The organism is Lentzea sp. NPDC020367, from assembly GCF_044387305.1.
GTDB lineage: Bacteria > Actinomycetota > Actinomycetes > Mycobacteriales > Pseudonocardiaceae > Lentzea.
In genome coordinates this window covers 969,638-1,025,465 of the sequence record NZ_JBIRVV010000003.1, presented here as the reverse complement: position 1 = coordinate 1,025,465, position 55,828 = coordinate 969,638, and the positions used below count along the sequence as shown (strand labels likewise).

At 68.5% G+C, this 55,828-nt stretch carries 58 protein-coding genes and 1 tRNA gene (2 of these 59 cut by a window edge); 31 read left to right on the top strand and 28 right to left on the bottom strand.

Annotated features, from left to right (window positions below; translation table 11 throughout):
- Both ACH413_RS17385 and ACH413_RS17380 read left to right on the top strand, forming a co-directional pair.
- A protein-coding gene (locus ACH413_RS17385) for a class I SAM-dependent methyltransferase (protein WP_360047966.1) crosses the window boundary here: on the top strand, positions 1-609 show its 3' portion. The gene continues 99 nt to the left of window position 1, outside the view; the window shows 609 of its 708 coding nt (coding positions 100-708); its start codon lies off the left edge, out of view; it ends in the stop codon at positions 607-609.
- A gap of 63 nt (positions 610-672) precedes the next feature.
- Complete coding sequence (locus ACH413_RS17380) at positions 673-2,067, top strand: M28 family peptidase (RefSeq protein ID WP_360047968.1); 1,395 nt, start codon at positions 673-675, stop codon at positions 2,065-2,067.
- Here ACH413_RS17380 and ACH413_RS17375 read toward each other — a convergent pair.
- From ACH413_RS17375 to ACH413_RS17360, 4 genes are all read right to left on the bottom strand, one after another.
- A complete protein-coding gene (locus ACH413_RS17375; RefSeq protein ID WP_360047970.1) occupies positions 2,064-2,960 on the bottom strand; it encodes a neutral zinc metallopeptidase in 897 nt (298 codons plus the stop codon). The genes ACH413_RS17380 and ACH413_RS17375 overlap by 4 nt on opposite strands.
- Before the next feature lie 574 nt (positions 2,961-3,534).
- On the bottom strand, positions 3,535-4,311 hold the full coding sequence (locus tag ACH413_RS17370) for a hypothetical protein (RefSeq protein WP_360047972.1): 777 nt from the start codon (positions 4,309-4,311) through the stop codon (positions 3,535-3,537).
- Positions 4,312-4,366: 55 nt separating this feature from the next.
- A complete protein-coding gene (locus ACH413_RS17365) occupies positions 4,367-4,933 on the bottom strand; it encodes a hypothetical protein (RefSeq protein WP_360047974.1) in 567 nt (188 codons plus the stop codon).
- 96 nt (positions 4,934-5,029) lie between these two features.
- Positions 5,030-6,745 (bottom strand): bifunctional metallophosphatase/5'-nucleotidase, encoded by a 1,716-nt coding sequence (locus ACH413_RS17360; RefSeq protein ID WP_360047976.1) that lies wholly within the window; start codon positions 6,743-6,745, stop codon positions 5,030-5,032.
- A 164-nt stretch (positions 6,746-6,909) separates the two neighbouring features.
- Here ACH413_RS17360 and ACH413_RS17355 point away from each other — a divergent pair, with 164 nt between their 5' ends.
- Complete coding sequence (locus tag ACH413_RS17355; RefSeq protein ID WP_360048018.1) at positions 6,910-7,341, top strand: MarR family transcriptional regulator; 432 nt, start codon at positions 6,910-6,912, stop codon at positions 7,339-7,341.
- 28 nt (positions 7,342-7,369) lie between these two features.
- Positions 7,370-7,454: transfer RNA gene (locus ACH413_RS17350), tRNA-Ser, on the top strand.
- 479 nt (positions 7,455-7,933) lie between these two features.
- Here the strand turns inward: ACH413_RS17350 and ACH413_RS17345 are convergent.
- Entirely contained in the window at positions 7,934-9,445 is a 1,512-nt protein-coding gene (locus ACH413_RS17345) for a M28 family metallopeptidase (RefSeq protein ID WP_360047978.1), read from the bottom strand.
- 78 nt (positions 9,446-9,523) lie between these two features.
- On the bottom strand, positions 9,524-10,156 hold the full coding sequence (locus tag ACH413_RS17340) for a GNAT family N-acetyltransferase (protein ID WP_360047980.1): 633 nt from the start codon (positions 10,154-10,156) through the stop codon (positions 9,524-9,526).
- Between the two features lie 45 nt (positions 10,157-10,201).
- Between ACH413_RS17340 and ACH413_RS17335 the strand changes: the two genes are divergently transcribed.
- Positions 10,202-11,167: an NAD(P)H-quinone oxidoreductase gene (locus ACH413_RS17335; RefSeq protein WP_360047982.1), complete on the top strand. Its 966-nt coding sequence runs from the start codon at positions 10,202-10,204 to the stop codon at positions 11,165-11,167.
- Here the strand turns inward: ACH413_RS17335 and ACH413_RS17330 are convergent.
- Both ACH413_RS17330 and ACH413_RS17325 read right to left on the bottom strand, forming a co-directional pair.
- Entirely contained in the window at positions 11,151-11,795 is a 645-nt protein-coding gene (locus tag ACH413_RS17330; RefSeq protein WP_360047984.1) for a class I SAM-dependent methyltransferase, read from the bottom strand. The genes ACH413_RS17335 and ACH413_RS17330 overlap by 17 nt on opposite strands.
- Positions 11,796-11,812: 17 nt before the next feature.
- Positions 11,813-13,012 carry a cysteine desulfurase-like protein gene (locus tag ACH413_RS17325; RefSeq protein WP_360047986.1) on the bottom strand — a complete coding sequence of 400 codons (1,200 nt, stop codon included), beginning with the start codon at positions 13,010-13,012 and terminating at the stop codon, positions 11,813-11,815.
- 90 nt (positions 13,013-13,102) lie between these two features.
- On the opposite strand from ACH413_RS17325, the gene ACH413_RS17320 reads away from it, so the two are divergent.
- The 9 genes from ACH413_RS17320 (at position 13,103) to ACH413_RS17280 (ending at position 20,428) form a co-directional block, all read left to right on the top strand.
- Positions 13,103-13,579 carry a bacterial proteasome activator family protein gene (locus tag ACH413_RS17320; RefSeq protein WP_382442309.1) on the top strand — a complete coding sequence of 159 codons (477 nt, stop codon included), beginning with the start codon at positions 13,103-13,105 and terminating at the stop codon, positions 13,577-13,579.
- 57 nt (positions 13,580-13,636) lie between these two features.
- Positions 13,637-14,488 carry a class I SAM-dependent methyltransferase gene (locus ACH413_RS17315; protein WP_360047988.1) on the top strand — a complete coding sequence of 284 codons (852 nt, stop codon included), beginning with the start codon at positions 13,637-13,639 and terminating at the stop codon, positions 14,486-14,488.
- Positions 14,489-14,547: 59 nt separating this feature from the next.
- Positions 14,548-15,462, top strand: a complete 915-nt coding sequence (locus ACH413_RS17310; RefSeq protein WP_360047990.1) for an ABC transporter permease — start codon at positions 14,548-14,550, stop codon at positions 15,460-15,462.
- Between the two features lie 16 nt (positions 15,463-15,478).
- Positions 15,479-16,297, top strand: a complete 819-nt coding sequence (locus ACH413_RS17305; RefSeq protein WP_360047992.1) for an ABC transporter ATP-binding protein — start codon at positions 15,479-15,481, stop codon at positions 16,295-16,297.
- A 3-nt stretch (positions 16,298-16,300) separates the two neighbouring features.
- On the top strand, positions 16,301-17,203 hold the full coding sequence (locus ACH413_RS17300) for a glycosyltransferase (RefSeq protein WP_093594703.1): 903 nt from the start codon (positions 16,301-16,303) through the stop codon (positions 17,201-17,203).
- Between the two features lie 76 nt (positions 17,204-17,279).
- Positions 17,280-17,474, top strand: coding sequence for a hypothetical protein (locus ACH413_RS17295; RefSeq protein WP_330271642.1), 195 nt, complete (start codon positions 17,280-17,282; stop codon positions 17,472-17,474).
- A gap of 40 nt (positions 17,475-17,514) precedes the next feature.
- Positions 17,515-18,744, top strand: a complete 1,230-nt coding sequence (locus tag ACH413_RS17290; protein WP_360047993.1) for a sugar ABC transporter substrate-binding protein — start codon at positions 17,515-17,517, stop codon at positions 18,742-18,744.
- Positions 18,741-19,619: a sugar ABC transporter permease gene (locus ACH413_RS17285; protein ID WP_360047995.1), complete on the top strand. Its 879-nt coding sequence runs from the start codon at positions 18,741-18,743 to the stop codon at positions 19,617-19,619. Before ACH413_RS17290 ends, ACH413_RS17285 begins: the two co-directional genes overlap by 4 nt.
- Positions 19,616-20,428, top strand: coding sequence for a carbohydrate ABC transporter permease (locus tag ACH413_RS17280; protein ID WP_360047997.1), 813 nt, complete (start codon positions 19,616-19,618; stop codon positions 20,426-20,428). The genes ACH413_RS17285 and ACH413_RS17280 overlap by 4 nt, the downstream gene beginning before the upstream one ends.
- Here ACH413_RS17280 and ACH413_RS17275 read toward each other — a convergent pair whose 3' ends face one another.
- From ACH413_RS17275 to glf, 3 genes are all read right to left on the bottom strand, one after another.
- Positions 20,429-21,172, bottom strand: coding sequence for a class I SAM-dependent methyltransferase (locus ACH413_RS17275; protein WP_360047998.1), 744 nt, complete (start codon positions 21,170-21,172; stop codon positions 20,429-20,431). It abuts the gene before it with no gap.
- An 86-nt stretch (positions 21,173-21,258) separates the two neighbouring features.
- Positions 21,259-23,163, bottom strand: a complete 1,905-nt coding sequence (locus tag ACH413_RS17270; RefSeq protein ID WP_360047999.1) for a glycosyltransferase — start codon at positions 23,161-23,163, stop codon at positions 21,259-21,261.
- Positions 23,164-23,332: 169 nt separating this feature from the next.
- Entirely contained in the window at positions 23,333-24,517 is a 1,185-nt protein-coding gene (gene glf, locus ACH413_RS17265) for a UDP-galactopyranose mutase (protein WP_360048000.1), read from the bottom strand.
- A 189-nt stretch (positions 24,518-24,706) separates the two neighbouring features.
- On the opposite strand from glf, the gene ACH413_RS17260 reads away from it, so the two are divergent.
- The gene (locus tag ACH413_RS17260; protein WP_360048002.1) at positions 24,707-26,674 is read left to right on the top strand and encodes a DUF6541 family protein; all 1,968 of its coding nucleotides are present in this window, start codon (positions 24,707-24,709) and stop codon (positions 26,672-26,674) included.
- Here ACH413_RS17260 and ACH413_RS17255 read toward each other — a convergent pair.
- Positions 26,664-27,569: an LLM class flavin-dependent oxidoreductase gene (locus ACH413_RS17255; protein WP_360048004.1), complete on the bottom strand. Its 906-nt coding sequence runs from the start codon at positions 27,567-27,569 to the stop codon at positions 26,664-26,666. The two genes, ACH413_RS17260 and ACH413_RS17255, sit on opposite strands and share 11 nt — an antisense overlap.
- A 54-nt stretch (positions 27,570-27,623) precedes the next feature.
- Here ACH413_RS17255 and ACH413_RS17250 point away from each other — a divergent pair, with 54 nt between their 5' ends.
- Positions 27,624-28,436, top strand: a complete 813-nt coding sequence (locus ACH413_RS17250) for an HAD family hydrolase (RefSeq protein ID WP_360048005.1) — start codon at positions 27,624-27,626, stop codon at positions 28,434-28,436.
- A gap of 50 nt (positions 28,437-28,486) precedes the next feature.
- Here ACH413_RS17250 and ACH413_RS17245 read toward each other — a convergent pair whose 3' ends face one another.
- The gene (locus ACH413_RS17245; RefSeq protein ID WP_360048006.1) at positions 28,487-29,500 is read right to left on the bottom strand and encodes a lysylphosphatidylglycerol synthase transmembrane domain-containing protein; all 1,014 of its coding nucleotides are present in this window, start codon (positions 29,498-29,500) and stop codon (positions 28,487-28,489) included.
- A gap of 227 nt (positions 29,501-29,727) precedes the next feature.
- Here ACH413_RS17245 and ACH413_RS17240 point away from each other — a divergent pair, with 227 nt between their 5' ends.
- From ACH413_RS17240 to ACH413_RS17205, 8 genes are all read left to right on the top strand, one after another.
- Complete coding sequence (locus tag ACH413_RS17240) at positions 29,728-30,825, top strand: DegT/DnrJ/EryC1/StrS family aminotransferase (RefSeq protein WP_360048008.1); 1,098 nt, start codon at positions 29,728-29,730, stop codon at positions 30,823-30,825.
- Positions 30,822-31,802 (top strand): Gfo/Idh/MocA family oxidoreductase, encoded by a 981-nt coding sequence (locus tag ACH413_RS17235; RefSeq protein WP_360048009.1) that lies wholly within the window; start codon positions 30,822-30,824, stop codon positions 31,800-31,802. Before ACH413_RS17240 ends, ACH413_RS17235 begins: the two co-directional genes overlap by 4 nt.
- Before the next feature lie 4 nt (positions 31,803-31,806).
- Positions 31,807-33,009, top strand: coding sequence for a glycosyltransferase family 4 protein (locus ACH413_RS17230; RefSeq protein ID WP_360048011.1), 1,203 nt, complete (start codon positions 31,807-31,809; stop codon positions 33,007-33,009).
- A 1-nt stretch (position 33,010) separates the two neighbouring features.
- Positions 33,011-34,192: an L-2-hydroxyglutarate oxidase gene (gene lhgO / locus ACH413_RS17225; RefSeq protein ID WP_360048012.1), complete on the top strand. Its 1,182-nt coding sequence runs from the start codon at positions 33,011-33,013 to the stop codon at positions 34,190-34,192.
- A 135-nt stretch (positions 34,193-34,327) separates the two neighbouring features.
- Entirely contained in the window at positions 34,328-35,692 is a 1,365-nt protein-coding gene (locus ACH413_RS17220; protein ID WP_360048013.1) for an FG-GAP-like repeat-containing protein, read from the top strand.
- Positions 35,693-35,719: 27 nt separating this feature from the next.
- Positions 35,720-37,117: a glucosaminidase domain-containing protein gene (locus tag ACH413_RS17215; RefSeq protein WP_360048015.1), complete on the top strand. Its 1,398-nt coding sequence runs from the start codon at positions 35,720-35,722 to the stop codon at positions 37,115-37,117.
- 179 nt (positions 37,118-37,296) lie between these two features.
- Entirely contained in the window at positions 37,297-37,845 is a 549-nt protein-coding gene (locus ACH413_RS17210; protein ID WP_360047193.1) for a hypothetical protein, read from the top strand.
- A gap of 28 nt (positions 37,846-37,873) precedes the next feature.
- A complete protein-coding gene (locus tag ACH413_RS17205) occupies positions 37,874-38,455 on the top strand; it encodes a hypothetical protein (RefSeq protein WP_360047192.1) in 582 nt (193 codons plus the stop codon).
- Between the two features lie 59 nt (positions 38,456-38,514).
- Here ACH413_RS17205 and ACH413_RS17200 read toward each other — a convergent pair whose 3' ends face one another.
- The 8 genes from ACH413_RS17200 to serS form a co-directional block, all read right to left on the bottom strand.
- Positions 38,515-39,741, bottom strand: coding sequence for an acyl-CoA reductase (locus tag ACH413_RS17200; RefSeq protein ID WP_360047191.1), 1,227 nt, complete (start codon positions 39,739-39,741; stop codon positions 38,515-38,517).
- On the bottom strand, positions 39,738-40,793 hold the full coding sequence (locus tag ACH413_RS17195; RefSeq protein WP_360047190.1) for an acyl-protein synthetase: 1,056 nt from the start codon (positions 40,791-40,793) through the stop codon (positions 39,738-39,740). Before ACH413_RS17195 ends, ACH413_RS17200 begins: the two co-directional genes overlap by 4 nt.
- Positions 40,790-42,163, bottom strand: coding sequence for an AMP-binding protein (locus ACH413_RS17190; protein ID WP_360047189.1), 1,374 nt, complete (start codon positions 42,161-42,163; stop codon positions 40,790-40,792). Before ACH413_RS17190 ends, ACH413_RS17195 begins: the two co-directional genes overlap by 4 nt.
- Complete coding sequence (locus tag ACH413_RS17185; RefSeq protein ID WP_360047188.1) at positions 42,160-42,894, bottom strand: SDR family NAD(P)-dependent oxidoreductase; 735 nt, start codon at positions 42,892-42,894, stop codon at positions 42,160-42,162. The genes ACH413_RS17190 and ACH413_RS17185 overlap by 4 nt, the downstream gene beginning before the upstream one ends.
- The gene (locus tag ACH413_RS17180; protein WP_191302297.1) at positions 42,887-43,126 is read right to left on the bottom strand and encodes an acyl carrier protein; all 240 of its coding nucleotides are present in this window, start codon (positions 43,124-43,126) and stop codon (positions 42,887-42,889) included. The genes ACH413_RS17185 and ACH413_RS17180 overlap by 8 nt, the downstream gene beginning before the upstream one ends.
- A 29-nt stretch (positions 43,127-43,155) precedes the next feature.
- Complete coding sequence (locus tag ACH413_RS17175) at positions 43,156-43,854, bottom strand: UDP-N-acetylglucosamine acyltransferase (protein WP_360047187.1); 699 nt, start codon at positions 43,852-43,854, stop codon at positions 43,156-43,158.
- Positions 43,855-43,964: 110 nt separating this feature from the next.
- Positions 43,965-45,335 (bottom strand): hypothetical protein, encoded by a 1,371-nt coding sequence (locus tag ACH413_RS17170; protein ID WP_360047186.1) that lies wholly within the window; start codon positions 45,333-45,335, stop codon positions 43,965-43,967.
- 96 nt (positions 45,336-45,431) lie between these two features.
- On the bottom strand, positions 45,432-46,679 hold the full coding sequence (gene serS / locus ACH413_RS17165; protein ID WP_360047185.1) for a serine--tRNA ligase: 1,248 nt from the start codon (positions 46,677-46,679) through the stop codon (positions 45,432-45,434).
- 105 nt (positions 46,680-46,784) lie between these two features.
- Here serS and ACH413_RS17160 point away from each other — a divergent pair, with 105 nt between their 5' ends.
- Entirely contained in the window at positions 46,785-46,952 is a 168-nt protein-coding gene (locus tag ACH413_RS17160) for a hypothetical protein (protein WP_360047184.1), read from the top strand.
- A gap of 5 nt (positions 46,953-46,957) precedes the next feature.
- Complete coding sequence (locus tag ACH413_RS17155) at positions 46,958-47,338, top strand: hypothetical protein (protein WP_360047183.1); 381 nt, start codon at positions 46,958-46,960, stop codon at positions 47,336-47,338.
- Positions 47,339-47,366: 28 nt separating this feature from the next.
- On the opposite strand, the gene ACH413_RS17150 is transcribed toward ACH413_RS17155, so the two are convergent.
- Genes ACH413_RS17150 through ACH413_RS17140 form a run of 3 tightly spaced genes read right to left on the bottom strand, consistent with a single transcriptional unit; the run spans position 47,367 to position 49,700 of the window.
- Positions 47,367-47,816, bottom strand: a complete 450-nt coding sequence (locus ACH413_RS17150) for a DUF350 domain-containing protein (protein ID WP_360047182.1) — start codon at positions 47,814-47,816, stop codon at positions 47,367-47,369.
- Between the two features lie 21 nt (positions 47,817-47,837).
- A complete protein-coding gene (locus ACH413_RS17145; RefSeq protein WP_360047181.1) occupies positions 47,838-49,001 on the bottom strand; it encodes a glutathionylspermidine synthase family protein in 1,164 nt (387 codons plus the stop codon).
- Positions 49,002-49,007: 6 nt separating this feature from the next.
- The gene (locus tag ACH413_RS17140; protein WP_360047180.1) at positions 49,008-49,700 is read right to left on the bottom strand and encodes a hypothetical protein; all 693 of its coding nucleotides are present in this window, start codon (positions 49,698-49,700) and stop codon (positions 49,008-49,010) included.
- Positions 49,701-49,893: 193 nt separating this feature from the next.
- Here ACH413_RS17140 and ACH413_RS17135 point away from each other — a divergent pair, with 193 nt between their 5' ends.
- Both ACH413_RS17135 and ACH413_RS17130 read left to right on the top strand, forming a co-directional pair.
- Positions 49,894-50,916, top strand: a complete 1,023-nt coding sequence (locus ACH413_RS17135; RefSeq protein ID WP_360047179.1) for a septum formation family protein — start codon at positions 49,894-49,896, stop codon at positions 50,914-50,916.
- Entirely contained in the window at positions 50,913-51,263 is a 351-nt protein-coding gene (locus ACH413_RS17130; RefSeq protein WP_360047178.1) for a metallopeptidase family protein, read from the top strand. Before ACH413_RS17135 ends, ACH413_RS17130 begins: the two co-directional genes overlap by 4 nt.
- Positions 51,264-51,597: 334 nt before the next feature.
- Here the strand turns inward: ACH413_RS17130 and ACH413_RS17125 are convergent, their stop codons facing one another.
- Positions 51,598-52,200 carry a TetR/AcrR family transcriptional regulator gene (locus ACH413_RS17125; RefSeq protein ID WP_360047177.1) on the bottom strand — a complete coding sequence of 201 codons (603 nt, stop codon included), beginning with the start codon at positions 52,198-52,200 and terminating at the stop codon, positions 51,598-51,600.
- Between the two features lie 86 nt (positions 52,201-52,286).
- Here ACH413_RS17125 and ACH413_RS17120 point away from each other — a divergent pair, with 86 nt between their 5' ends.
- A complete protein-coding gene (locus tag ACH413_RS17120; protein ID WP_360047176.1) occupies positions 52,287-53,069 on the top strand; it encodes an MBL fold metallo-hydrolase in 783 nt (260 codons plus the stop codon).
- On the opposite strand, the gene ACH413_RS17115 is transcribed toward ACH413_RS17120, so the two are convergent.
- Positions 53,063-53,659 (bottom strand): histidine phosphatase family protein, encoded by a 597-nt coding sequence (locus ACH413_RS17115; RefSeq protein ID WP_360047175.1) that lies wholly within the window; start codon positions 53,657-53,659, stop codon positions 53,063-53,065. The two genes, ACH413_RS17120 and ACH413_RS17115, sit on opposite strands and share 7 nt — an antisense overlap.
- On the bottom strand, positions 53,656-54,546 hold the full coding sequence (pheA, locus tag ACH413_RS17110; protein ID WP_360047174.1) for a prephenate dehydratase: 891 nt from the start codon (positions 54,544-54,546) through the stop codon (positions 53,656-53,658). Before pheA ends, ACH413_RS17115 begins: the two co-directional genes overlap by 4 nt.
- 135 nt (positions 54,547-54,681) lie before the next feature.
- Here pheA and ACH413_RS17105 point away from each other — a divergent pair, with 135 nt between their 5' ends.
- The gene (locus ACH413_RS17105) at positions 54,682-55,200 is read left to right on the top strand and encodes a macro domain-containing protein (protein ID WP_360047199.1); all 519 of its coding nucleotides are present in this window, start codon (positions 54,682-54,684) and stop codon (positions 55,198-55,200) included.
- 48 nt (positions 55,201-55,248) lie between these two features.
- Here ACH413_RS17105 and ACH413_RS17100 read toward each other — a convergent pair whose 3' ends face one another.
- Positions 55,249-55,743, bottom strand: a complete 495-nt coding sequence (locus ACH413_RS17100; protein ID WP_360047173.1) for a GNAT family N-acetyltransferase — start codon at positions 55,741-55,743, stop codon at positions 55,249-55,251.
- Between the two features lie 61 nt (positions 55,744-55,804).
- Between ACH413_RS17100 and ACH413_RS17095 the strand changes: the two genes are divergently transcribed.
- A protein-coding gene (locus tag ACH413_RS17095; RefSeq protein ID WP_360047172.1) for a response regulator transcription factor crosses the window boundary here: on the top strand, positions 55,805-55,828 show its 5' portion. 594 nt of this gene lie beyond the right edge of the window; 24 of the gene's 618 nt are visible here — the first part of the coding sequence; the start codon lies at positions 55,805-55,807; the stop codon falls past the right edge of the window.

The following is a 55,828-nucleotide window of genomic DNA, read 5'->3' as shown; positions in this document are numbered from 1 at the left end:
GGTTTCAGCGCGGGCCCGCGGGTGCTGGACGCACCGTGCGGCAGCGGCAGGCACAGCATCGAACTGGCCCGCCGCGGCTACACGACCACCGGCATCGACATCTCCGCCGAGGCCATCTCCCACGCCCGTGCGCTGGCGCCCGAGCTCGACTGGCGGCAGGGCGACCTGGCGGCGCTGGGCTCGTTCGGCGTGACCGCCGACCTGGCCCTGTGCCTGGGCAACAGCTTCGGCTACCTGTCGCACGCCGGTTCGCAGCGGTTCCTGGCCGACCTGGCCGCCGCGGCACCGGTTCTCGTCATCGACTACGGCTGCACGGCCGAGTCGTTGCTGCCTTCATTGCCGGGCGAGCTGCGCATGTCGTTCGGGGGCGTGGACTGCGTCGCCGTGAACCAGTACGACATCGCCTCAGGGCGGCTGCTGATCGACTTCACGTTCACGGACGGGGAGCGGACGCAGCGGTCGGTCTGCGAGCAGCACGTCTACACGGCCGCTGAGCTGACCCGGATGCTGAACGCCGCCGGGTTCTCGTCGGTCGAACTGTTCGGCGACGTCGACGGAAGCGCTTTCCGCGTGGGCGACCACCGGTTGCTGGCCGTGGCGCGCCGCTGATCGACTGTCTCACTTGGCCCGGGTGGTAGCGCTCTCATGACCACCCGGGCCAAGGTCGATCACATGCGTGCCAACATCGCGGTAGCTGCCCTCGCCTCGTCCATGGTGTTGCTCGGCTCCACAGCGAGCGCCGCCACCGATCCCGCCCGCGACCTGTCCGCCCGAGTCAGCGCGGATGGCGCGCACCGCCACCTGATCGCGTTCCAGCGCATCGCCGACACCCACGGCGGCAACCGTGCGGCGATGACCAGCGGTTACTCGGCCAGCGTCGACTACGTGGCCGGGCGGCTGCGCGATGCCGGGTTCGACGTGACCACGCCGGAGTTCGAGATCAAGCGGAAGGTCGACGACGCGGGCCGGGCGTCGGCAGGAACGGCGTCGCACGAGCTCGTGCCGTTCGGCGACACCCCGAACACCCCGGACGGCGGCCTCACCGCGCCGCTGCGGACGGTGCCGGAGGACGGCACGCCGGGCTGCGAAGCCAGTGACTTCGCGGGTCAGGACTTCAAGGGCGCTGTCGCCCTGATCCGGCGCGGCACCTGCACGTTCGTCAGCAAGTACGCCAACGCCGTCAACGCGGGCGCCGCCGCCGTGATCATCTCCAACAACGTCGACGGCCACCTCGACCTGCGCATCCCCGGCGCGATCCCGGGCGGCACCGCCTCGAAGGCCGACGGCACCGCGCTCGCCGCCCTGGCAGGACAGACCGTCACGCTCGACCTGCGCCACCACGACGAGGTCCACCTCGACCGCAACGTCGTCGCGCAGACGCGCACGGGGCGCACCGACAACGTCGTCGTGGCCGGCGCGCACCTCGACAGCGTCGACGCCGGTCCCGGCATGAACGACAACGGCTCGGGATCCGCCGCGCTGCTCGAGGTCGCGCTGAAGATGGGCGCCCGGCCCAAGCTGCCCAACGCGGTCCGCTTCACCTGGTGGGGCGCGGAGGAGGCCGGCCTGATCGGCTCGCGCGCCTACGCCTCGGCGCTGTCGTTCGAGCAGCAGCTCGACATCGCGCTGTACCTGAACTTCGACATGGTCGGCTCACCCAACCCCGGCTACTACGTCTACAACGACCCCGGCCTGCCGTACGGGTCGAAGCACGTCGAGCAGGCGTTCAGCGACTTCTACACGGCGCGCAACCTCGGTCCTGAGGGCCTGAACGTGCGCGGCGCGAGCGACTACGGCTCGTTCACCGCGCTCGGCATCCCGGCCGGGGGCATCATCTCCGGCGGCGGCGAGGTCAAGACCGCGGCCCAGGCCGCGAAGTGGGGCGGCACGGCGGGCGTGGAGATGGATCCCTGCTACCACCGCGCGTGCGACAACCTCGGCAACATCAACCGCGAGGCGCTGGGCCGCAACGTCTCCGCCGCGGCCCACGTCATCGCCTCCTACGCCGTCACCACCGAGGGAGTGAACGGCGTCCCGTCCCGCCAGGAACGGGCCTCGCTGCGTTAGCCCAGGTTGTTCGTGTCGAACGTGTTGCAGCGGGCGGGGTCGCCCGTCTCCAGCCCGGTCGTGAACCACTTCTGCCGCTGCGCCGAGCTGCCGTGGCTGAACTTGGTCGTGTCGACCCGCCCGCCACCGAGGTTGCTCTGGATGAAGTCGTCACCGATGCGGGCCGCCGCGTCGAGGGCGGCGTTCACGTCCTCCTGGGTGATGTTCGAGATGAGGGGCTGGCCGTTGGCGGACGGAATCGTCGTCGCGGCCTTGCCCCAGGCGCCCGCGTAGCAGTCGGCCTGCAGTTCGAGGCGCACCGAACCCGAGGTGGGACCGGTCTCCCGGCCGACCCGGTCCGAGGTGCCGAGCAGGTTCTGCACGTGGTGGCCGTACTCGTGGGCGAGCACGTAGGCCTCGACGAACGGTCCGCCGGTCGCGCCGAACTTGGTCCGCAACTCGTTGAAGAAGTCCAGGTCGATGTACACCTGGGAGTCCGCGGGGCAGTAGAACGGGCCGACCGCGGAGGTGGCGTTGCCGCAGCGGGTGTTCACGCTGTTGCGGAAGAAGTTGGTCTTCGTGACCTGGTAGGTGTTGCCCGAGCGGGCGAACTGGTCGGTCCAGAAGCCCTGGATCGAGTTGATCGTGGCCACGACCCGGCAGTCGCTGTCGCGGTTCGCGTCAGCGCCGGTCTTGCACTTCTCGAGCAGCTGACCGGACTCGACCTGGGTGTTGTTGCCCATGCCCTCGAGCCCGCCCGCCGGCAGCTGGATGCCGGTGAACTGCTGGATCAGGAAGTAGATGATGAGGCCGACCACGCCGAGACCACCGCCGACGCCGGCGACCCGGCCGCCGACACCTCGTTGGTCGGACACCTGCGAGAGGTCGAGTTCCGCGCCTTCGTTGAACTGCACCGCGTGCCTCCATGCCAAGGACCCGTAGGCGGCACACGATAAAGCACAAAAGACGCCCAGGTGCGGGACCCGACGTCGGGGCACCGCACCTGGGCTTTCCCATTTGGAAGTGACGACTACGGCCCACGAAGGTTGGCGTGGCGCTCAGCCGGTGACGCCATGAGACGACACCGATGCCGAGCTCAACAGCGTCGAAGTGCGCCGAGCGACGCCTGATGGCGCCTGGGCACCCGAAACCTCGTGTCCATCGCTACACAGTCGCGACCGGACCGGTCACGTCCAGTCCGTTCGCGGGGATGCGACAGACCGCGTTTCGCCACAGCGAGGAGATACCTGCACAGCACCACCTACCCCTTCTGGGCGTGGCCTCCGGGTGGTCTAGTTCATTCACCTACCGGTTGCCAGCTCGTTATCGACTATGCGCTTGATCGCCGCATTTCTCAACACCTCACGCAAAACCTGAATTGGTGAAGTCGGACGGGTGACCTGCGGAGATCGACACTGCAGACAGCAATCGCCCGGCGAGAGAATCTCTCGCCGGGCGATTGGGAAAACGATCAGATATTGATCAGGATCAGGCCTTGGTGATTCGACGCGCACCGCGGCGGGCCATCACGCCGGCGGTCATCAGGCCGAGTCCGACCAGCAGGAACTCGAGCGGGTCGGCGCCCGTCTTCGACAGGTTCGGGATGACCGCCGAGGCGTGCTGCGAGGCCTTGTCGCCGGTCCGCGGGGTGCCGGCGCCGGAGTCGTCGCCCGTGTTGCCGCTGCCGGAGTTGTTGTTGCCGTTGCCGTTGTTGCCGCCGTTGTTGTTGCCGCCACCGGGGTTGCCGTTGCCGGGGTTCTCGTTGCCCGGGTTCTCGGGGTTCTCGCCCGGCTGCTCGGGGTTCTCGGGCTGCTCCGGCTGTTCGGGCTGCTCCGGCTGCTCGGGGGTCTCGGTCTTGCCGCAGTCGCCGCTCGCGGTGCCGAGCACGGCCGCGCTGGTGCCGCAGACCGTCACCGGGGCCTCGACGGTGCCGTTGGGCTCCTGGGGCTTGGTCTCGCCGCAGCTGCCGGTACCGCCGCCGGCGACGCCGACCGAGTTGCCGCACACCGTGACGGGCGCGGAGACGAGGGCCTTGTCGGCCTGCGTGCGCTCGGCGGGCGTCTCCTCGCAGGTGGCGTCGCTGTTGCCCAGGACGTTGATCGCGTTGCCGCAAACCTTGACCGGGACGCTGACGAGGTTGCCGACGCGGACCTCGTCGTCGACGTTGAGCGGCACGGGGACGGCCTGGGCCCATCCGGCGGACGCGACCATCAGGCCGCCGGTGAGCAGGGCCGCGGACATGGTGCGGTTGAGGTTCTTGCGCATGACTGTTCTCCCTGGAATGTGGTGACTGATCCCTCTGCTGGTGCGGCAGGCGGGATCAGTCCGGGGAGAACGTCGGTTCCTCCGCGCGCACGGTCCGCGGCACGTCCTGCTGTTCGGTGCTGATGAGAGACGCTGTGGTGGTGGGCGGCCGCATCGCGTGCGGCAGCGTGCCCGCCGGAATCTGGGTGCTCGTGGCCGACCCCGCGCCGCTCTGCGGAAGCGTGCCGGGCATCGGCTGCTCGGCCTGCGGTTGCGGTTGGTGCGGAACGGGCACGGGGTTCGTGGGGCGCGTCGTCAGCGGCGCCGGTGGCGGCTGTGGTGCTGCCTGCTGCTGGAGCGTCTCGGCCTGAACGGGCGCTTCGACTGGACGCGCCGGCGTGGGTGCCGCCGGTGGTTCCGGTGCCTCGACGCGCGGGTCGGGCTTCGGCGGGACGGGCGCTTCGGGTTGCTGCTGCGGCCTGGTCTCGACCTCGAGACCGACGTCGGCAACGGGGAGCTTCACCTCGACCTTGAGCTGGTCGATCTCGACCCGGACGTCGGCGTTGGCCTGACCGGCGGCGCCCAGCAGCCAGGCGCCGGTCACCAGACCGGCGAGCAGGAGGAGCCGACGCAACCACGACATCGGCCCTCACCCTAGATCAAATGGAGCAATCAGGCACATGAAAAGGCCATCCCGGCGACCTGCGTCGCCGGGATGGCCTTCAGCTGCGTTCTGCGGTTACGGCAGCTGCGTGATGCGGTTGAGCGCCGGCGGCGCCTGGTTCGGGTGCGCGGCGAGGTACGCGGCGAAGGCGTCCAGGTCGATGCCACCACCGGTGATGTTCGTGCCCTTGGTGAACTCGCTGAAGCCGTCACCACCGCCCTGCAGGAAGCTGTTGATCGTCACGCGGTAGCTCGCTGCCGGGTCGATCGGCGTGCCGTTGAGCACGATGTTCGAGACCTTCGAACCGATCGGCGCGGTGAGCGACCAGCCGTAGGTCAGGCCCGACGAGGGCTGCAGCACCGTGGTCTTGCCCACGACGAACTGCTGCTCCAGCGCGTTCTTGATCTGCGCGCCCGTCAGCGTGACGGTCTGCAGGATGTTGCCGAACGGCTGCACGGTGAACGCGTCGTTGTAGGTGACCACGCCGTCGCCCTCACCGGCAGGCGAGCTGGCGTAGGAGAGGTCGGCGCGCACGCCACCGGGGTTCATCAGCGCGAGCACCGCACCGTTGCCCTTGGTCGCCTCGAGCTGCGAATCGGCGATCAGGTTGCCCAGCGGGGACTCACCGGCGGCGTTCTGCAGCTTCAGGATGTCGCTGCTGATCGTGCCGACCGGCCTGCTGGCGATCGGAGCGGACTTCGTCTTGGCCAGGTCGATGATCGACTGGATGGCGGGGTCCGGCGTCACCGTGCGGGTGACGATCTTGTTCTCGGCCTTGGTCTCGCCGCGGACCACGTCGCGCGTCCGGCGGTCGATCTTGAGGTCGACGACGCTGAGCTCACGTCCGAAGGCCAGGCCCTCGATGAACGGCCGCGGGTTGCCTGCCGGGTCCTTGACCACGCAGTTGTAGTGCTGGTGGCTGTGGCCGGAGAAGACCGCGTCGATCTTCGGGCTGACGTTCGCCGCGATGTAGCTGCCGGGGTTCTCGGGAGCCACGTTGCACGCGTTGGGCCCGCCACCCGTGGAGGTGACCTGGTCGCCCTGGTGCACGAGCAGCACGATCGACTTGATGCCGATGGCGTCGAGGAGGTTGGCGTACTTGTTGGCCGCCTTCACCTCGTCACCGAACTTGATGTCCTTGATGCCGTTCGGGTCGACCAGGATCGGCACGTCCTTGAGCGGCATGCCGATGAAGCCGATCGGAATCCCGTCGCGGATCTCCACCCAGAACGGCGGCAGAGCCGGCAGCCCGTGCTTCGCGTCCGTGACGTTCGCACCGAGGATCGGGAAGTTCGCGCCCTTGTACTTCTCGCTGAACTGGCACCCGTCCACCGGGTGGCACCCACCGCGCTGAATGCGCAGCAGTTCCTTGTAGCCCTCGTCGAACTCGTGGTTGCCCGCCGCGGTCGTGTCCATGCCGACCTTGTTGAGCACCTCGATCGTCGGCTCGTCGTGGAACAGCGCCGACACGAGCGGCGACGCGCCGATCAGGTCGCCCTGCCCGACGATCACCGAGTTCTTGACCTCCTTCTGGAGGTTCTTGATGTGCGTGGCGTTGAAGGCGGCGCCACCGGCGTCGACGGTCGTGCCGTCCGGCAGGATGACGCGCCCGGACGACCCGGTGGGCGGCTCGATGTTGCCGTGCAGGTCGTTGATTCCGATCAGGCGCACGTCAACCGTGCCCCGACCGCGCAGTGACTGGGCATCGGCCTGGGCTGCCCCGGTAGAGCTGATGACAGTGGCCGCGGCGGCGGTGATCGCCAGAACGGAAAGCCGTCTGAACGAACTCATGCGTGGAGCCTTTCGATGGCGTGGTTAACGCGCGTGTACGGCGGAGGAGTCTGCCTTCCGAACGCCACGTTTTCCAGAGCAATGACTGGATCGTCATGCTCAGGACTAACCTTGTTCGCGTGACACCAAGTGAGCAGGAGCCGCACTGGCTCGACGAGGGCGAGATGCGCGCCTGGCGCACCTACGTGAACGGTTCGTCCATGCTCATGGACCGCCTGCACCGAGAGCTGCAGGACACCCACGGAGTGTCACTGGCGGACTACGAGATTCTGGTCAGATTGTCCGAACAGCCAAACCGGCGCATGCGAATGACGCAACTCGCCGAGGACGTCGCCTCCTCTAAGTCACGCGTCTCCCACCAGGTCGCGCGCATGGAGAAGGCCGGCCTCGTCTCCCGCCGCGAGTGCACAGAGGACGGACGAGGCGTGCTCGCCGAACTGACCGCCGCCGGCATGGCGCAGCTGGTCGCGGCCGCCCCCACGCACCTGCGCGGGGTCCGGGAGCACATCGTTGACCTGATCACGCCCGAGGAGGGCGAGGTGCTGGCCAAGGTGTTCGACCGGGTCATGACACACCTGAGGGAGTCGAACGGCTAGGCTTTGTCGCTGACGCCGGTGGCGTCGGGGAAGCGTGGCAGAGCGGCCGAATGCACCCGCCTTGAAAGCGGGAGACGGGCAACCGTCCGGGGGTTCAAATCCCTCCGCTTCCGCTCGTGGGTGAAGTGTGTCGACGGAAAGCGTCGACCGGAACTCGCTCCAGGTGTTTGTTGGGGGCTGGTGCCCCATTGCTGCCTGTCTCGGCAATCACGAAGTCGAGGCGGTCGAACCAATGCAGCTTGATCTGCGGCGACAACGCCCGGTGGGTGGAGTGACTGGAGCCCTTGCGTGAGTTCATCCGGGCTGGGCAGCCGGCTGCCGAGGACCGGAGCGAATCGGCAGTCTGAAAGACGGCGGCCCTCGAGTTGTGGGCGTGCGAGCGGATGATCCACGTGCTGTTCGCATCGTCGTTGCACGAGTCGGCGCGTGCGTGTGCTCAGGCTCTCGATCACGTTCTCGCGGCGGTTCGCTGTGGGACCACCTCTCAAGGGCCCAAGGTCGCGTTCCTCGCGGCGGCACGGGACGAGTTGAGCCGCTGAACGAAACGGCGGCGGTGCCCGAAGGCGCCGCCGCCGTCCATCGGATCAGCGAACTACGAGACGGCCAGGTGCGTGTGGTCGTCGTGTGCGGCGGTCTTCTGCAGTGCCGCGGACTTGCGGGCCTCGGCCCGCTTCGCGCGCGGCGGCACGCCGTTGACGTCCTCGGTCGAGACGCCGTAGGCCGCGGTCACGAAGGCGATGGCGCCCGCGTTGCGGCCGAGGGCCACTCGGTCGAGGTTGCCGAGGTTGTCGCACTTCGAGTGGTAGCACGGGTCGTAGGCGACGCCTGCCTTGCCGCCCCACTTGGCTGCCTGTGCGGCGGTCTTGACGCCCTCGGCGCCGGTGAAGAGGCCGCCGGCCGGGATGCCCTGCGCGATGAACTCGCCGTAGTCGGAGCGGCCCGAGAAGTCGGTGCCTTCGGTCGGGACGCCCTTGGCGGTGAAGTAGTCGGCGAAGGCCTTTTCGATCTGGGCCGAGCCGTACGGGCCCGGGCCCGCGCCGGTGGCGTCGGAGTCGTCGCCGTCGTAGATGAAGTACGCGGCGTTCGGGGAGCCGACCATGTCGAAGTTCAGGTACAGCGCGATGTCGAGCTGCTGTTCGAACGTCTGCTGGCGGACCCATTCCTCGGAGCCGATCAGGCCGCGCTCTTCGGCACCCCACCAGGCGAACCGGATGGCGTTGTCGACCTTCGGGCGGGAGCCGAGCTGCAGGGCGGTTTCGAGCAGAGCGGCGGAGCCGGAGCCGTTGTCGTTGATGCCGGGGCCCACTTCGACGCTGTCGAGGTGCGAACCCGCCATGACGACGTTGTTCTTGCGGCCCGTGCGGGTCTCGGCGATGACGTTGCGCTGGGTGCGGCTCTCGGTGTGGAAGCGGAAGTCCACGGTGACCGGGAGGCCCGCCTTGCCGGCGAGCGTGGTGCCGTCGGCCTGGGAGACGCCTGCGGTCGGGATCTTGCCGGGGTTGGTCAGCGTCACGTTCGACAGCGGGCCCGCGACGTTGTTCGACACCAGGACGGCGATGGCGCCGGCGGCGAACGCGTTGAGGTGCTTCTGCTCGAACGTGCACGCGCCTCGGCGGATCAGGGCCACCGAGCCGGTGAAGTCCTGTCCGGCGAAGTCGCTGGCCTCGCAGCCAGGAGTGGCGTCTTCCGGGACCACGCGCAGCGGGCCGGTAATGCCGCCGGCCGGGGTCTGCGGCGACGCGGTCAGGATCAGCGCCTGGTAGTTCACGCCGTCGACGCGGGCGGTCTCGGCGTCGGTCACCGGGATGTCGAAGGTGAAGTTCGGCGTCGTGACGATGAAGCCCTCGTCGCGGAGCTTGCCCGCCACGTAGTCGACGCTGGCGTCGTAGCCGGGCGTCAGGGCGGCGCGGTTGCCGCCGTTGCGGTCGGCGAGACGCTGGAACGCGATCAGGTGCCGGTTGACACCCTCGACGGTCACCTTCTTCGCGAGCTTCTTGGCGAGTGCGGGGCCTGCCGGATCAGCGGCGGCGGACGCCGTGGCGGTAGGGGCTGCGACTAGTGCCGAGATGGCAAGCACAGTCGCCAGCTTGGTTCTGCCGGACATGAACGTTCCCCTTCGTTCGAGATGGCTGAACCCTCACAAAAGGGAGACCCACGACACAATCCGTCGGTCGGCGGGAGTTCAGCTGGTGATCAGCTGAACACACTCCGCTAGCCCGTCGACGGCGACCTTCCACTCCGGTCGCACGAAGTTCGCCTCGTCCAGACGCAATCGCACGTGCTCAAGGCGTTCGCCGCGGGGTGCTGCGCCGATCGTGCCGTCGTGCACGTAACCGAGCTTGGCGCTCACACGGTTGGACGCGTGGTTTCCCTGCCAAGCCGCCGAACGAGCGATGTGCGCGCCCAGGTGGTCGAACGCGAACTGCAGCACGGCGACACGCATCTCGGTACCGAAACCGTTGCCCTGGAACTCCTTGCCGAGCCACGAGCCGGTGTTCACCTCGCGCAGCACGCCGAAGTCGCGCGCACCGACGTCCTGAACGCCGATAGCCCTGCCCTCGTGCCGGACGATGAAGCTGATCACCCAGTCGTTCGCGGCGAACTTCGTGCGCTGACCCCAGAAGTGCTGGAGCAGGCCGCGCCCGCGGTCTTCGGGAAGCGTGTCGGTCCACGGCACGTAGAACGGCATCTCGGCCGGGTCGTGCACGCCCGCGAGTGCCACGTCGACGAGCTCGAACAACCCGGAGTCGTCGTCCGGGCGCAGCTCCAGGCGCGGGGTGCGGAGGACCAGATGTCGTAGCGGCCAGGCGTCCATGATCCGATGGTGCCGGACGTGTCGAGCGGTATTACGGTCGACTGCATGCGTGCCATCACTGTTCGCGAACCCGGCGGTCCGGACGTGCTCGAGTGGACCGAGGTCGCCGACCCGGTGCCAGGCCGGGGCGAGGTGCTGATCGACGTCGCCGCGAGCGCGGTCAACCGCGCGGACCTGTTGCAGCGGCAGGGTTTCTACCCACCGCCGCCCGGTGCGTCGGACATCATCGGACTGGAGTGCTCCGGCACGATCTCCCAGCTCGGCGAGGGCGTGACCGGCTGGAACGTCGGCGAGGAGGTGTGCGCGCTGCTGGCCGGCGGTGGCTACGCGGAGAAGGTCGTCGTGCCCGCGGCCCAGCTGCTGCCCGTTCCGAAGGGCGTCGACGTCGTCACGGCGGCCGCGCTGCCCGAGGTCGCGTGCACGGTGTGGTCGAACGTCGTGATGGACGGCCGGCTCAAGCTCGGCGAGACGTTCCTGGTGCACGGCGGCGCGGGCGGCATCGGCACGCACGCCATCCAGGTCGCCAAGGCCCTCGGCGCGACCGTCGCGGTCACGGCCGGATCCGACGAGCGGCTCGCGAAGTGCGCCGAACTCGGCGCGGACATCACGGTCAACTACAAGACCCAGGACTTCGTGGCCGAGGTGAAGAGCGCCGACGTCGTCCTCGACAACATGGGCGCCTCCTACCTCCCCCGCAACATCGACGTCCTCGCTCCCGACGGCCGGTTGATGATCATCGGCATGCAGGGCGGCGTGAAGGGCGAGCTGCCGATCGGCAAGCTGCTGCAGAAGCGCGCGTCGGTGATGGCGACCGGGTTGCGCGGCCGCAGCATCGACAGCAAGGGCGCGATCGTGGCACAGGTTCGCGAGCACCTGTGGCCGCTGATCGAGAGCGGCGCGGTCAAGCCGATCGTCGGCCAGGTCGTGCCGATGTCGGACGCCGCGCAGGCGCACCGGCTGCTGGAGGCCAGCGACGTCTTCGGGAAGGTCCTGCTCAAGCGGGAACGGTAGCCATGGCCAGCGAGGTCCGGGGAGCCGTGCGGAACTCCAGCCCGAACTCCTCGGACCACCGCGCCAGCACCGCCTGTTCGTCCGGCCGGTCGACGTCGTCGGCCAGCACCGTCGCCCCCGGCGCCAGCACGGCGCGCAGCACGGGCAACGCCGGATAGCGCGAGTCGCCGAACCCCGGCCCGTCGGCCAGGAGCAGGTCCACCAGCCCGAACCGCTCGACGTACCCGAGCACTTCGTCGTGCACCTGCTTCGGCGCGTACCACTGGCCGTGCCGCGACAACGCCGCCGGATGCCTCGACAACGGCGCGTGCACGACACGAGCGACCGAGCCCAGACCTTCACGTCGTAGTTGCGAGGCAACGAAAGCGGCGATGCGCTCGTCGTGCTCGATCGACAGCAGGTGCCCGAAACCGCGCTGCTGCAACAAACGCGCCAGCAGAACCGAAGAAGTGCCACAGCCCAGTTGGACCAGGACAGTCCGTGCGCCGAGCACGATCTCGTCCATCACCGCGACGAGAGCCGCCGGGCGCAGATCACCGGACAGCACCGGCAGGTACTCGGTGTTCAGCGAACCGATGCGTTGCAGGGCCGAGAGATCAGCGAGCTCGCGAGCAAGCGAGTCGTCCAAGAATGATCTCCAAGCTCTCAGCCCAGTTCGGCCACCGCCCGCACCAGGTCGTCCATCTCGACCGCGTTCGTGTAATGCGCGAGCCCGATGCGGATGGCGCCGCCGATCTCGCCGACACCCAGCACCGAGAACACCCCGTGCTGACCGGGATCGGCGAACGCGCAGACGCCCCGCGAAGCAAGGTGTTCGACGCCGTCCTCCGCCTTGACCCCGGCGATCGAGAACGCCAGCGCGGGCACCCGCCGCATGGCGTCGCCGATCACCATCACGTGCCGCAGCGAACGCAGTTCGTTGATGAGGTTAGCGAGCAGCCCGGCCTGGTAGGCCTTCACCGATCCCAACGACGTGAGCAACCGTTCACGGCGCGTGCCGGACGCCGCGTCGTCGAGGTCCGCGAGGTACTCGACGGATGCAACGAGACCGGCGAGCATCGGGTACGCGTGCGGGCCGAGCTCCAGCCGTTCCGGGCCGCGGGCCATCGGGTCGACCGAGACCGACGGCAGCCGTTCGAGCACCGACGGGTCGCGGAACACCAGCGCGCCGACCGGCGGGCCACCCCACTGACCCGCGGACAGGGCCACCACGTCAGCGCCCATGCCAACGATGTCCAACGGCACGAAAGGCGCCGCGGCGGAGGCGTCCACCACCATCAACGACCCGTGCGCGCGAGCCACCGCGGAGATCTTGCCGAGGTCCGGGCGGGTGCCGACCACGCCGGACGCCGCCGTGATGGCGATCAGCTTGGTGCGGTCGGTGACCAGTTCGTCGAACTGCCAGCTCGGCAGCTCGCAGGTCTCGATGTCGATCTCCGCCCACTTGACCGCGCTGCCGGTGCGCTGGGTGGCCCGCAGCCACGGCGCGATGTTCGCCGGGTGGTCCAGGCGGGAAACCAGGACCTCGTCGCCCATGAACCAGTCGTCGGTCATCGCGTCGGCGAGGCGCTGCAGCAGGACGGCGGAGGAGGGGCCCAGCACGACACCAGCGGGATCGGCGCCGACGAGGTCCGCCACGGACCTGCGGGCGGCGTCCACGATGCCCTGGGCCCGCTGGGAGGCCGGGAAGATGCCACCGGGTCCGGAGACCGGGGCGCGCAGCGCGGTGGAGACGGCGGTGGCGACCTGTTCGGGCACCTGCATGCCGGCCGGTGCGTCGAGATGGACCCAGCCGTCGCCGAGCGCGGGGAAGAGCCCTCGTACTCGTGCGACGTCGAACGCCATGACACACACCGTACGTATGCGAGCAAACACAGCAACGACCAGCCCCACCCGCTTTAGGGTCAAAACGTGAATCGCGCGAGGATGGAGACCATGAACCAGGAGCAGCCCGTCGTAATCGTCGGCGGCCAGGACGGCGACATCGCCGACCTCGTCGAACAGCCGGCCAAGGTCATGCGGATCGGCACGATGATCAAGCAGCTGCTGGAGGAGGTCAGGGCGGCACCTCTGGACGAGGCCAGCCGCAACCGTCTCAAGGAGATCCACAAGCGGTCCATCGAGGAGCTCGAGGACGGCCTGGCGCCGGAGCTGCGCGAGGAGCTGGAGCGCCTGTCGCTGCCGTTCACCGAGGAGGGCACCCCGTCCGACGCCGAGCTGCGGATCGCGCAGGCTCAGCTCGTCGGCTGGCTGGAGGGCCTGTTCCACGGCATCCAGACGGCACTGTTCGCCCAGCAGATGGCTGCTCGCGCCCAGTTGGAGCAGATGCGCGGCCGTGCCCTGCCCGCCGGCAGCGGTGGCGAGGGCGCCGAGGGCGGCATCACCGGGAAGGGCACCGGCCAGTACCTCTAGCCGGGACACCCGGTGGTGGTTCTACGATGCGCTGAACTTCCTGGGAGAGGAGCCATCGTGCTCGAGCAGGTGCGCCGTGCCCTGTCGGCGAAGCAACTGCGCCACAAGCTGCGTGTGAAGGCGATCGAGATCGTGGCGGACGCCGTGGCCCCCATCCGCGCGCAGGTCGACGACCTGCAACGCCAGGTGGACGCCCTGGGCCGGGAGGTGCGCGACGAGATCCGGCACCAGGGCGACCGGGCCGTCGACCAGGCCCGTCAGCTGGAGATCCGCACGCGCCGCGACCTGGTGTTCGCGGGTGAGCAGGAGGCGGCGCTGCAAAGCGCCAGGTTCGTGCGCGACAACCTGCCGCACGCCCCTCAGTTCGGCCACCCCCACGAGACGCTGGAACACGCGCTGACGCTCGCCCCCGAGGGCGGGCTCGCGCTGGAGTTCGGCGTCTACCAGGGCACCACGCTGAAGATCATCGCTACCGCGCGCGGCGGCGAGGGCGTCTTCGGCTTCGACTCGTTCGAGGGCCTGCCGGAGAACTGGCGCAACGGCTTCCCCGCCGGCGCGTTCAACGTCGACGGCCTGCCGGAGGTGCCGGGTGCCGAGCTCGTCGTCGGCTGGTTCGACGAGGTGCTGCCGGAGTTCCTGGAGAAGAACGAGGGTCCAGTCACGTTCCTGCACGTCGACTGCGACCTCTACTCCTCCACGAAGACCGTGCTGGAGCTGGTCGGCCCGCGCCTGGTCGAGGGCAGCGTCGTCCACTTCGACGAGTACTTCAACTTCCCCGGCTGGATGGACCACGAGCACAAGGCGTGGACCGAGTACGTCGAGCAGACCGGGATCGAGTTCAGCTACGAAGCGTTCACCTACGACAACGAGCAGGTGACCATGCGGGTGACCAAGATCCCCGCTCGTTGACCACTCCGTGACGTACCGGCGTCCAGGTCCGATCTGAGACGCCGGTACGCTCAGTCCTCGTGCAAGCCACCAGTACCCTCGAGCACCCCGAGGCGCCGCCTGCCATCTCCTCGCGCAGCTTCAAGCGCGCGTTCGCCGATGTGCGTGAGGCGTGGGACCACCGCGAGCTGTGGGGCCACCTCGGCTGGCAGGACATCAAGCAGCGCTACCGGCGATCGGTCATAGGTCCGTTGTGGATCACGATCTCGATGGGCACGACCGCCCTCGCGCTCGGCTTGCTGTACTCCGTGCTGTTCGACACGAACGTCCCGACGTTCCTCCCGTACGTCACGGTCGGCTTCATCGTCTGGAACTTCATCCTCGGCTGCATCACCGAGGGCACCGACGTGTTCATCGCGAACGAGGGGCTCATCAAGCACCTCCCCGCGCCGATCACCGTCCACGTGATGCGCATGGTGTGGCGCCAGGTGCTGTTCCTGCTGCACAACCTCGCGGTCTACGCGATCGTGCTGGCGATCTTCTTCACCTCGCTGAACCACCAGTACCAGATCAGTGAGGGCGGTCCCGTCCATCCCGGTCTGAGCTGGACGATCGTGCTCGCGATCCCCGGTTTCGCACTGCTCGCGCTCAACGCGGTGTGGGTCGCGCTCGCCTTCGGCGTCATCAGCACCCGCTTCCGCGACATCCCGCCGGTCGTGACCAGCTTCATCAACCTGGTCTTCTTCATGACGCCGATCGTCTGGGACGCCGGCGTGCTGCAGAAGGTCACCGGCGGCGGCAGCAACGACTGGCGCATCCTGATCGCCGAGCTCAACCCCGTGTACCACTTCGTCGAGGTCGTCCGCGCCCCGCTGCTCGGCCACGCGGTCGACTGGCACCACTGGGCGATCGTCGGCGGCTTCACCGTGGCCGGCTGGGGGCTCGCGATGGTCATCCTGCGCAACTACCGCGCCCGCGTTTCCTACTGGGTCTAAAGGAGGTCGACTAACCATGGTCAGCATCGACGTCTGGAACGCATCGGTCGACTTCCCGATCTTCGACGCCAAGTCGAGGTCGCTGAAGAAGCTCGCGTTCGGCAAGGTCGGCGGCAAGATCGGCTCCGAGGGCCGGGTGCCGATCATCGAGGCGCTGCACGACATCTCGCTGTCGCTCAAGGACGGCGCGCGCGTCGGCCTGGTCGGCCACAACGGCGCCGGCAAGTCCACGCTGCTGCGCCTGCTCGCGGGCATCTACGAGCCGACGCGCGGCCAGTCGCGCATCGTCGGCAAGGTGGCGCCGGTCTTCGACCTCGGCGTCGGCATGGACCCGGAGATCTCCGGCTACGAGAACATCATGATCCGGGGCCTGTTCCTCGGCATGACCCGCAAGCAGATGGAAAAGCGCGTCGACGACATCTCGGAGTTCACCGAGCTCGGTGACTACCTGCAGATGCCGCTGCGCACCTACTCGACCGGCATGCGCGTGCGGCTCGCGCTCGGCGTGGTCACCTCGATCGACCCCGAGATCCTGCTGCTCGACGAGGGCATCGGCGCGGTCGACGCGGCGTTCATGGCGAAGGCCCGCGACCGCCTCAAGGACCTCGTCAAGCGCTCCGGCCTGCTGGTGTTCGCGAACCACTCCGACGAAACGCTGCTGGACTTCTGCGACAGCGCGATCTGGATGGACGAAGGCCGTGTCAAAATGCACGGCGGTCTGCGCGAGGTGCTCACCGAGTACAAGGGCTTCGACCCGTTCGAGCGGATGAGCACCGACCAGCTGGCCAGGCTCGGCTACTCCACTCCCGTCCTCAGCGGAAACGGCGGCGAATAGACAGTGAACCTCGAGGCACTGCCCAAGGGCTCCGTCGTCGCGGTGGTGGTCACCCGCCACCGCAGGGAGCTGCTGGCCGAGTCGCTGAAGGCGCTGGCCACCCAGACTCGCGTCCCCGACCACCTCGTCGTGGTCGACAACGGCCCCGACCAGCCGGTCAACGACCTGGTCGAGCAGTGCCCGCTGCCCACTACGTACCTCGCGTCGCACCGCAACCTCGGTGGCGCCGGCGGTTTCGCGCTCGGCATCCTGCACGCGCTCTCGCTGGGTGCGGACTGGGTGTGGCTGGCCGACGACGACGGCCGCCCGGCCGACGAGAACGTGCTGGCCGTCCTGCTCGAAGAGGCGGAGCGCCGCAACCTCGCGGAGATCTCGCCGGTCGTCACGAACATCGATTCGCCGGACAAGCTCGCGTTCCCGTTGCGCAGGGGCCTGACCTGGAAGCGCTCGGCCGCCGACCTCGGCACCGACTTCCTGCCGGGCATCGCCTCGCTGTTCAACGGCGCCCTGTTCCGCGCCTCGACGCTCGACGTCGTCGGCGTGCCGGACTACCGCCTGTTCTTCCGCGGTGACGAGGTCGAGGTCCACCGCCGCCTGGTGCGCAGCGGGCTGCCGTTCGGCACCTCGCTCAAGGTCGCCTACGTCCACCCGGACGGCTCGGACGAGTTCAAGCCGATGCTGGGTGGCCGGTTCCACGCGCAGGACCCGGAGAACCAGATCAAGCGGTACTACACCTACCGCAACCGCGGGTACCTGCTGTCGCAGCCGGGCATGCGCAAGCTGGGCGCCCTCGAGGTGTTCCGCTTCGGCCTGTACTTCCTCGCGGTGAAGAAGGACCCGAAGGCGTTCGTCGAGTGGTTGAAGCTCGTGCGCCTCGGTCAGCGGGAGCGCTTCTTCCGCAAGTGAGCTGATCTGCTGAGGGCGGAATCGCTGCGAGCGGAACCGCCCTCAGCACGGCACCGGAACGCGGTTTGCTGAACGCATGAGCCGACTCGTGCTGTTCCTCGCCGCCAACCCGAACCCCATCAGCCTCACCGTCACCGACGAGACGCGCGACGACCTCGCGCCCCGGTTGACGCAGATCGTCCGCAACGGCCACACGCAGCCGATCGCGGCCCCGGACGGCCGTGAGTACGTCGTGAACTTCTCCAACGTCGTCGTAGCGCACTTCGAGTAACCGCTCGCGCACCCGACGTGATCGGAGTAAGACGGGATGAGTGATCTCCCGACGCAGACTTCTCTCTCTGGCCGGCGCGAGCGCGCTGCTCGCGGCGTGCGGTTCGAACACCGGCAGGGACGGCAACGGCCAGGCCCTCAAGCAGTGGTACCACGCGTACGGCGAGCCCGGCGTCCAGCAGGCGGTGGAGCGCTACGCCAAGGCGTTCACCAAGACCCCGGTCGACGTGCAGTGGAACCCAGGCGACTACGACTCCAAGCTCGCGACGAGCCTGCTGTCCGACGGCGGACCGGACGTCTTCGAGTCCACCCCGCAGATCAGCTCGGTCCGGGCGGGCCAGCTCGTGCCGCTCGACGACGTCTTCGGCGACGCGAAGAGCGACTTCACCGACTCGATTCTCGCGACGCACACCGTCGACGGGAAGATCTACGGCGTTCCGCAGGCCGTGGACATGCAGATGTTGTTCTACCGCAAGAGCTTCCTCCAGCAGGCCGGGGTGCAGCCACCGTCCACTGTGGATGAGCTGATCGACGCGTCGAAACGCCTCACGAAGGACGGGGTGAAGGGGCTCTTCGCCGGCAACGACGGTGGCGGCGGTGTGCTCGGCGGGCCCGCGCTGTGGTCGGCGGGGCTCGACTACGTGCGCGACCACCAGGTCGGGTTCGACGATCCCGTTGCGGCGCAGGCGATCGGCAAGCTGCGCGAGCTCTACTCCAGCGGCAGCCTGCTGCTCGGCGCGGTGAAGGACTGGGCGGAGCCGGACGCGTTCACGCAGGGGCTGGTCGCCATGCAGTGGACCGGGTTGTGGACCGTGCCGGCGATCCAGAAGGCGCTGGGCGACGACTTCGGCGTGCTGCCGTTCCCGAAGTTCTCGTCGTCCGGCAAGGCCAGCGTGCCGGTCGGGGCGTTCGGCGCGATGGTCAACGCCAGGTCGAAGCGGATCGACGAGGCCAAGGAGTTCGTGAAGTGGCTGTGGATCGAGCGGACCGACTACCAGGAGGACTTCAACCTCAGCTACGGCTTCCACATCCCGCCGCGCAGGAGCATCTCGGAGAAGGCCTCGAAGCTGACCACCGGTGCGGCGGCTGACGCGGTGAAGTTCGTGCGGGACAACGCGAACGCGTCCAACCCGCCGGACTGGACCTCGGTGATGCGGACCGCGTTCAACGACGCCGTGTCGCGCGTGGTGCGGGACGGCGCTCCGGCCGACGCCGAGATCAAGACCGCCGCGGGCAAGGCACGGGACGAGCTGAAGCGCCTGTACGGATGAGGCACGGACGCGCGTTCTGGTTGTTCGTCGGACCGTTCGCGGCAGGACTGCTGGTGTTCGTGTACGTGCCGATCGGGTGGAGCCTGCTGCTGTCGTTCTTCGACGCCCGCAACACGGTGACGCCCACGTCGTTCGTCGGGCTGCGCAACTACGCCGACATGCTGACCGACGAGCCTTTTCTGCGCAGCCTCGGCACGTTCAGCGTGTTCGCGGTGTTCATCGTGCCGCTGACGTTCGTGCTCGCACTGGCGCTGGCGTTGCTGGTGAACCAGATCAGCTTCATGAAGGCGTTCTTCCGGTCGGTGTTCTTCCTGCCGACGGCCTGTTCGTACGTCGTGGCGTCGCTGGTGTGGAAGCTGTCGATCTTCAACGGCGTGCGCTTCGGCCTCGCGAACACGGTGCTGGGGTGGTTCGGCGCCGAGCCGATCGCGTGGACGGTGTCGACGTCGCCGCCCTGGTACTGGCTGGTGCTCGTGACGTTGCGGCTGTGGCTGCAGCTCGGGTTCTACCTGATCCTGTTCATCGCGGGCCTGCAACGAATTCCGCAGCACCTCTACGAAGCGGCGTGGATCGACGGGGCGTCACGCGGCTGGCAGACCCTGCGGTACATCACGCTGCCGCAGCTGCGCACGACGTCGATCGCGGTGCTGTTGTTGCTGCTCATCGCCGCGTACCAGGCGTTCGACGAGTTCTACAACGTGCTGGGCACCGACCGCGGCTACCCGCCGTTCGCACGGCCGCCGTTGATCTACCTCTACTACACGGCGCTCGGGTCCGGCGGGCAGGACTTCGGGCACGGCAGCGCGGGCGCGGTGATCCTGACCTTGCTGATCGCGGGCGTGACGTTGTTGCAGGGCAGGGTGATCACGCGATGAAGGTTCTGCGTTATCTCGCCCTGTCGCTGGCGGCGGTGCTGTTCTTGATTCCGTTCTACCTGGTGCTGCGCAACGGTTTGGCGACCGAGCAGGAGATCACCGCGCCGACGTGGACGTTCTGGCCCGACGAGATCCACTGGGAGAACTTCGTTTCGTTGTTCTCCAACCCGGCCGTGCCGATGGTGCGCAGCATGGTCAACTCACTGGTCGTCGCGGTGCTTCAGACGGCCGGTCAGCTGCTGCTGTGCGGACTCGCGGGGTACGGACTCGCGCGGATTCCGTACCGGTACTCGAACTTCGTGCTGTACCTGGTGATCGCGACGCTGATGATCCCGGCCGCGGTCACGTTCGTGCCGACGTTCGTGGTCGTCTCGACGCTGGGCTGGGTGTCCGACCTGCGCGGACTGGTGATCCCGGGACTGTTCAGCGGGTTCACCACGTTCCTGTTCCGGCAGTACTTCCTGAACTTCCCCCGAGAGCTGGAGGAGGCCGCGCGGATCGACGGACTCGGCCACTGGGGCACCTACTGGCGGGTCGTCGTGCCGAACTCGAAGGGGTTCTTCGCGGCGCTCGGCGTGATCGCGTTCGTGACCAGCTGGAACCAGTTCCTCTGGCCGTTGGTGATCGCGCAGGACCAGGACTCGTGGACGGTGCAGGTGGCGCTGTCCACGTTCCTGACCTCGCAGTCGATCGACGTGACGCAGCTGTTCCTGGCGGCCGCCGTCTCCATCACGCCGTTGGTGGTCGTGTTCGTTGCGCTGCAACGGTTCCTGGTGCGCGGGGTGACGGAGACGGGGATCAAGGACTGATCAGTGGGCGACCAGCAGGAAGATGCTCGGCCCGAACCTCATCCTGGCCAGCGCGGGCTGGGCCGCCTTCTCCAGGCCGAGCAGCACGCGGTGCGGCACGACCCTCTTCAACGCGCCCGACCGCAGGTTCGACACCGAGAGCGAACGCACGACCCGCAGCCCGGTGTCGGAGAGTTGCCTGGTCACGGTGTCGAGGTTGTGGTTGACGAACGGGATCTCGTCGTCGTGCCGGTTCTCCGGTGACCGGATGTCCACGGGCTCGGCGGGAACTCCCCTGCCGAGCCGGCGCAGGCGGTTGCGCGCGTGCCCGAGGTTGGCGACCTCGACGACGGCGGTGCCCTCCGGGGCGAGGATCCTGGCGATCTCGGCCAGTTCCGCGGTCGGGTCCGGCAGGTGGTGCATGACCCGGATCATCGTCACCAGGTCGATCGACCCCGTCGCGAACGGCAGCCGCGCGGCCTGCGCCTGCACCCGCTCGATCCCCTTGCCGAGGAGGTTGGCCGCCATGTCGAGCTGGCGGCTGCTCGGCTCGGCCAGCGTCACGTGGTCCGCGTACCTCGGCAGCAGCGCGGTGATGCGGCCGTAGCCCCCGCCCACGTCCACCGCCCGCGCGAAGTGCCGGCCGGCCAGCAGCCGGTCGATGGCGACGCGCTCGGCGTCGTGCTCGTAGTCGCGGCCCTTCCAGTAGCCCAGGTAGTCGTGGGCCGGTCCGTCGTAGAAATCTGCTCTCCTGATATCCCCCATGCATCCCGGACGCCTGGCCGCCGGGTGAGGTTGCTCAGCGAAAAAGGCCCCCCGAAAGTTCGGGGGGCCTTTTCAAGCAGACGAGATCAGCTGTTGGCTTCGAACACCTTGCGCCACGACTCGACCGAGGTCAGCTCGGGCAGCGCGTCGCGGTACACCTTCTGCATGCGCGGCCACTCGGCCGACAGGCGGCGGTAGTTGCGGACCGCGCGCTTCATCAGCTGGCGGAACTCCTTCGGGTCGCGCTTGCGGAACGCGACGCCGCTGCCGTCGGCGTTGGACACGGTGGCGCTGTCCAGGTTGCCGAGGAGGAACCAGCGGGCGTTGGACGCCGGCACGTTGATCTGCGGGCGCTCCGCCGTTGCCGCCTGCGGTTCGCGCAGGTTGTGCATGAGCGCCTTGGCCGCCTCGGACGCGATGGTGACCGGGTTCGTGGGCGGCGTCAGCATCTGCTCGGCGCGGACCATGTCGAACGTCGGTGCCGGGAACTCGCGCGCGGACGGGAGGACCTGGGCGTCCGAGTAGTGCTTGCGCAGTTCGCGGATCTCCGGCAGGGCCGTGCGCAGCGAGTCGAACAGCTTCGACGGGCCGGCCAGGAAGTCCTCGATCGCCTTCTGCTGGATGGCGACCGTCGAGTACTCCATCGAGAGCAGGTGCCGCAGCGACAGCTTCAGGCCCTGCTTGAGCAGCGTGGAGCGGACGTCGTACGGGCTGTGCAGCGCGGCGAGGACGAGCCGGTTGCGGGTGTGGAAGTACGCCTGCCAGTCGGTGGCGTCGTTCTTGTCCGTCCACGGCATGTGCCACACGGCCGAGCCGGGCAGCGAGACCGTCGGGTAGCCGCGCTCGAGGGCGCGCAGCGAGTACTCCGCGTCGTCCCACTTGATGAACAGCGGCAGCGGGTAGCCGGTGCGCTGGACGACCTCACGCGGGAACAGGCACATCCACCAGCCGTTGTAGGTGGAGTCGATGCGGGCGTGCAGTTCCTCGGTCTCGCGCAGCGACTCGGTGCCGAAGTCGTGGTCGGTGAGCGCGCCGGGTGCCGCCCGCCAGTAGCAGGTGCCCAGGTCGACGACCTCGCCCATGCTGTGCAGGCGGGAGCGGGCCTGGAGGTTCAGCATGTGCGAACCGACGATGACCGGCTGGGCGGCGGCGCGCGCGAACGCGTTGGAGCGCAGGACCGCGTCCGGCTCCAGGCGGATGTCGTCGTCCATCAGCATGATCTGGTCGGCGTCGGTGTGCTCGATCGCCTCGTACAGACCGCGGGTGAAGCCACCGGAGCCACCGAGGTTGTCCTGCTCGATGATCTCCAGCTTGTCGCCGAGAGCCTTGACGGCCTCGTCGTAGCCGGGGGTGTCGCGGACCTTCACGGAACCCTGGTCGGCGACGAAGACCTTCTTCAGCACCGCGAAGACGGCCGGGTCCTCACCGAGCGCGCGCAGCGCGATGACCGCGTCGACCGGGCGCATCGTCGTCATGCCGATGGCGACGGTCTGCGCCGGCAGCGGCTGCTCGGTGGTCCACGCGGCGTCGTCGATCTCCATCGTGGTGTCGTCGGTGAAGACGTCGAACCAGATCCAGCCGCCGTCCTCGAACGGCTTGAGCGACACCGTCAGCGCGACGTCGAACCACGCCTTCGGGCTGCGGATGACCTGGCCGTCGAGGTGGATGATGTCGCCGTTGGGCTTCGAGCGGTAGACGTCGATGCGACCGGCGCCGCGCACGCGCATGCGCAGCACGACCTCTTCGACGACCGTCCAGCGCTTCCAGTAGCTCGCGGGGAACGCGTTGAAGTACGAAGCGAACGACACCTTGGCCGAGGTCTGAACCGTCACCGCGCGGCGGCCCGAGACGTGGCTGTGCACGTTGGCCGGCTCGTCGAGGTAGAGCGGACGCACGTCCAGCGGGTCCTCGTCCCGCGGCATGATCACCCGCTGCAGAACCTGGGTCGGGTTGATCTTGGTGGCGCTTGCGGCTTTGGCCTGCTCGGTCACGTGCTTCCTCCGGCGAACCGAATTCGGGCGGTTCGGGTCAGCTTCATGGATGGCTACCGCCACAGAGAGTCGTGGCGCGGCGCGTCAAGCGCCCATAGTACTCATTGTCCAATGACGAACGCCCGGCCGCACAGGTTGTACGGCCGGGCGAAATGCGTCTAAACCGACATCAGTCGAGGTCGCCGTTGATGGCGGAACCCTCGGTCAGGTGCGGCGCGATCTTGTTGTCGAACGCGCTCAGAGCAGCGCCGATCGCCATGTGCATGTCGAGGTACTTGTAGGTGCCCAGACGGCCGCCGAACAGCACGTTCTTCTCGGCGGCTTCCTTCTTCGCCAGCACGCGGTACCGCTCGAGCTTCTCGCGGTCCTCTGCGGTGTTGATCGGGTAGTACGGCTCGTCGTCCTTCTCCGCGGCACGGGAGAACTCGCGGACGATGACCGTCTTGTCCTTCGGGTAGTCCCGCTCCGGGTGGAAGTGGCGGAACTCGTGGATGCGGGTGTACGGGACGTCCGCGTCGTTGTAGTTCATGACCGGCGTGCCCTGGAAGTCGCCCGTCTGGACGACCTCCTGCTCGAAGTCGAGCGTGCGCCAGCCGAGCCAGCCCTCGGAGTAGTCGAAGTAGCGGTCGACCGGACCGGTGTAGACGATCGGCGTGCCCGCCGGGATCTCGTCCTTCACGTCGAAGAAGTCCGTGTCGAGGCGGACCTCGATGTTCTCGTGCTCCGCCATCTTCTCGAGCCACGCGGTGTAGCCGTCGACCGGCAGGCCCTCGTAGGTGTCGTTGAAGTAGCGGTTGTCGAAGTTGTAGCGGACCGGGAGGCGGCTGATGACCGCGGCCGGCAGCTCCTTCGGGTCGGTCTGCCACTGCTTCGCGGTGTAGTCGCGGATGAAGGCCTCGTACAGGGGACGGCCGACCAGCGAGATCGCCTTCTCCTCGAGGTTCTTCACGTCCTTGCTGTCGATCTCGGACGCCTGCTCCGCGACCCACGCGCGAGCCTCGTCCGGGGACAGGTACTTGCCGACGAACTGGGTGATCAGCCCGAGGCCCATGGGGAACTGGTACGCCGTGCCGTTGTGCATCGCGAACACGCGGTGCTGGTAGCCGGTGAACTCGGTGAACTGGTTGCAGTACTCCCAGACCCTCTTGTTCGAGGTGTGGAAGAGGTGCGCGCCGTAGCGGTGCACCTCGATTCCTGTCTCGGGCTCAGCCTCCGAGTACGCGTTGCCACCGATGTGGGAACGACGTTCCAGAACGAGCACCCGCTTGTTCAGCAAGGAGGCGGTGCGCTCGGCAACGGTCAGCCCGTAGAAACCGGAACCGACGACGATGAGGTCAAAACCAGCGAAGCTCACGAACGTGGAGGGTACCGGCCCTCCCAGGCGTGTTCCCAACACCCCCTCCGCGAATCGCACTGCCCTTGATCAGCTAAAACGCGTGCGACAGGCCGTCGGACGGCCACTAGCCCGTTCGGGATAGCCTTGCCGGTGTCATTTGCGGGGGCACCCCGCGCATCCACTTGCAGAGCAACCATGGGTGGTCTTGTGCCGACCGAAGCGAGCACGTTGCTGACCGTGGCGACGATCGGGACGTATCTCGCCGTCCTGTGGTTGCCGGGCGGACTCGCCGCCGCGGCAGCGGGTGTGCGCGGCTGGGCGCTCGCCGCCAGCGCGCCCGTGTTCACGTACCTGATCGCGGGCCTCGCCGGTCCGTGGCTGTGGAAGATCGGGATCCCGTTCAACGTCTGGACGTTCCTGGTCACCACGGTGGTCGTGATCCTGCTGTTCGCCGCCGCGCGCTGGTTCGTGGTGCGCCGCGGCGGTCCGATCGAGCGCACGCCGTCGCCGTGGAACCGCAGCGCGCACGTCGCCGTGGCCGTGACGCTGCTGGCCGCCGCCGTCGTCGGGTTCGCCGTGCTGATGGCCGCGATGCGCTGGGACCTCAACTCGATCCCGCAGGACTGGGACGCCGCCTACCACGCGAACGGCATCCGCTACATCGCCGAGACCGGCGAGGGCAGCCTCTACGCGACCGGCAAGGTCAACTGGTACGAGCTTCCGGACGGCGTCTTCTACCCGAACGCCTACCACCTGGTCGGCGCGCTCGTGTTCAAGCTGACCGGTGCCGCCGTGCCGGCCGTGCTGAACGCCAGCACGATCATGTTCCCCGGCATCCTCGCGCTGACCCTGGTCGCGATGATCCGGCACTTCAACGGCCGTGCGATGACCGCCGCGTTCACCGCGCTCATCACCGTCGCCTGCACCAGCGCCACCTACGACAACCTGTGGCGCGGCCCGCTGCTGACGTTCACGCTCGGCATCGCGGTCATGCCGGTGCTGGCCATCGCGATGGACGCGTACCTCAAGCGGGCGGCACTCGACACCGGCATCTTCTTCGGCGGTGTCGCGGTCGGCCTGCTCGCGATCCACTCCAGCACGTTGTTCGGCGGCATCCTGTTCGTGCTGCCGATGTTCATCCAGCGCTGGTGGGGCCACCTCGGGCTGATCTGGCGGGACGCGCTGAAGCTGATCGTGCCCGCGGTCGTGGCGATCGTCGTGACGCTGCCGCACCTGCTCGGCGCGCTCGCGGTCGGCGGCAAGATCGCGATCGTGGACTGGCCGTCGACGTTCCCGGTGAGCCAGTCGGTCGGCTCGCTGCTCACGTTCCAGCACGTCATCGCGCTGCCGCAGTACTGGCTGGCGCTCGCGCTGTGGGTCGGCCTGATCTTCGCCTCGCGTCTGGGCGAGCTGCGCTGGCTGCTCGGTTCGGCGGCGGTCTTCGGCGGGGTGTGGGTGCTGACCGCGTCCTACTCGCAGCCGTGGGTCGCGAAGCTGACCAGCCCGTGGTGGAACGACCAGTGGCGGCTCATCGCGCTGGCGTGCGTGCCGCTCGTCGTCGTGGCGGGGCACGGCCTGGCGCAGGTGTACGACTTCGCGAAGGCCGGCGCGGCTCGGGTGAAGGTGCCCGCCGGTGTCTCCGGGTACGTCGCGGGTGGTCTGGTCATCGCGGTGTTCGCGCTGGTCAGCCAGGGTCTGTATTTCAACCTCAACGCGAACCAGGTCAAGCAGGGCTACGGCAACCAGCCCGGCGCCGACCGGCACGACATGGTGGTCAGCCCGACCGAGGTGCTCGCGTTCCAGGAGCTCGCCAAGCTGGTCAAGCCGGGCGAGCGGGTGCTCAACGACCGCAGGGACGGCACCGTCTGGATGTACGCGCTCGCGGGCGTGCAGCCGGTCGTCGGCCACTACGACGGGTCGGCTGAGTCGCCGGCGGTGCACACGCTGCAGGCCGAGTTCAACGACTACGCGAACGACCCCGCGGTGCGGGACGCGGTGAAGCACCTCAACGTCCGCTACATCATCGTGGACGTCGGCTACGTGCACGGCGGCAAGGACCGCGTGGACGGCCTGGAGAACCTCGACGGCAAGCCGTTCGTGCAGAAGGTGTTCTCGAACCAGGACTCGACGATCTACAAGCTGGTGCCGGAGCCGGGCGCTCCCGTCAGTCCCTGAACTCGAAGTCGACGAGGCCGGGGAGGACGTCCCCGGCCACCTGCTCCAGCACGGTCTCGTGGCCGAAGTAGACGCCCTCGCTGCGCGGCCAGTGCACGATCAGGTCTGTGAACCCGAGGTCGCGGGCCCTTCCGGCGGCGTCCTGGAACGCCTCGACGCTCGTCAGCGAGTACACCGGCGACGAGTCGAGGTTCAGGTACCTGTCGATGGTGCCCTTGGCCCGGTTGATCGAGGCCAGCTCCTCGTTGAACCGCTTGGTCACCTTCGCGACGCCGCGCCACCAGGTCTCGTAGTCGGGGCTGTCGAGCTGCCGGGAGCCGGTGGTGATCCAGCCGGTGCCGTAGCGGGCGGCGATGCCCATGGCCTTGGGCCCGTCGGCGGCGATGACGAACGGGACGCGCGGCCGCTGCACGCAGCCGGGGTGCCCGCGGGCCTCGTCCGCGGTGAAGAAATCGCCCTTCCAGGTCGTCTTGTCCCTGGTCAGCAGCAGGTCGAGCAGCTCGACGAACTCGCCGAACCGCTGGGTGCGCTGCGGGGCCGTGAGCTCGGGGGCGCCGATGGCGTCGGAGTCGTAGCTACCCGTGCCGCCGGAGCCGATGCCGACGTTCAGGCGGCCGTCCGAGAGGTCGTCAAGAGTCAAGATCTCGCGCGCGAACGGCACCGGGTGCCGGAAGACGGGTGAGGCGACGAGCGTGCCCAGCCGGATCTTCGACGTGACCATCGCGGCGGCGGTGAGCGTGGGCACGGCGGAGAACCACGGGCCGTCGACGAGCGTGCGCCACCCCAGGTGGTCGTACGTCCACGCGTGGGAAAAGCCCAGCTCCTCGGCTGCGCGCCACTTCGGCTCCGCCACCCACCAGCGGTACTCGGGGAGGATCACCACACCAACTCGCACCGGCTGACATTAGCGAACGAGTTACGTCGACCGGCGAATCCGCCATCAGCGAGGATGGACGTCGTGGAGAAACCGGCACTGGTGGCATCGGACGTCGACGGAACGATTCTCGGCACGAACGAGCAGGTGAGCGACCACACGGCAGGGGTGGTGGGCAGGGTGATCGCGGACCGCACGCCGTTCGTGCTGGTCAGCGGCCGTCCGCCGAGGTGGATGCCGCGCATCGCGAACGCGCTGGGCGTGTCCGGCTACGTCGTCTGCGCGAACGGCGCGGTGCTCTACGACCTCGACGAGGACCGCGTGATCTGGCAGCGCGGCATCAGCCCGGTGCGGCTGACCGACCTGGCCCACGCCCTCGACACGGCGATCCCGGGGTGCGCGGTGGCCGCGGAACGGGTCGGCGAGCGGGCCGCGGACGTGCAGGCGTTCGTCGCGGAGAAGGAGTACCGGCACGCCTGGCCGGAGGCGCACGACCTCGCGCCCCGGGCCGAGGTGCTCGGGCACACGGCGATCAAACTGCTGGTCAGGCGCGTGGAGATGACCAGCGCCGAGATGGCGGCCGCGGCCAAGGCCGTGCTGGGTGACGAGTTCGCCATCACGTACTCGACCAACGCGGGCCTGATCGAGGTGTCCGAAAGGGACGTGACCAAAGCCACTGGCCTGGCCGACGTCTGCGCACGGCTGGAGGTCGCGGCCGAGGACGTCATCGCGTTCGGGGACATGCCGAACGACATCCCGATGCTGCGGTGGGCCGGGCACGGCGTCGCCATGGCCAACGCGCACCACGAGCTGCTGGAGGTGGCCGACGAGGTCACCGGCACGAACGACCAGAACGGCGTGGCCCAGGTCCTGGAGCGCTGGTTCTAGAGACAGAAAAGCGCCGCACCCCGGTGAGGTGCGGCGCTTTCGTCGTTCGGTCAGTCCTCGGCGGGAACCGGCACGGGAACGCCGCGCCGCTTCTGCACGTAGGCCACGAGCGTGGCCGAACCGGCGGCGGCCAGGTCGGCGATGGTGAACATGAGGCGCGAGACCAGCGCCAGCGCGATGGCCTGCGGCAACGGCAGCACGGTCGCGATGGTGCCGGTGATGACGAGCTCACGGGCGCCGATGCCCGACGGCAGGAAGAACGCGAGCAGGCCCGCGGTCATCGACAGGGCCATGGCACCGGTCGACAGGATCAGCGTGTCCCAGCGCGGCGAGCCGAGCGAGTTGACCAGCAGCCACAGGTGCACGCCGTAGCAGAGGTAGATGGCGACGGCCGTGCCCAGCGCCTTGAGGATCTCCTTGCCGGTGAAACGGCGCTCGATGGGCGCCTTGCGCAGGACCTTCAGCACCAGGTTGACCGACCAGGTCAGCAGGCGCGGGTGCAGGAACGGCAGGCCGACGAGCAGCAGCAGGAACAGCCACAGCAGCTGGTTCGCCTCAGGGCGGCCGGACAGCATCACGGGCAGCGCGGCGAGGCCGGCGATCAGCGACGCGAGCACGCCCATGCCGGTCGCGACGAGGCCCGCGGTGAAGCTGCGCGCCCGGTTGACGCCCGCCTCACGGGCGAGCTCCATCGAGAGCAGGACGGCCCAGACGGCGCCGGGGACGTACTTGCCCAGCTGGCCGACGAGGTAGAACTTCGACGCGTCGGCGAACCGGACGGGAGCGCCCAGGTCGGACAGCACGATCTTCCAGACCAGCGGGCCCAGGAAGATGCCGACGAACACCGCGACCAGCGACAGCACGACCGACTGCCACGGCAGCTTGACCAGCTCGGGGTAGACCTTGTCCCACTGGGAGTAGACCGACCACGCGGCGGCGGCGAGCACGGCCACGATCAGCACGCGCTTCGCCCAGGCGATGACCACTGCCTTGCGTGTGTTGGCCGGAGCCGGAGGTTCGACCTTCTCAGCGTCGGTGGCAGCCACGTCGGGCTCGACGGTCATCGGTTCTCCGCTTCCTGCTTCGCTTCCCAGCGACGAGCCGGGCACGGCGGGCTGGGCGTCCATGAGGGGGTCGTACTTCCTACGACGCGGATCCACAACGGACCCTGAAAAGGATCACTCCATCAGGCAGGTAGCCTGTGGTCCGCGCCTGGTCTGCACCTGGCAGTAACACCGGGGTAACTGTACCGGACGCATCCAACCGTCTCCGGAAGTGGAAAGTCTGCTGCATGATTCCGATTACCGTCGTCGACGTCCAGGACGCCGAGCCGCTCGTGCTGGAAGTGCTCCGCTCCGGTGTCATCGCACAGGGACCGATGGTCAAGCGGTTCGAGGACGCTTTCGCCTCCGTTGCGGGTGTGCCTCACGCGGTCGCCGTGAACAACGGCACGACCGCGCTGGTCGCGTCCATCCAGGCGCTCGACCTGCAGCCCGGTGATGAGGTCATCACCACGCCGTTCACCTTCGTGGCCACGCTGAACGCGATCCTCGAAGCCGGTGCCACCGCTCGGTTCGCCGACATCAGCGCGGTCGACTTCAACCTCGACCCGGAGAAGGTCAGCGGCGCGGTCACCGACCGCACCAAGGTCCTCATGCCGGTCCACCTGTACGGCCAGATGGCCGACATGGGCCGTCTCGTGCCGCTCGCGCAGCAGCACGGGCTGACGATCGTCGAGGACTCGGCGCAGGCGGTCGGCGCGACGTTCGAGGGCAAGCCCGCCGGTTCGTTCGGCATCGGCTGCTTCTCGCTGTACGCCACCAAGAACATCACCACCGCGGAGGGCGGCGTCATCACGACGTCGGACGACGCGCTGGCGGACAAGCTGCGCGTCATGCGCAACCAGGGCATGCGCGCCCGCTACCAGTACGAGATGGCGGGCCACAACTACCGCCTCACGGACCTGCACGCGGCGCTGGGCATCCCGCAGCTCGAGAAGCTGTCGCAGCTCACCGACGCGCGCCGGCGCAACGCCGAGGCGCTCTCGAAGGGCCTCGAAGGCGTGACCGGCCTCACCGTGCCGGCCGTGCTGCCGGGCCGCGAGCACGTGTGGCACCAGTACACGATCCTGGTCGGCGACGACGCCCCGGTGACCCGCGACGAGCTCGCGGCGAAGCTCACCGAGAAGGGCATCGGCAACGGCATCTACTACCCGAAGCTCGTGTTCGACTACGACTGCTACCGGGACAACCCTCAGGTCATCGCCTCCGACGTGCCGGTCGCGCAGAAGGTCGCCGAGCAGGCGCTCTCGCTGCCCGTGCACCCGAAGCTGACCGACGCAGAGCTCGAGACCATCGTCTCGTCCGTCCGGGAGGTGTTCGGCGCGTGACCGCCCGTCCCAAGGTCGCCCTCGTCGGCGCCGGAACCATGGGCTCGCTGCACGCCCGCGTGCTGTCGCAGTCCGACCGCGTCGACTTCAAGTTCGTCGTGGAGCAGAACGCCGAGACCGGTAAGGCCATCGCCGACCGCTTCGGCATCGAGCACACCAACTCGCTGGACGGCCTGAAGGACGTCGACGCCGTCGTCATCGCGGCCGCCACCGAGGCGCACTACGCCATCGCCAAGCAGGCGCTGGAGCTCGGCAAGCCGCTGCTCATCGAGAAGCCGCTGGCCGCGACGTACGCGCAGTCCGAGGAGCTCGTCGCCGAGTCGGAGAAGCGCGGCCTGCCGCTCGTCTGCGGCTTCCTCGAGCGCTTCAACCCGGCGATCCTCACCGCGAAGCAGTTCGTGGGCGAGGTCGTGCAGATCAACGCGATGCGGCACTCGCCGTTCGTGCCGCGGATCAAGACCGGTGTCGCGGGCGACCTGCTCATCCACGACGTCGACCTCGCGATCCGCTTCGTGGGCAACGCCCCGGCCGCGGTGAAGGGCTCGTTCGGCTTCTTCCACAAGCAGTCGCAGGACAACGGCTCCGAGGACTCCGCGGACGCGACCATGTCGTTCGAGAGCGGTGCCCTCGCCACGATCTCGGCGTCGCGGATCAGCCAGCGCAAGGTGCGGCAGATCTCGGTGCTGGAGATCGACCGCCTGATCGAGATCGACCTGCTGCGCCGGGACATCACGATCTACAAGCACGTGGCGGACTCGCCCGCGGCGGACGGCGTCGGCTACCAGTCGCAGACCGTCATCGAGCTGCCGACGATCCTGCAGAGCGCCGAGCCGCTGGCCGCGCAGCTGAACCACTTCCTGAACCTGCTCGAGCTGGGCGCCGGTTCGGACGAGGTGACCGCTGAGCGCAACGCGATCCTCCCGGCGCACAAGGTCGTGCACGAGGCGACCCTCTCGGCCACCAACGGGAAGGCCTGACGCGATGCGCATCGCGATCATCAACAACTTCTTCCCGCCCCGGATGGGCGGCAGCGCCTACGTGTCCGACACGCTGGCGCGCTACTACGCGGCGCAGGGCCACGAGGTCCTGGTCATCACCGCCGCGTACGGCGGTGCGCTGCCGGTGGAGGAGCGCGACGGCATCAAGATCGTGCGTCTGCCGTCCTGGACGCTGCCGGAGACCCGCATCTCGTTCAACTTCGACATCACGTTCGCGTTGAAGTGGGGCAACCGCAAGAAGGTCTTCAAGCTGCTGGACGGCTTCAAGCCGGACGTCGTCCACCAGCACGGTCAGTTCTTCGACCTGACCTGGCAGAGCGGTCTGTGGGCGCGCAAGCGCAACGTGCCGTCGGTGCTGACGCTGCACACCCGTCTGCAGAGCCCGATGAAGCCGATCCACGCGGTCTTCCGGATGCTCGACGCGATCGTCGTCAAGCCGATCACGTCGTACAACAAGCCGACGAAGCTGATCGCGATCGACACGATCTTCTACGAGTACATCAAGAAGCGCTACAAGACGCCGGACGAGCGCATCGAGAAGCTGGCCGTGGGCGTGGAGCTCGACCGCTTCCACGACCTCGACCACGCCACCGAGCGCGCCAAGATGCGCGAGCGGTTCCCGGAGATCGGGGACGGCCCGGTCATCGCGTCGCTCGGCCACGTGATCCCGGTCCGCGACCGGATCAACCTGGTCAAGGCGCTGCCCGAGGTGCTCAAGAAGCACCCGGACACCAAGGTCCTGGTCATCGGCGGCCTGTACAACACGGAGTTCCTGGAGATCGCCAAGCAGCTGGGCGTCGAGCACGCGCTGATCTGCACCGGCACGCTGCCGAAGGCGGAGATCCCGGGCCTGCTCGCGGGCGCCGACATGGAGGTCCACGACCTGCAGGGCTTCGGCATCGGCATCGCGTCGCTCGAGGCGATGGCGGCGGGCGTCCCGACCGTCATGGCCGAGCGGGCCGACTACTTCCCGAACGCCGTGATCACCAACGGCACGGAGTCGCTGCTCACCAAGCCGGGCGACCACTCCGCGCTGGCCGAGTCGATCAACCGGCTCATCGAGGACGAGGGCGTCGCCAAGAAGATCGGCGAGGCCGGTCGTCAGTGGGTCTTCGACAACTTCGACATGCCGAAGATCTGCGAAGCCAACCTCGACATCCTCAAGAACGTCGCCGGCAAGGCCTGACGTGAGTCACGTCGTCGTGATCGGCGGAGGGATCCTCGGACTCTCCGCCGCTCACGAACTTCTCCGGCGCGGTCACGACGTGACCGTGCTGGAGAAGGAGTCGCACTGGGCGGCGCACCAGACCGGGCACAACAGCAACGTCGTGCACGCCGGTCTGTACTACAAGCCCGGTTCGCTCAAGGCCCGCATGTCGGTGGCGGGCAACGCTTCCATGGTGGCCTTCGCCAAGGAGCACGGCGTCCCCGTCGACGTCTGCGGCAAGCTGGTCGTGGCGACCTCGCCCGACGAACTGCCCCGCCTGAACGCCCTGGCCGAACGCGCTGAAGCGAACGGCGTTCCCGCCAGGCTGATCTCCCCCTCCGAGGCTCGTGAGTACGAGCCCGAGGTGTCCGCCGTCTCCGCCCTGCGCGTCGAGTCCACGGCGATCATCGACTTCCCGGCCGTCTGCCGGGTGCTCGTCGGCCTGCTGTCCGGTGCCGACCTCCGTCTGAACTCCCCCGCGCTGGCCATCCGCTCGACGGGTACCGGCGTCGCGGTGGCCACGCCGCAGGGCATCGTCCGGGCCGACGCGCTGGTGAACTGCGCGGGCCTGCACAGCGACCGAGTGGCGCGGCTCGCCGGCCTGCGTCCCAAGGCGACGATCGTCCCGTTCCGCGGTGAGTACTACGAGCTGCGTCCCGAACGGCGTGAGCTGGTGCGCGGCCTGATCTATCCCGTGCCGGACCCGGCGCTGCCGTTCCTGGGCGTCCACCTGACCCGGATGCTGGACGGTTCCGTGCACGCGGGCCCGAACGCGGTCCTGGCACTGCGCCGCGAGGGCTACCGCTGGGCCCAGGTCAGCCCGCGCGACGTGGTCGACGTGCTGCGCTTCCCCGGCACCTGGAAGCTGGCCGCCCGGTTCGGCCGGACCGGCCTGGACGAGGTGCTCAGGTCGTTCTCCCGCAAGCGTTTCGCGGCGAGCCTGGCGCGCCTGGTGCCGGCCGTCGGCGAGGCCGACATCGTGCGCGCCGAGGCGGGTGTCCGCGCCCAGGCGATGCTGCCGGACGGCTCGCTGGTCGACGACTTCCTGATCGAGACCGCACCGCGTCAGGTGCACGTGCTGAACGCGCCTTCGCCCGCCGCGACCAGTGCGCTGGAAATCGGCCGGCACATCGCCGACGAAACGGTCGCCACGCTCGTTTGAGCAGGTCAACACACCTGTAAGAGTCCTGCAAACCGCCTGTAGATCCTCTCGCAGCGAGTTTGCAGATGGCTTGCAGGCCCTACCCGCAGAGTTCTGGCTGTAAACAAAACAGCCCGAATTACTGGGGGGCACGAAATGCGACTGCGACGGATGGCGACCCTGCTCGCTCTGGTTGCGACGGCGGTGACGTTCCTGGGGCCGATCGCCGGCCAGGCGGCACCGGAGCCCGGCACGCTGGTCACCGACGGCGGATACGCCAAGCAGGGCAAGGAACCCGAGCCCGGCTTGCGGATGGCGGCGAACAACCCGATCGCGAGATCGGAGGTCATGAAACGGGCCGAGACCTGGTTGAAGGCGCGGGTCCCGTACAGCCAGACCTCCTGGTACGCCAACGAGTACGGCAGCTACCGCGCGGACTGCTCCGGCTTCACGTCGATGGCGTGGGGCATGGACAACAGCTACACGACCTACTCGCTGCAGCCGTTCATGTACTCGATCGCCAAGTCGGAGCTGAAGCCCGGCGACGTGCTGTGGAAGCACAACAGCGACCAGCAGCACATCGCGATCTTCGTCCGCTGGGCCGACGGCGCGCAGACCCAGGCAGTGGTCTGGGAGGAGTGGGACTTCGGCCAGGTCGCCGAGCAGCGCACCTGGAGCGCTTCCTACACGGCCTCCTACGCGGCCAAGCGCTACAACAACATCGTCGAGGACTCGGTGGGCCAGACCGGTTCCTCGTTCTCGGGTGACGCGAAGACCGACGTCGCCGCCGTCCTGCCGAGCGGCGAGGTGAAGGTGTGGCGCAACGGCCGCGGCTTCGCGGAGAACCCGTGGGACGCCGACGCCGTGGTCGCCTCCGGTTTCACCGACGAGAGCGCCCACTTCGCCGACCTGGACGGTGACGGCGACAAGGAGATCATCACGGTCCTGCCCGACGGCCAGGTCAAGGCGTGGCGCAACGGCCGCGGTGTCACCGCGTCCCCGTGGGACGCCGAGGCGATCATCGCCACCGGCTTCACCAACCAGTCCCTGCACTTCGCCGACCTCGACGGCGACCGCAGGGCCGAGATCATCACCGTTCTCCCCGACGGCCAGGTCAAGGCGTGGCACAACGGCCGCGGCTTCGCGAACAGCCCGTGGGACGGCGACGCGATCATCGCTTCCGGTTTCACCAACGAGTCGCTGCACTTCACGGACCTGAACGCCGACGGCAAGGCGGAGATCGTGACCGTTCTCGGCGATGGTCAGGTCAAGGCGTGGCGCAACTACTGGGGCTTCAAGGCGAACCCCTGGGACAACGAGGCGATCATCGCCACCGGCTTCAGCAACCAGTCGCTGCACTTCGCCGACCTCGACGGTGACGGCAAGGCCGAGATCGTCACGGTCCTGCCCGACGGCCGTGCGAAGGCCTGGCACAACTACCACGGCTTCGCGAACTCCCCGTGGGACAACGAGGTCGTCTTCGCCAGCGGTTTCACCAACACGAGCCTGCACCTGATCTAGCCCGCCACGAGTCTGGAAAGGACAGTCATGAAGAAGCTGACCGCCACCCTGCTCGCCACGGCGTTCGCAGGTCTGGTCACCGGTACCGCCTACGCCGCGCCGCCGGAAGCCGAGTCACAGCAGGAAAACCGCGACAGCGCGCTGAACACGATGGTCGCCGCCGGTCTGCAGGACGACTACGTCAACGTCGCCGGCCCCGCCGCCCAGGCCGTGCAGGCCGAGTTCCGGATCCCGGCCTCGGTGACCACCTCGCAGTCCATTCTCGAGTCCGACTGGGGCCGCAGCAGCCTCTCCGCCAACGACAAGAACTACTTCGGCTTCAAGTGCGTGAACGCGTCGAGCCCCGGCCCGATCGCGATCGGGTGCCACGCCTACCAGACCACGGAGTGCACGCCGACCTGTCATCCCGAGACCGCGTACTTCCGGGTCTACCGGTCGATGACCGACTCGTTCCGCGACTACGGCCGGCTGATCACCACGAGCGGCATCTACGACAGCGCCCTGCCGTACCGGGAGAACAACCCCGACCAGTTCATCCGCGAGGTCGCGAAGAAGTACGCGACGGACCCGAACTACGCGAGCAAGAACATCTCGTTGATGCAGAACTACAACCTCTACCGCTTCAACACCGGCGGGCCGTCCGTCTCGGCCGGGTCCTCGTTCTCGGGTGACGCGAAAACCGACATCGCGTTCATCTCCGCCGACGGCAACGTGAAGGTGTGGCGCAACGGCCGCGGCTTCGCCCAGAACCCGTGGGACGCCGACGCCATCGTCGCCAACGGTTTCACCGACAAGAACGCCCACTTCGCCGACCTCGACGGCGACGGTGACAAGGAGATCATCACCGTCCTGCCCGACGGCCAGGTCAAGGCGTGGCGCAACAACGGCACCTTCGGCGCGAACCCGTGGGACGCCGACGCCATCATCGCCACCGGCTTCACCAACCAGTCACTGCACTTCGCCGACCTCGACGGCGACCGCAAGGCCGAGATCATCACCGTCCTGCCGGACGGCCAGGTCAAGGCGTGGCACAACTACCACGGCTTCACGAACAGCCCGTGGGACAACGAGGCGATCATCGCGTCCGGCTTCACCAACTCCTCGCTCCACTTCGCCGACCTGAACGCGGACGGCAAGGCCGAGATCGTCACGGTCCTGCCCGACGGCGCCGTGAAGGCGTGGCGCAACTACTGGGGCTTCCAGGCGAGCCCCTGGGACAACGAGGCCGTCATCGGCTCCGGCTTCACCAACGAGGGCCTGCACTTCGCCGACCTCGACGGTGACGGCAAGGCCGAGATCGTCACGGCGCTGCCGGACGGTTCGGTCAAGGCCTGGCACAACTACCACGGCTTCGCGGCGAACCCGTGGGACAACGAGGTCGTCTTCGCGACCGGCTTCACCAACGCCAACCTGCACCTGATCTGACGACTGCCTCGAAGTGTGGCCGCACCGGACTCTCCGGTGCGGCCTTTTCGCAGCTCAGGACCCTGCAGCGGATTTGCAGATGATTTGCAGGCGGGCCCGGCAGAGTACGTCCTGTCAGCATCGTGGGGCCCCCCCGGGGGGGGGGGGGGGGGCCACGACAGCATTCCCGGGGGGAAGAAATGAGCCGCTCGTTCATCTTCGTCACCATCGCCGCCGTGCTCGGCCTGACCGCGTGCACGGCCGCACCCGCGCAGAACGCCACCGCCGACCGGCCGGCCGGCACCGCCGCGACCACGATCACCGACCAGCCGAAGAACGTGGTGAACACCGACACCCGCCTCGGCTACGGCTCGCTCAAGCTGGGCATGACCCTGGAGGACGCGCGGGCGACCGGCCTGACCGACCTCACCTGGGACAGCGACGGTGACGGCGCCTGCGTGGGCGACGACTCGGTCGCGATCTCCAAGCGGTACGGCGTCGTGCGCATCACGCTGCCCGCAGAGGCCGAGACCTCCAAGGGAATCGGCATCGGCTCGACCTACGCCGCGGTGAAGAAGGCCTACCCGACCGTCTCCGCGTTCCGTGCCGGCTGGTCGGCGAGCATCGCCGAGAACGCGGGCTACTCCTTCATCGGCAGCTCCGAGACCGACCAGTTCGCCGACACCGACAAGGTCGTCCACATCAAGCTGCACACGTACAACGCCGACTGCTCGATGTACCTGCTCTGAGTCTGCAATCCCTGGGGGGGAAAGAAAAATGAAGCGTTCCATCGTTCTCGTCACCATCACCGCCGCGCTCGGCCTGGCCGCGTGCACGTCCACGCCCGCACCGGAGCAGACCGCGGCACCCACGTCGTCCAGCACCACTCCGCCGCCGGCCGCCCAGGTCGTCACCACGGTCGTCACTCAGACCGTGACCAACCCACCGCCTCCACCGGCCAAACCGGTGATCGGCTCGTTCGGCTACGGCGACCTCAAGCTCGGCATGACGCGCCAGCAAGCACTGGACGCCAAACTCATCGGCCCCGACATCTCCGGCTTGTCCGGCGGGTACTGCACGTTCCACGACATCATCGGCACCGGCGGACAGGCCTACGTCTCCAAGGCGAAGGGCGTCTCGTCGATCTTCTTCACCGCGGACATGTCATCCGACGGCGTCGGCTCCGGCACGACGGAGGAGAAGCTGAAGGTCGAGTACACCAACCTGAAGCCCTCCATCGGCAGCTCCTACACCGCCGCCGCGGACGGCAATTCGAACGCCTACTTCCACTTCCTGGTGGACAAGGGCAAGGTCACCACGGCCGTAATCAACATCAACGGCCAGGACTGCCACAGCTAGCCCGGAAAACGACGAAAGCCGCACCAGGCTCCAGTGCGGCTTTCGTCCTCTGTGGACTGTCAGCTTTGGACGGTCACCAGACGGGTGAACTCCGCGGGCAGGTTGAAACCGTCCCAGTGGTCGGAGAACGTCAGCGCGTTGCCGAACGGCACGATGCGGTCGATGCCACGCCCGGCCAGTTCGTGCGCCAGCGTCTCCAGCTCCTCCTGCGAGAAGCCGAACACCGACAGCGTCTGGTCCTTGCGCTGCACCATGGGCACCAGCGCGGACAGCGTCGGCAGCGTGGCGAACGGGAAGGTGCCCGCGCCCAGCCACTCGCGCGGCACGTCCGCCGCCTCCGTCAGCTCCAGGGTGGCCACCGCGTTGCCGTCGAACGAGATCGACTTCGCGTGACCGTCCGCCGCGACACCGTAGGCGGAGACGCGCTTCTGCACGGCCATCGCGGGCTCGACGACGTGGTTCTTCGCTTCGAGCACTGCGGTCAGCTCTGCCCGGAACTCGGTCCGCGCCTGCTGGCCCGCGACCTCGTCACCGACCCAGAACAGGGCGCGCGGCGACGAGCAGGCGGCCTGGTCGAACCAGTACGAGTCGTTGTAGAAACCGACGGCCACCTCGCGCTTCTTCTCCGGCGTAGCGGAAACCCAGCCGTCGACGGAGATCAGCGCGAACGAGGCGCGGTCGGGGAACGTGACGTCGCGCGCGTGCGGCGCGAGCGGCATCTTGCGCACCTCGTTGACGGCGCGGTCGCCGCCCCAGATGACGCGCAGGTCGCACGCCGCGGACAGCGCGGCCGTCACCTTGTCGTCGCGGTCGTAGGTGACCATGACCTGGGTCTGCGCGACCGCCGGGTGCGCGTCCTGCAACGCGTCGTTCAGCGCCTCGACGACGGCTTCCGCCGCACCGGCCGAACGCGGCGAGATGCGCACGACGTTGCTGTTGCCGGACAGCGCCGACAGCGCCCACGAGTACACGAAGATCGTGTCGACGTTGGCGGGCGGGATGTGGAAGACGAGACCGCGGCCGAAGCGCAGCACGCCCTCCGGGGTCTCCAGCTGGCGCAGCACCTTGTTGATCTCGCCGCGGCGCAGGAAGAAGCCGAGCGACGCGAGTTCCGGGTAGCGGCGAGCCATCTGCGGGGCGAGCAGCTTGCGCGCGAACTTCACCAGGAAGTCGACGATCCGCTCGTCGCCGACCTTCAGCCGGCCGCCGGTGGGCTCGCCGGAGATGCTCGCGAGGAGCTCGTCGACCGAGGAGACGTCAGATCCTGCCGGGAAACGGCGCTTCATGAGGCCACAGCTCCAGAGAAGGTGTCCGAACAGCCGCGTGCCTCGGCCCGCGGGAGCCTGCCGAGCACGGAGAACCGCTTGCCCGGCCAGTCGCCGTCGTCGACGCCGTGCACCACACCGAGGTCCTCGGTCAGCAGCACGTGGCCCGGATAGCTGCGGGGCAGCGTCGAGACGACCTCGATGACACCGGGAACGCCGACGGGCTGCTCCTCCCAGGTCTCCGGGTTGCGGATGATGACGTCCGCGAAGTCCGGGCAGTACAACGAGTTGCCCGACTTGCCCTCCAGGAAGACCGTGCCGATCTGCTCGATCATCCCGTAGTAGTTGTAGATCTGGGTCAGGCCCGTGTCCTCGGCGAAGCGCTTGCGGAACTCCGCGTTGTCGACCGCGATGTCGATCAGCTTCTTCCAGCCACCGGAGTGGATCAGGATGCCGTTCGACAGGTCCAGCTTGTGCTCACGCGCGACCTCGTAGAGGTACTGCCACACCATGAAGGTGAAGCCGAAGATCAGGAACGGCTCGGAGCCGTGCTTGGCGAGGAACTCCTTGACCGCCTCGACGTCCGGCTGGTCGTTCTCGTCCAGCGCGTAGACGTGACTGCGGCCGAACGTCGCCATGCCGAGCACGCCGGCGCCGCGAGCGGAGAACGAGCGGCGGTTCTTGATGATGCTGATGGTGTCGACCATCAGCATCGGCAGCCGCTTGCCGCCGAGCACCTCCTGCAGGGTCGCGCCGAGCTGGCGCGTCTGCACCGCGGCGGCGTCCTTGTCGAGGTAGATCCGGGACGCGCCGCCGCCGGTCGTGCCGGACGACGTGAGCACCTTGAAGACCTCGGAGTCCGGGATGGACTTGAGCTCGTGCGTCTTGAACATGCGCACCGGCAGCCACGGCAGGTCGTTCAACGACCCGAACTTCTCGCCGGACTTGATGCCGAGCGACGACAGGATGCGGTCGTACTGCTCGGAGTTCGCGCGGTGGTGCTCGGTCAGCTCGGTCAGTTCGGCCAGCAGCGCGGTCTCGCGCTCGGCCTGATTGCGCCCGAAGACGCTCATACCTGTGCCTCCAGTGACCGGTAGTCGATCTTGCCGCTGGGCAGCTGCGGGAAACCCTCCGCCGGCCGCACGTCGAAGCCCGTGACGTGCAGGTGCAGCGTCTCGGACAGCAACTTCGCGGCCTGCTTGCAGGTGTCCTTCTCGGCCCTGTCGAGGAAGACGACGACCTTGTCGCCCGCGGGCACGGCGGCGGCTGCGCCGAAGCCCTTCACGATCTGCTCCAGGTCGTCCAGGTTGACCCGGTTGCCGAACACCTTGCCGATTCGCTTGAGCCGGCCGGTGATGTAGAGGAACCCGTCGGCGTCGAGGTAACCGAGGTCGCCGGTGACGAGCACGCCGCCGGTCTCGTCGCCGAGCGCGAGCTCGGCTTCGGACTCGGCGTAGCCCATCATCACGTTCGGCCCGCGGTACACCACCTCACCGGCAACACCGGATTCGGCGATTTCGTTCCCGGCCTCGTCGCGGATCGCGAACGAGCCGCCGGGAAGCGCGGGACCCGCGGAGCCGACCTTCTCGGCGAGCCGGTCGGACGGCACGGTGGCCATCCGCGGCGCGGCCTCGGTCTGGCCGTACATCACGAACATCTGCCCGCCGGCGGCGCGCATCTTGTCGTTGAACTCGCTGACCAGGTCGGTGCGGAGCTTGCCGCCGGCCTGCGTCAGCGTGCGCAGCGTCGGGTACTTGGCCGGGTCGAACCGCAGCCTGCGCAGCATCTCGTAGTGGTACGGGACACCTGCGAGCGACGTCACGCCGTACTGCGTGACCGCGTCCCAGAACGGCCGCGCCACGACGCCGGAGCCCTCCAGCAGCACCGTCGCGCCCTTGCGCAGGTGGCTGTTGAGCACGGACATGCCGTAGCTGTAGTGCAGCGGCAGGGTGGTCGGCGCGACCTCGTTCTCGTCGATGCCGAGCACCTCGGCGATCGCGTCGGCGTTCGCGAGGATCGCCGAGCGGGACAGCCGCACGAACTTCGGGTTACCGGTGGAGCCGCTGGTCGGCAGCATCACGGCCAGGTCGGGGTGCGGGGCGACGCCGTCCGCGTCCTCGCGCACCCAGTCCTGGGAGTACCCGGGCGCGGGTTCGTCGTCGATGCCCAGCACGGCCGCGGGGCGGAAGCGGGCCACGAGCCCGTCCAGCACCTCGCGGTCCTGCGCCGGGTCGAGCAGCGCGACGGCGCGGCCCGCCTCGAACGCACCCAGGTACCGCAGCACGCTCGTCAGGTCCAGGCCGACCCGGAGGAACAGCACCCCGGACGGCAGATCGGCGAGTTCCTTCGCCGCCTCGGACACGCGACCGGCGAGCTCGGCACCGCCGAGCAGCTCACCGGTCGCGGCGTCACGCAGGCGGGCCTGAGCGTGCAGCAGCGTCACAGCACCAAACCTCCGTCGATCCCGAGCACCTGACCGGTGACGAACGAGGCGTCGTCACTGCTCAGGAATCGGATCACCTTGGCCACTTCTTCCGCGGTGCCGAGCCGGCCGAGGGCGGTGTCGCCCTTCACCCGCTCCAGCACCTCGTCGGACTGCTCCGAGATCAGGTCCGTCTGGATCACGCCGGGCGCGACCGCGTTGACCCTGATCCCGTGCCTGCCGAGTTCCTTCGCCGCGGACTTCGCCGCCGCGACCAGCGCCGCCTTGGACGCCGCGTAGACCATCTGACCCGCGTTGCCGCGCTCGCCGACGATCGAGCCGATCAGCACGATCGAGCCGGTGCGCTTGCGCATCATGGCCCGCGCCGCCGCCTGCACGGAGTTGATCGTGCCGGCGACGTTCGTGGTCAGCGTCCTGTTGACGTGCTCGTCGGTGAGCATGCCGATGAGGCCGCCCTCCAGCACGCCCGCGCTGGCCACGAGCACGTCGATGCGGCCGTGCTCCTTCGCGATCGCCTTGAAGACGTCCTTGATCGCGGCGGAGTCGGCGACGTCGAGCGCCACGCCGTGGACGCGTTCGCCCAGCTCGGCGGCGCGCTTCTCGGTCGTCTCGCGGTCGCGGCCGGTGATGACGACGGTCGCGCCCGCCTCGGCCAGCGCCGCGGCGGTGGCGAAGCCGATGCCGCGCGTGCCGCCGGTGACGACCGCTACCTTGCCGGCGAAATCACTCACCCGCGCCGAGGCCCTTCAGCATGTCGACGGCGACCTTGAAGCTGCTCATGTCGATGACCTGCTCGGTCTCGAACTGGACGTCGAACTCGTCCTCGATGGCGGCGACGAGCGCCATGTGGCCGACCGAGTCCCACTCATCGATGTCGCGGTACTTCAGGTTCTCGACGTCAACCGAGTCGTCGAGCTGGAGGGCGTCCACGAAGACACCACGAAGACGGTCGTTCAGGGACATCGTTCTCTCGTTCTCTCGGACGGTCTGGGTCAGTGCTCGTTCGAACGCTCGGTCCACGCCTTGAGCAGCGCGGCGAGCTCCTCCGGCAGGCCGGCGGGAACCTCCGCCTCCTTGCCGGTCAGGAAACCGGTGAGAGCGGCGATCGCGGCCTCGTCGGCGCCGCGACGCGACAGGCCGATGACGTTGACGCCGGTCGTGCGGGCCGGGTTGCCCAGGGTGATGGTGAACGCACCGACCTCCTTGCGGATGGCCGAGCCGAGCCCGATCATCGCGCCGGGGCCGATCTGCGTGCCCTGGTGCACGACGGTGCCGAGGCCGATGTTGGAGCCGCTCCACACGTGGCAGTGGCCGGCGATCTGCACGGCGCTCGTGATCACGACGCTGTTGTCGATGACGCAGTCGTGCGCGATGTGGGCGCGGCCCATCACGTAGTTGTCGTTGCCGACCCTGGTCGGCTCCTTGGCGCCCTGGTTGATCGTGACGAACTCGCGGATGCGGTTGCGGTCGCCGATCACCACGCCGGGGCCGTCGTTCTCGCCGTCCCAGCCCGCGAGGTGCGGCGCGCTCAGGAACTCGGCGGGGCCACCGATGCTGACGTGCGGGCCGATGAAGTTGCCGTCACCGATCCGAGCCGGACCTGCGATGACCGTGTACGGCCCGATCACGTTGTCGTCGCCGATCTCGACGTCCTTGCCGATGATCGCGGTCTCGTGAATGCGGTTCGCCACTGATCCCTGTCCTGCCCGTGAGTTGATGTGTAACCCACGTCACCAGGGCACTTCCACCCGACGGGGCCGGTAGGCCACTCTACTTCACGGGCAGAACAGGGCCTGACCGGCTACGAGTTGAGCAGGCTCAAGCTCGCGTCCAGGACGATCCGCTCAGTGGTGCCGGCGGCGGGCACCGCCGTGTCCGAGAACTTCAGCGGACCAGGCCACGCGTAGGAGACGCAGTAGCTGCCGAGTCCCGCGATGGCGTTGTCGCCCTGGTTCCAGCCCGCCTCGTAGCCCGCGTGCAGGTTGCCCCCGGAGCGCAGCGTGTCGTTGTCCGCGATGTAGCCCTCGCACTCGTTGGCGTATCCGGCGACCCAGAGGTTTCCGGGGAACGCCGCGTGCAGCTTCACGTCGTAGGCGGACACCGGCTCGTGCGCGAGGGCCAGGATGCTCAGGCCGCCGAACCGCCAGCGCTGGATCGGCATCGGCATCGACGTGGGCAGCTCACCCGCGTCGATCAGCTTGACCATCAGGGCGGCGTGCCTGCGGTTCGGGTCCGTCTGCGGCATCACCTTGAGCCGGAGCTTGTACTTCGCGCGGACCGCGGCCAGCACGCCCGGGTCGGCGGTGTTCGTGTGGAACGGCAGGCTGACCTCGGTCATCGCCGTGCTGACCGGTCCCGTGACGGCGTCGAAACCGTCGTCGCCGAGGACGTCGAGGACCGCCTGGCCCAGGACGGTGCCCAGCTGCTCGGTGGTGGCCGGGACGTGCGGGTCGTTCGCCTCCTGGTCGCCGCACGCGCCCTGGACGAACAGCGCGGGCACGCCCAGCTCGTTCTCGATCAGCTCGGAGGCGACGGCCGGGAACTCGCCGTCGAACACCTCGTCGTTGCCGCGCGAGACCGGGTGGCACGCCGCTCCGAACACGACCGCGAACAGGTCGCCGTCGGCGTTGTCGAGGCGCAGCACCGGCACGGTGTCCAGTACGGCGAAGTCGTCCGCCACGCGGTTGTGGCCGATCTTGGCCTCGCCCTCGGCGTAGGACAGGGTGACGTCGGTGCGCTCCTGGTCCAGCGTGTCGCGGACCAGCTGCACCAGCGCGTCGGTGATCAGCCACGTCGTGCCGTTGACCGCGTCGACGTCGGCCTGGCTCAGGCCCATCATCACCTGCGGGCTCGGCTTGGTGTCGCCGTACAACGGGCCCGAGTGCGTGTGGCTCGCGAGCAGCATCAGGTCGTTCGCCGCGACCAGTCCCTCGCTGACGAGGGTCCCCCTGATCGCCTGGTTGACGTCCCTCGGGATGCTGACGAGGTCCGCGCGCAGCAGGACCTTCGGCACGCCGCCGTCCCAGAGCACGAGGCACTGGGCGCGCAACCGGCGGGCGATCGCGCCGTGGTTGCCGCGCGGGCTCCACCCGTACCCGCCCATCCACAGGCTCGGATAGGGCGGGTTCACCGGTGTGATGTCGACTTCGCCGACCGCTGCTTCAAAAGACATGACAACTCCCCCTGCTTGCTGGACACCACACCCCCATGTGGTGTTCTGCAAGGAAGACGTCGTCAGGCCCGGAGAAATACAGGTTTTGGAAAAGTTTTACCTGAGAACTTCCAGGCCGCCCATGAACGGACGCAGCGCCTCGGGGACGACCACGGAACCGTCGGCCTGCTGGTGGTTCTCGAGGATCGCCACGATCCACCGGGTGGTGGCCAGCGTGCCGTTGAGCGTGGCCGCGATCTGCGACTTGCCGTTCTCGTCGCGGTAGCGGATGTTCAGGCGGCGCGCCTGGAACGTGGTGCAGTTCGACGTCGAGGTCAGTTCGCGGTACTTCTGCTGCGTCGGCACCCACGCCTCGCAGTCGAACTTGCGGTGCGCCGACGTGCCGAGGTCACCCGTCGCCGTGTCGATGACGCGGTAGGGCACCTCGATCTTGGCGAGCATCTCCTCTTCCCACCCGAGCAGCCGGGCGTGCTCCGCCTCGGCGTCCTCGGGCTTCACGTAGGAGAACATCTCGACCTTGTTGAACTGGTGCACGCGGATGATGCCGCGGGTGTCCTTGCCGTACGACCCGGCCTCACGGCGGTAGCACGACGACCAGCCCGCGTACCGGCGTTCCCCGTCGAGGATCTCGTCGGCGTGGTAGCCGGCGAGCGGTACCTCCGACGTGCCGACGAGGTACAGGTCGTCCGCGGGCAGGTGGTAGATCTCGCTCGAGTGCGCGCCGAGGAACCCGGTGCCCGCCATGATCTCCGGCCGCACCAGCGTGGGCGTGATCATGAGCTCGAACCCGTTGGCCGTGGCCTGCGCCGCCGCCATGTTGAGCAGCGCGATCTCGAGCTGGGCGCCGACGCCCTTGAGGAAGTAGAACCGCGAGCCGCCGACCTTCGCGCCGCGTTCCATGTCGATCGCGCCGAGCTTGGTGCCCAGGTCGAGGTGGTCCTGCGGCTCGAAGTCGAACACGCGCGGCTCGCCGACGGTCTTGACGATCACGAAGTCGTCCTCGCCGCCGACCGGCGCGTCCGGGTGCACCAGGTTCGGGATCCTGGCCAGGAGCTCCTGGACCTCGTCGTTGGTGGCGTGCTGCTCGGCCTCGGCGGCCTTGACCTCGGCGGCCAGGTCCTTCGCCTTGACGAGCAGGGCGGTCTTCTCGTCGCCCTTGGCCTTGCCGACCTCCTTGCCGAGCACCCGCTGCTCGGCGCGCAGGGTGTCCGCGCGGGAGATGGCGGACCGCCGGCGCTCGTCCGCGGACAGCAGGCTGTCGACCACGCCCTCGTCCTCGCCACGAGCACGCTGCGACGCGCGCACTGTCTCCGGGTTCTCGCGCAACACCTTGAGGTCAATCACCCTGGAAAGGGTAGTCCCCACCTGATCCGCACTTCATCCGGATATCCCGTTCGCGCTGTTCAACGGACGACGGCGCGGTGGCGTTGACGTGGCAGGAGGTACGCGATGACGAGCAAGGTTCCGCCCGACTTCGACCATGAGAAGTTCCACCGGGAGGCCACGCGGAAGGCGAACCCGGTCGTGGCTTTCGTCGGTGGCCTCGTGGCCGCACTGCAGGGGTTTCCGCAGGAAACGGCGAGGCGGGCAACGCCGGGCCGTACGTCCGCGTCCTGAAGTTCGTGACGCCCGAACCCAAGGGAAACGGACCGGCCTTCACGCTGTTCGCAGGCATCGTCCTGTTCGTCGCAGGTGCGATCCTGCTCCCGGACGCGGTCCAGGACGCGGAGGGTGGCGTGCCCGGCACCTACAACGTCCGGGACGGCACGTTCGTCAGTGACGACGGCACGGTCGCGCTGTCCGGCATGTACCTGGCCACGGGCAACCCCGTGCGAGACGAGACCGTCCGGGTGATCAGCGCGGGCGACCGGCTGTTCGAGTTCGGCAGCCGTCCTCAGGGCCCGCTGGTGCTGGTGCCGCCGATCCTGCTCGGGGTGGCGGGCCTGGTCACCTCCGGCCTGGGGATCCGGCGCCTGCGCCAACGAAAAGGACCCGGCGCCTGAGCACCGGGTCCCTTCGCGAAGCGCGTGTCTAGAAGATCGCGAACGCCACCACGAGACCGAGGGCCACGTGGGCCGCGGCGACGACGACGGAGGCCGGCGCGAACTTGTCCGACTCGATGATCGAGCCGATGTCCAGGCGGGTCACCCACTCCAGCAGTCGCACGGCCGCGACCTGCACGACGATGCCGACGATGCCGTAGATCAGCGACGTGAGCAGGCCCTCGTCGAGCTTGCCGACGGCGCTGAGGATCGCGACGACGACGATGAACGCCATCGAGACGAGACCGGAGGCGGTGACGATCACGGCGTTCGGGGCGCCGTTGCGGACCAGGATCGACAGCTTGCCCGGCGTCGTCCAGTCGATCGCGTAGAAGCCGAACACCATGAGAACCAGACCGACGACGGCGTACAGCGCGATCGCGCCGATGCCCCGGCCGATCGCCGAGCCGAAGCCGGGGTCCAACGCGAGCTCGTACATGTGCTGTTCCCTTTCGGAGTCTTACTCAACAATTCGATGCGGCACGAACGCCGCGCCATCGTCGGTCACCAGACCGACCGTTTCCCGGATGCCGAGGCCTGCCGCCGTGTCGCCGACGACCCAGGCACCCAACGCGGGGCGGTAGCCGTCGAACTCCGGAAGCGGATCGAACAGCTGGTACACGAAGCCTTCTTTGCCGTACACGCCGCCGGTCTGCGTCTCGTAGCCCGGAGCGACGATCTGGATGTTCGACCCCTCGCGGCCGAGCAGCGGCTTGCGCACGTACTCGGTGAGCATGCCGGGGTCGTTCAGGAAGGCGGGGAGCAGGTTGGGGTGGCCCGGGTACATCTCCCACAGGACCGCGAGCAGCGCCTTGTTGGAGAGCAGCATCTTCCACAGCGGCTCGACCCACAGCGTGCCGGGCAGCGACTCGACGGCGTGGCGGCCGAACTGCTCCTCGACCACCCACTCCCACGGGTAGAGCTTGAAGACCGTGCCCATCGGGGCCTCTTCGAGGTCGACGAACCGGTTGAGCAGCGTGTCCCAGCCGACCTCCTCGATCGCGAGGCCCACGGTGTTCAGGCCGGCCTCGGCGGCCGTCTCCTGCAGGCAGGCGATCGTGAGGTGGTCCTCGCCGGACGGGTCGGCGCCCGACCAGGTGAAGTGCAGCTCGCCGGAGGGCAGCTTCGCGCCGATCTCCGTCCACCGCTCGACCAGGCGCTCGTGCAGCGAGTTCCACTGGTCGTCGTCCGGGAAGACGTCTTCCTTCCAGTGCCACTGGATGTAGCCGGCTTCCAGCAGTGACGTGGGGGTGTCCGCGTTGTACTCGAGCAGCTTCGCGGGACCGGAGCCGTCGTAGCGCAGGTCGAAGCGGCCGTAGACGTGCGGGTCACGGCGGCGCCACGACTCGGCGATGTGCGGCCACACCCACTCGGGGATGCCGAAGTCGCGGTACCGCTCGGTGAGCACCACGTTGTCCACCGCGTCGAGGCACATGGAGTGGAGCAGCTCGACGTCGGCTTCGAGCGAGAGGATGTCGCTCATCTCGAACACGTAGTGCACCGACTCGTCCCAGTACGGGCGGTCGGAGCCGTTCGCGTACTTCGCGGGCAGGCCGAACACCAACCCCTGGTCAGAGACCGTCCGCTGCCAGTTCGGCCGCGGTTGCGAGGTTTCACGACGCAACTGTGCTCAGCCTCCGCTGCTGGAGGAGCCGCTGCTGACGCCGAAGCCGCCGCGCTGGACCGACGTGCCCGACTTCGTCGTCACGTTCGCGCCCTTGGGAATCGTGTAGCTGCCACCGACGGCCTTCTGCCCGACGCTGCCGGAGCTGCCGTAGTTGTAGCGGTACGAGCTGCCACCGATGTAGATGAAGCCGCCGCTGCTGTAGCCGCCGTGGCTGCTGTAGTACGACTGGTCGCAGTAGTCGTCGTCGACGATCACGTTGTTCGAGTCGGTGCACTGCGCCGTGACGTTCTTCGGGCTGGCAGCCGCGTACCAGATCGCGACCAGCGCGATCACGCCCACGGTCACGCCACCGCCGATGAGCAGGCGCTTGCGCGTCTTGCGCTTCTTCTCGAAGGCGGCGGACTCGGCGGCGAACCGCTCCTGCTGCGCCTTCAGCGCGGCGGCACGAGCGCGTTGCTCGGCGACCGTCGCCTGGCGCGGCTTCGTCATGCCGGCCTGTTGCTGGCGCACCTTGCCCTTGGCAGGCGGCTGTCCCGGCTGGTTCTGGCCAGGCTGAGGAGCCGCCGGCTGGTACGGCGGCGGCTGCTGGCCTGCCTGCTGAGGCTGGCCGGGCTGTTGCGGCTGGCCGGGCTGTCCCGACGGCGACCCAGGCTGGGGCGTCGGCTGGCCAGGTCCTGGCAGGTTGTTGTCAGTCATCACCACTCCCGCGGGCAAGGTACCTAGCGAGACAGCTGAAACATGGCCAATTCAGTGACGAGTGTCCTAATAGCAACACTCGACCCCAACCCGGCGCACAGCCGCCTCACACGGCACGGGCATCATGGTTGAGATGTCTCCGAGCGCCGGTTGGTTGAGTCGATCTGGTCACATCCGCGACACGCGGCTTGTGATGGTCGGCGCTTTCGTGGGCGCGTTCGGCTTGTTGATGTTGTCCGCGTTCACGTCTGTGCTGGCAGGAGGACCGCTCGGGTCCAAACGCGAGCTCGTCAACGCTGCCTACCAAGCTGTCGCGGGCGAATGCCTCAACTGGGAGAAACCCGACCTGTCGGACGCGCAGAAGGTCGACTGCACGGCCGCGCACAAGTTCGAGGTCAGCGGAACGGCCGACATCACGGCCGCGTACCCGAAGGAAGCGCCGTTCCCGAACGGCGAGGCCTGGGAGAAGATCGCGCAGGACAACTGCGCGCAGGCGTCGACCAGCTACATGGCCGGCAAGCTCGACCCGAAGGGCAAGTACGGCGTCAGCACGCTGAACCCGGACGAGAGCCGCTGGTCGAGCGGCTACCGCCAGCTCCGGTGCGGCCTGCAGGTCACGGCCCCCTCCGGCGCCGCCCTGCCGTCGTTCGGCAGCGCGAAGACCCAGGACCAGTCGAACGTCTACGACCCCGGCGTCTGCGTCGCGCTCGCCGACAACAACACGGTCGGTGACCCGATCGAGTGCGCCAAGCCGCACGCGTTCGAGATCGTCGGCGTCGTGCAACACCCCGAGGGCGCGTTCGTGGCGCCCGAGCAGCAGGACACCGTGATGTCCGAGAAGTGCGCCGCGATAGCCGCCGAGTACACCGGCGGCGCCGACCTGAAGGCCAAGAACCTGCTGATCACCTGGGACACGCGCGCCGAGGAGAGCTGGGCGGTCGGCTCGCGCAAGGCCAACTGCAAGATCGGCGCCGTCCCCCAGGGCGAGAAGCTCGTCGCGTGGGAGGGCACCGTCCGCAACCCCAACGGCGCGCCGCTGACCACCGCGAACCCGCCGCAGACCACCTCGGTCAAGGCTCAGGCCGAGCCCACCGGCGCCCCGCTGCACTCCGAGTCCGGCCAGCCGCCCTCGGGCGAGTCGGGCAAGCCCTCCGACTCGGGCAAGCCCGACAAACCGTCCTCCAGCGCGCCCCCTTCGAGCACTGAGAACCGATGACCGTCGAGATGACCCGAGCTCGCTTCGACGAGCTGGTCGAAGAGGCCCTGGACCTGGTCCCGCCCGACTTCATGCACGCGATGAACAACGTCGTGGTGCTCGTCGAGGACCGAAACCCCGACGAGCCGTCACTGCTCGGGCTCTACCAGGGCATCGCGCTGACCGAGCGCAACTCCGACTACGGCGGCGCCCTGCCGGACCACATCTTCATCTACCGCGAGGCGATCCTCGACATCTGCGACACCGAGGACGACGTGATCGAAGAAGTGATCATCACCGTCGTGCACGAGATCGCGCACCACTTCGGGGTGGACGACGCCAAGCTGCACGAGCTGGGCTGGGGCTGACCTGCGCCTCACCGCGCTCCGCGTAGCTTCGGGCGCACGGGGAGAGTGCTGGGGGCGTTGTTGCTGGCGCTGGTCGCGGGCTGTTCGGCACCGCCACCTGAGCAGCCCTCGCCGAATGCGATCACCACCATTCCCGAGGTGCCGACCTATCCACCGGAGTTCCGGCCGCCAGGAGGCAGTCCCGGCGGATGACTTACAGCGGAAGTCCGCGCCGTCGAGGTGACGAAGCACCCCGACTCGGTCACCGGCGGGCCTGGCAGCGGCCACGACTTCACCGCCACGTTCAACGACGTCGTCTACGAGGCCCACCTCGACTGGGACACGAGCGTCTGAGTCAGGACTGGTCGAGCGCCCGTTCGATCGCCCGGCGCGCCCGCCCGACGGCCGCCTGGTCGTGCTGAAGTTGCATCGCCGCGTTCAGGGCGAGCCCCGCCGCCAGGACCTCGAACAACGCCTGGTCGACGTCGAACCCCCGCGGCAGCTCGCCGCCCTCCACCGCCGCGACCAGGTCCGCCCGCAGCTGTCCCTGCCAGCGCGACCACACCTGCGCCACCGCGTCGCGCACCGCGCCGGGCCTGCCGTCGTACTCGCTCAGCGCCGCGGTCATCAGGCAGCCGCCGGGCAGCAGCGGTTCCGCCAGGTAGTCCACGGAGTTCGCGCACACCACGCGCAGCCGCCGCAGGCCGGGCGGTTCGGTCAGCGCCGGTTCGACGACGCGGTGCCAGAAGTCGACGAACGCCTTGTCGAGCGTGTCGATCTGCAGGGTCTCCTTGGTGCCGAAGTGCTTGTGCACCCCGGACTTGCTCATCTCGAGCTCCTCGGCCAGGCGGCCGATGGTGATGCCGTCGAGGCCTTCCTCCGAGGCGATCTCGGCGGCGCGGCTCAGGATCCGGCCTCGGGTGAGGAGCGCGTCGGCTGCGGAGCGTCGCGGGGACATGTGACGAGAATAGCGTACGCACGTTCGCTATTGATTTGGCGAACGCTCGTCCTCTAAGTTCGGCTCACCGACGCGAGGAGTTAGAGATGCGAGTGCGACGACTGGGCTGGGCGGGCATCGAGGCCGAGGCCGGCGGGGCCCGGCTGGTGATCGACTACGTGCAGGACCTGACACCGCTGTTCACCGGCTGGCGGCCGGGCGTCGGGCTGACGCGGCCGGGCGGGGAGGTCACCGCCGCGCTGGTCACGCACCTGCACCGCGACCACACCGACGCGACGGCGCTCGCCGACGTACTGACTCCGGGGGCACCGGTGCTACGCCCGGCGCCCGGCCACGGCGACGACGTGGACAACGTGACGACGTTGCTGAGCGAGCACGAACTGGCCGAGCACCGGCTGGCCGCCGAGGTGGTGGACACCTGGTCCGAACGCGAGATCGGCCCGTTCCGCGTCACCGCCGTCCCGTCCGTCGACGGGCTGGGCGATCCCCAGCTGAACTGGGTGGTGGAGGCGGACGGGCAGCGCGTCTTCCACGGCGGCGACACGATGTTCCACGGCTGGTGGTGGCTGGTCGCGCGGCGGTTCAGCCCGTTCGACGCGGCGTTCCTGCCGGCCAACGGCGCGGTCGTGAACGCACCGCACCTCCAGCCGCCGAGCCCGGTGCTCGCCGCGATGGACCCGTTCCAGGCCGCCGCCGCGGCGACGATCCTCGGTGCCAGGCACGCCGTGCCGATGCACTACGAGCAGGAGCAGCCGGTGAAGCTGCCCGGCTACGTCGAGGTCGCCGACCCGGAGGGTGAGTTCCGCGAGCACGCGGGACAACGCGCGCACGTGCTCGCTCTCGGCGAGTGGCTCGACCTGGACTACTGAACCTCGACGCCCGCCCACGACCGGCAGACCCAGCCGTCGCCGTCGGACTCGAGCACCACGACGCCGGTGTTCGGCAGCAGGTTCTCCGCGAGCTCCACCGGCACGTTCGACGCCAGCGCCAGCGCGCCCATCCGCCCGGCGCCACCGTGCGTCACGACCATGACGGTGCCGTCCTGCGCGATCGACTCGACCGCGCCCAGGAACCGGTCCAGCACCTGCTGCCCGGACTCGCCGCCGTCGGGAAACGCCACGTCAAGGGCGCCCTCGGCCCACTTGATGACGGTTTCCAGGTAGGCCTGGTAGGCCTCGGTGTCGTTGCGGCCCTCCAGCGAGCCGACCTGGATCTCCTCCACGCCCTGCAGGATCTGGACGGGCAGGCCGAAGCGTTCGGCGGTGGGTGCGGCGGTCTGCTGGGCGCGCAGGCCGATGCTCGCGTAGACCGCGACGATCTCCTCGGTGGCGAGGGTGTCGGCCAGTTCGCGGGCCTGTTTGCGACCCAGTTCGGTGAGCGGGGGACCCGGCATGGCCGTGTCCAGCCTGCGTTCGATGTTCGACGCCGTCTCACCGTGCCTGACCAGCAGCAACCTCACCCGCGCTCGCCCTTTCTGACAGCATCGACCCAGGAGGCGGCTGCGGCGAACTCGGCGTTGTGGGCCTCGACGGGCCCCTGGTCGGCCTTCGGGAAGGACCCGAGGAACCGGATCTCGCGCGAGTGTCGGTGCAGCGCGGCCAGCGCGTCACCGATCCTCGGCTCTGCGATGTGCCCCTCGACGTCGATGTAGAAGCGGTACGTCCCCAGTTTGCCCTTTTGGGGGCGTGATTCGAGGCCGGTGAGATTGATGCCACGCAACGCCAGCTCGGTGAGCAGCTCGGACAGCACGCCCACGCGGTCCGGGGTGGTCACGACGACGCTCGTGCGGTCGGCACCGGTCGGCTCCGGCAACTGACCCGGACGCTGGAGCAGCAGGAACCTCGTGCGTGCGTCGGGCACGTCGAGGATGTCCGTCGCGTACTCGTCCAGCTTGTAGTGGTTCACGGCGACAGGAGCGGACACGGCCGCGTCGAACTCGCCCCGCTCCACGGCGGCAGCGGCGGCCGCGGTCGACGAGGTGGCGATCGAGGTGACGCCGGGCAACGAGGCGGCGATCCACTCGCGGACCTGGGCCAGCGCGTGCGGGTGCGACGCGATGGTGCGGATCTCGTCGGTGCCGGGACGCACCAGGACGCTGAACCGGACGTCCAGCACCGTCTCGGCCACCGCGACGACCGGTTCGTCGCGCACGAGAGCGTCCAGCGTCGCCGGCACGGCACCCTCGACGGAGTTCTCGATCGGCACGCACGCGAAGTCGGTCGTCCCGTCGCGCAACGCGGCGAAGGCGAGCGGGATGGTCTCGACGGGGACGAGTTCACCCTCGAACCGCTGGGCGGCCTGCTCGGTGAAGGTCCCCTGTGGTCCGAAGTACGCAATGCGAGGCACCCGCACACAGTAGAGGCGCGAATCACGCCTGTGTCGGGGGCCAATCCTGGGTTCCGCCGGGACCGTTCGAACTGGAATGCTTGGGGCGTGCCCGCTCTAGCGCCAGAACTCGTGTTGTGCGCGGTCGACGAACCGATGGCGAACGCCTGGCTCGCCGTCGCGGACGGCCGCGACGGGGTGCGAGTGCACCGCGGGTCCGTTCTGGACATCCACGCGCAGGCCATCGTCAGCCCGGCCAACTCGCAGGGCTGGATGCGCGGTGGCATCGACGCCGTCTACGCCACGGCGTTCCCCCAGGTCGAGAACAACGTCCGCAGCGCCGTCCTCGCGCTGCACGGCGGTGAGCTCCCGGTGGGCGAGGCGCAGATCGTGGCGACCGGCGAGACCGAGCCGGCCTGGATGATCAGCGCGCCGACCATGCGCCTGCCCGGCGAACGGCTGCCGGTCGACACCGTCCACCCGTACCTGGCCGCGCGCGCCGTGCTGATGCTCTGGCTCACGGGACGCCTGGAGGACGGCACGCCGGTGCGCGACGCCGTCCACACCATCGCGATGCCGGGACTCGGCACCGGGGTGGGAGGCGTCGCACCGTCCACGTGCGCCCATCAGGTCGCCGCCGCGTGGGACGAGGCGTTCAACCCGCTGCACGTGTGAGTTCCGGTTGTGCACAACCCTGTGGACAGAGCTGTGGACAGCTGTGGACTACTGCCGTGGCGCGACCCATCGTTCCAGGTCTATCTCGTCTGTGATGGGGATGCCGAACTCCCCCACCGCCGGGATCTCCGGCTTGAGCTTGCGCGCCTCGCGGACCGCGTCCGGTCTCAAGGCCGCCAGTTTGAACCCGCGGCGCTGGTAGAACCGGACCGCGTCGAGGTTGTCGTTGGTGGTCGTCAGACGCACCCGGTTGCACCCGAGCGTGCGTGCCTGGCGAACCGCGGCGTCGACCAGCGCGGTGCCGACGCCCCGGCCTCGCCGAAGCGCGTCGATCGTGACGATCTCCAGCTGGTGGTTCGCCACCGCATAGGTCAGCAGACCCAGCACCTGACCCTGCTTCTCCACGAGGAAGCCCGGCAGACTCGCCGGGAAGAACACCTCGCCGTGCGCGACGGCGGTGTGCGCTCCCCATAGCTCGAGAACCAGTCGGGCGACAACTATGCGATCTGCTTCCTCGACCGGTCGTACCGAGCCTTCTGCCATGACAAGAACTGTGCCAATTTGAGTCACACTCAGGAACAGCCATTCGACGTACGGTGGATTCGTGCCAGTGCGAGTTTTGTTGGTT

Bases quoted from the DNA above. Each gene is read 5' to 3' on its own strand.
- ACH413_RS17285 (WP_360047995.1), top strand. From the start codon at position 18,741: ATGAGGCACGGACGCGCGTTCTGGTTGTTCGTCGGACCGTTCGCGGCA.
- ACH413_RS17140 (WP_360047180.1), bottom strand. From the start codon at position 49,700: ATGACTGACAACAACCTGCCAGGACCTGGCCAGCCGACGCCCCAGCCT.
- ACH413_RS17240 (WP_360048008.1), top strand. From the start codon at position 29,728: ATGATTCCGATTACCGTCGTCGACGTCCAGGACGCCGAGCCGCTCGTG.
- ACH413_RS17150 (WP_360047182.1), bottom strand. From the start codon at position 47,816: ATGTACGAGCTCGCGTTGGACCCCGGCTTCGGCTCGGCGATCGGCCGG.
- ACH413_RS17275 (WP_360047998.1), bottom strand. From the start codon at position 21,172: ATGGGGGATATCAGGAGAGCAGATTTCTACGACGGACCGGCCCACGAC.
- ACH413_RS17305 (WP_360047992.1), top strand. From the start codon at position 15,479: ATGGTCAGCATCGACGTCTGGAACGCATCGGTCGACTTCCCGATCTTC.
- ACH413_RS17200 (WP_360047191.1), bottom strand. From the start codon at position 39,741: ATGAAGCGCCGTTTCCCGGCAGGATCTGACGTCTCCTCGGTCGACGAG.
- ACH413_RS17215 (WP_360048015.1), top strand. From the start codon at position 35,720: ATGAAGAAGCTGACCGCCACCCTGCTCGCCACGGCGTTCGCAGGTCTG.
- ACH413_RS17105 (WP_360047199.1), top strand. From the start codon at position 54,682: ATGGCGAACGCCTGGCTCGCCGTCGCGGACGGCCGCGACGGGGTGCGA.
- ACH413_RS17360 (WP_360047976.1), bottom strand. From the start codon at position 6,745: ATGAGTTCGTTCAGACGGCTTTCCGTTCTGGCGATCACCGCCGCCGCG.
- ACH413_RS17210 (WP_360047193.1), top strand. From the start codon at position 37,297: ATGAGCCGCTCGTTCATCTTCGTCACCATCGCCGCCGTGCTCGGCCTG.
- ACH413_RS17370 (WP_360047972.1), bottom strand. From the start codon at position 4,311: ATGCGCAAGAACCTCAACCGCACCATGTCCGCGGCCCTGCTCACCGGC.
- ACH413_RS17325 (WP_360047986.1), bottom strand. From the start codon at position 13,012: ATGGCGTTCGACGTCGCACGAGTACGAGGGCTCTTCCCCGCGCTCGGC.
- ACH413_RS17295 (WP_330271642.1), top strand. From the start codon at position 17,280: ATGAGCCGACTCGTGCTGTTCCTCGCCGCCAACCCGAACCCCATCAGC.
- ACH413_RS17280 (WP_360047997.1), top strand. From the start codon at position 19,616: ATGAAGGTTCTGCGTTATCTCGCCCTGTCGCTGGCGGCGGTGCTGTTC.
- ACH413_RS17220 (WP_360048013.1), top strand. From the start codon at position 34,328: ATGCGACTGCGACGGATGGCGACCCTGCTCGCTCTGGTTGCGACGGCG.
- ACH413_RS17160 (WP_360047184.1), top strand. From the start codon at position 46,785: ATGACGAGCAAGGTTCCGCCCGACTTCGACCATGAGAAGTTCCACCGG.
- ACH413_RS17125 (WP_360047177.1), bottom strand. From the start codon at position 52,200: ATGTCCCCGCGACGCTCCGCAGCCGACGCGCTCCTCACCCGAGGCCGG.
- ACH413_RS17120 (WP_360047176.1), top strand. From the start codon at position 52,287: ATGCGAGTGCGACGACTGGGCTGGGCGGGCATCGAGGCCGAGGCCGGC.
- ACH413_RS17320 (WP_382442309.1), top strand. From the start codon at position 13,103: ATGAACCAGGAGCAGCCCGTCGTAATCGTCGGCGGCCAGGACGGCGAC.
- ACH413_RS17250 (WP_360048005.1), top strand. From the start codon at position 27,624: ATGGACGTCGTGGAGAAACCGGCACTGGTGGCATCGGACGTCGACGGA.
- ACH413_RS17130 (WP_360047178.1), top strand. From the start codon at position 50,913: ATGACCGTCGAGATGACCCGAGCTCGCTTCGACGAGCTGGTCGAAGAG.
- ACH413_RS17135 (WP_360047179.1), top strand. From the start codon at position 49,894: ATGGTCGGCGCTTTCGTGGGCGCGTTCGGCTTGTTGATGTTGTCCGCG.
- ACH413_RS17345 (WP_360047978.1), bottom strand. From the start codon at position 9,445: ATGTCCGGCAGAACCAAGCTGGCGACTGTGCTTGCCATCTCGGCACTA.
- ACH413_RS17180 (WP_191302297.1), bottom strand. From the start codon at position 43,126: ATGTCCCTGAACGACCGTCTTCGTGGTGTCTTCGTGGACGCCCTCCAG.
- ACH413_RS17195 (WP_360047190.1), bottom strand. From the start codon at position 40,793: ATGAGCGTCTTCGGGCGCAATCAGGCCGAGCGCGAGACCGCGCTGCTG.
- ACH413_RS17340 (WP_360047980.1), bottom strand. From the start codon at position 10,156: ATGGACGCCTGGCCGCTACGACATCTGGTCCTCCGCACCCCGCGCCTG.
- ACH413_RS17100 (WP_360047173.1), bottom strand. From the start codon at position 55,743: ATGGCAGAAGGCTCGGTACGACCGGTCGAGGAAGCAGATCGCATAGTT.
- ACH413_RS17365 (WP_360047974.1), bottom strand. From the start codon at position 4,933: ATGTCGTGGTTGCGTCGGCTCCTCCTGCTCGCCGGTCTGGTGACCGGC.
- ACH413_RS17335 (WP_360047982.1), top strand. From the start codon at position 10,202: ATGCGTGCCATCACTGTTCGCGAACCCGGCGGTCCGGACGTGCTCGAG.
- ACH413_RS17205 (WP_360047192.1), top strand. From the start codon at position 37,874: ATGAAGCGTTCCATCGTTCTCGTCACCATCACCGCCGCGCTCGGCCTG.
- ACH413_RS17230 (WP_360048011.1), top strand. From the start codon at position 31,807: ATGCGCATCGCGATCATCAACAACTTCTTCCCGCCCCGGATGGGCGGC.
- ACH413_RS17380 (WP_360047968.1), top strand. From the start codon at position 673: ATGCGTGCCAACATCGCGGTAGCTGCCCTCGCCTCGTCCATGGTGTTG.
- ACH413_RS17170 (WP_360047186.1), bottom strand. From the start codon at position 45,335: ATGTCTTTTGAAGCAGCGGTCGGCGAAGTCGACATCACACCGGTGAAC.
- ACH413_RS17355 (WP_360048018.1), top strand. From the start codon at position 6,910: ATGCGCGCCTGGCGCACCTACGTGAACGGTTCGTCCATGCTCATGGAC.
- ACH413_RS17245 (WP_360048006.1), bottom strand. From the start codon at position 29,500: ATGACCGTCGAGCCCGACGTGGCTGCCACCGACGCTGAGAAGGTCGAA.